This window comes from Streptomyces auratus, from assembly GCF_050433025.1.
Taxonomy (GTDB): Bacteria; Actinomycetota; Actinomycetes; order Streptomycetales; family Streptomycetaceae; genus Streptomyces; species Streptomyces sioyaensis.
In genome coordinates this window covers 2,512,058-2,568,161 of record NZ_JBNGCB010000003.1, presented here as the reverse complement: position 1 = coordinate 2,568,161, position 56,104 = coordinate 2,512,058, and the positions used below count along the sequence as shown (strand labels likewise).

50 protein-coding genes (2 of these 50 cut by a window edge) are annotated in these 56,104 nt (G+C 71.8%); 23 read left to right on the top strand and 27 right to left on the bottom strand.

Annotation, left to right across the window (positions count from 1 at the left end; translation table 11 throughout):
* The 3 genes from BKA18_RS30950 to BKA18_RS30940 form a co-directional block, all read right to left on the bottom strand.
* On the bottom strand, positions 1-144 hold the start of the coding sequence (locus BKA18_RS30950; RefSeq protein ID WP_366044717.1) for a glyoxalase superfamily protein. The gene continues 252 nt to the left of window position 1, outside the view; the window shows 144 of its 396 coding nt (coding positions 1-144); its start codon is at positions 142-144; its stop codon lies beyond the left edge, outside the window.
* A 13-nt stretch (positions 145-157) separates the two neighbouring features.
* The gene (locus tag BKA18_RS30945) at positions 158-709 is read right to left on the bottom strand and encodes a GNAT family N-acetyltransferase (RefSeq protein ID WP_040899756.1); all 552 of its coding nucleotides are present in this window, start codon (positions 707-709) and stop codon (positions 158-160) included.
* Positions 710-943: 234 nt separating this feature from the next.
* Entirely contained in the window at positions 944-1,837 is an 894-nt protein-coding gene (locus BKA18_RS30940; RefSeq protein ID WP_366044718.1) for a DUF2867 domain-containing protein, read from the bottom strand.
* A 51-nt stretch (positions 1,838-1,888) separates the two neighbouring features.
* Here BKA18_RS30940 and BKA18_RS30935 point away from each other — a divergent pair, with 51 nt between their 5' ends.
* The 3 genes from BKA18_RS30935 to BKA18_RS30925 all read left to right on the top strand — a co-directional run bounded on the left by BKA18_RS30935 (position 1,889) and on the right by BKA18_RS30925 (position 4,071).
* Entirely contained in the window at positions 1,889-2,521 is a 633-nt protein-coding gene (locus tag BKA18_RS30935; RefSeq protein WP_366044719.1) for a TetR/AcrR family transcriptional regulator, read from the top strand.
* A gap of 136 nt (positions 2,522-2,657) precedes the next feature.
* On the top strand, positions 2,658-3,845 hold the full coding sequence (locus BKA18_RS30930) for a cytochrome P450 (protein ID WP_366044720.1): 1,188 nt from the start codon (positions 2,658-2,660) through the stop codon (positions 3,843-3,845).
* Between the two features lie 34 nt (positions 3,846-3,879).
* On the top strand, positions 3,880-4,071 hold the full coding sequence (locus BKA18_RS30925; RefSeq protein ID WP_006602133.1) for a ferredoxin: 192 nt from the start codon (positions 3,880-3,882) through the stop codon (positions 4,069-4,071).
* Positions 4,072-4,188: 117 nt separating this feature from the next.
* Here BKA18_RS30925 and BKA18_RS30920 read toward each other — a convergent pair whose 3' ends face one another.
* The 5 genes from BKA18_RS30920 to BKA18_RS30900 all read right to left on the bottom strand — a co-directional run bounded on the left by BKA18_RS30920 (position 4,189) and on the right by BKA18_RS30900 (position 11,386).
* Positions 4,189-6,006 carry a CocE/NonD family hydrolase gene (locus BKA18_RS30920; RefSeq protein ID WP_366044721.1) on the bottom strand — a complete coding sequence of 606 codons (1,818 nt, stop codon included), beginning with the start codon at positions 6,004-6,006 and terminating at the stop codon, positions 4,189-4,191.
* 192 nt (positions 6,007-6,198) lie between these two features.
* The gene (locus BKA18_RS30915; protein WP_366044722.1) at positions 6,199-7,131 is read right to left on the bottom strand and encodes a S66 peptidase family protein; all 933 of its coding nucleotides are present in this window, start codon (positions 7,129-7,131) and stop codon (positions 6,199-6,201) included.
* The gene (locus tag BKA18_RS30910; RefSeq protein WP_366044723.1) at positions 7,128-9,155 is read right to left on the bottom strand and encodes a prolyl oligopeptidase family serine peptidase; all 2,028 of its coding nucleotides are present in this window, start codon (positions 9,153-9,155) and stop codon (positions 7,128-7,130) included. Before BKA18_RS30910 ends, BKA18_RS30915 begins: the two co-directional genes overlap by 4 nt.
* 40 nt (positions 9,156-9,195) lie before the next feature.
* On the bottom strand, positions 9,196-10,560 hold the full coding sequence (locus BKA18_RS30905; RefSeq protein ID WP_366044724.1) for a M20/M25/M40 family metallo-hydrolase: 1,365 nt from the start codon (positions 10,558-10,560) through the stop codon (positions 9,196-9,198).
* Positions 10,553-11,386, bottom strand: a complete 834-nt coding sequence (locus BKA18_RS30900; RefSeq protein ID WP_366044864.1) for a M55 family metallopeptidase — start codon at positions 11,384-11,386, stop codon at positions 10,553-10,555. The genes BKA18_RS30905 and BKA18_RS30900 overlap by 8 nt, the downstream gene beginning before the upstream one ends.
* Before the next feature lie 364 nt (positions 11,387-11,750).
* Here BKA18_RS30900 and BKA18_RS30895 point away from each other — a divergent pair, with 364 nt between their 5' ends.
* The 3 genes from BKA18_RS30895 (at position 11,751) to BKA18_RS30885 (ending at position 14,852) form a co-directional block, all read left to right on the top strand.
* Entirely contained in the window at positions 11,751-12,644 is an 894-nt protein-coding gene (locus tag BKA18_RS30895) for a helix-turn-helix domain-containing protein (RefSeq protein WP_366044725.1), read from the top strand.
* 244 nt (positions 12,645-12,888) lie between these two features.
* Positions 12,889-13,764 carry a serine hydrolase gene (locus tag BKA18_RS30890; protein WP_366044726.1) on the top strand — a complete coding sequence of 292 codons (876 nt, stop codon included), beginning with the start codon at positions 12,889-12,891 and terminating at the stop codon, positions 13,762-13,764.
* 140 nt (positions 13,765-13,904) lie between these two features.
* Entirely contained in the window at positions 13,905-14,852 is a 948-nt protein-coding gene (locus BKA18_RS30885) for a class I SAM-dependent methyltransferase (RefSeq protein WP_366044727.1), read from the top strand.
* A gap of 110 nt (positions 14,853-14,962) precedes the next feature.
* Here BKA18_RS30885 and BKA18_RS30880 read toward each other — a convergent pair whose 3' ends face one another.
* Complete coding sequence (locus tag BKA18_RS30880; protein ID WP_366044728.1) at positions 14,963-17,518, bottom strand: MFS transporter; 2,556 nt, start codon at positions 17,516-17,518, stop codon at positions 14,963-14,965.
* 253 nt (positions 17,519-17,771) lie between these two features.
* Positions 17,772-18,215, bottom strand: a complete 444-nt coding sequence (locus tag BKA18_RS30875; protein ID WP_006602144.1) for an SRPBCC family protein — start codon at positions 18,213-18,215, stop codon at positions 17,772-17,774.
* A 158-nt stretch (positions 18,216-18,373) separates the two neighbouring features.
* Here BKA18_RS30875 and BKA18_RS30870 point away from each other — a divergent pair, with 158 nt between their 5' ends.
* Together BKA18_RS30870 and BKA18_RS30865 are read left to right on the top strand one after the other, a co-directional pair.
* Positions 18,374-19,423 carry an Rv2578c family radical SAM protein gene (locus BKA18_RS30870; RefSeq protein WP_366044729.1) on the top strand — a complete coding sequence of 350 codons (1,050 nt, stop codon included), beginning with the start codon at positions 18,374-18,376 and terminating at the stop codon, positions 19,421-19,423.
* A gap of 109 nt (positions 19,424-19,532) precedes the next feature.
* Complete coding sequence (locus BKA18_RS30865) at positions 19,533-20,072, top strand: GNAT family N-acetyltransferase (RefSeq protein WP_366044865.1); 540 nt, start codon at positions 19,533-19,535, stop codon at positions 20,070-20,072.
* A gap of 27 nt (positions 20,073-20,099) precedes the next feature.
* Here BKA18_RS30865 and BKA18_RS30860 read toward each other — a convergent pair whose 3' ends face one another.
* Positions 20,100-20,876 carry a HEAT repeat domain-containing protein gene (locus BKA18_RS30860; RefSeq protein WP_366044730.1) on the bottom strand — a complete coding sequence of 259 codons (777 nt, stop codon included), beginning with the start codon at positions 20,874-20,876 and terminating at the stop codon, positions 20,100-20,102.
* Positions 20,877-21,266: 390 nt separating this feature from the next.
* Between BKA18_RS30860 and BKA18_RS30855 the strand changes: the two genes are divergently transcribed.
* From BKA18_RS30855 to pssA, 9 genes are all read left to right on the top strand, one after another.
* A complete protein-coding gene (locus BKA18_RS30855; RefSeq protein WP_366044731.1) occupies positions 21,267-23,081 on the top strand; it encodes a 3-hydroxyacyl-CoA dehydrogenase family protein in 1,815 nt (604 codons plus the stop codon).
* 136 nt (positions 23,082-23,217) lie between these two features.
* Positions 23,218-24,018: a TetR family transcriptional regulator gene (locus tag BKA18_RS30850; protein WP_096215322.1), complete on the top strand. Its 801-nt coding sequence runs from the start codon at positions 23,218-23,220 to the stop codon at positions 24,016-24,018.
* A 557-nt stretch (positions 24,019-24,575) separates the two neighbouring features.
* Positions 24,576-25,913 carry a crotonyl-CoA carboxylase/reductase gene (gene ccrA, locus BKA18_RS30845; RefSeq protein WP_366044732.1) on the top strand — a complete coding sequence of 446 codons (1,338 nt, stop codon included), beginning with the start codon at positions 24,576-24,578 and terminating at the stop codon, positions 25,911-25,913.
* A 41-nt stretch (positions 25,914-25,954) separates the two neighbouring features.
* The gene (locus tag BKA18_RS30840; protein ID WP_366044733.1) at positions 25,955-27,991 is read left to right on the top strand and encodes a protein meaA; all 2,037 of its coding nucleotides are present in this window, start codon (positions 25,955-25,957) and stop codon (positions 27,989-27,991) included.
* The gene (locus tag BKA18_RS30835; protein ID WP_366044734.1) at positions 27,988-28,959 is read left to right on the top strand and encodes an HpcH/HpaI aldolase/citrate lyase family protein; all 972 of its coding nucleotides are present in this window, start codon (positions 27,988-27,990) and stop codon (positions 28,957-28,959) included. Before BKA18_RS30840 ends, BKA18_RS30835 begins: the two co-directional genes overlap by 4 nt.
* Positions 28,960-28,964: 5 nt before the next feature.
* Complete coding sequence (locus tag BKA18_RS30830; RefSeq protein ID WP_366044735.1) at positions 28,965-29,489, top strand: MaoC family dehydratase; 525 nt, start codon at positions 28,965-28,967, stop codon at positions 29,487-29,489.
* 2 nt (positions 29,490-29,491) lie between these two features.
* Positions 29,492-30,697 carry an acyl-CoA dehydrogenase family protein gene (locus BKA18_RS30825; RefSeq protein WP_006602154.1) on the top strand — a complete coding sequence of 402 codons (1,206 nt, stop codon included), beginning with the start codon at positions 29,492-29,494 and terminating at the stop codon, positions 30,695-30,697.
* Between the two features lie 170 nt (positions 30,698-30,867).
* Positions 30,868-31,515 (top strand): phosphatidylserine decarboxylase, encoded by a 648-nt coding sequence (locus tag BKA18_RS30820; protein WP_129250757.1) that lies wholly within the window; start codon positions 30,868-30,870, stop codon positions 31,513-31,515.
* Positions 31,502-32,359, top strand: a complete 858-nt coding sequence (pssA, locus tag BKA18_RS30815) for a CDP-diacylglycerol--serine O-phosphatidyltransferase (RefSeq protein ID WP_173909726.1) — start codon at positions 31,502-31,504, stop codon at positions 32,357-32,359. Before BKA18_RS30820 ends, pssA begins: the two co-directional genes overlap by 14 nt.
* Before the next feature lie 74 nt (positions 32,360-32,433).
* Here pssA and BKA18_RS30810 read toward each other — a convergent pair whose 3' ends face one another.
* A complete protein-coding gene (locus tag BKA18_RS30810) occupies positions 32,434-33,558 on the bottom strand; it encodes a glycerate kinase (protein WP_366044736.1) in 1,125 nt (374 codons plus the stop codon).
* A gap of 192 nt (positions 33,559-33,750) precedes the next feature.
* Between BKA18_RS30810 and BKA18_RS30805 the strand changes: the two genes are divergently transcribed.
* Positions 33,751-34,260, top strand: a complete 510-nt coding sequence (locus BKA18_RS30805) for an NUDIX domain-containing protein (RefSeq protein WP_366044866.1) — start codon at positions 33,751-33,753, stop codon at positions 34,258-34,260.
* 32 nt (positions 34,261-34,292) lie between these two features.
* Entirely contained in the window at positions 34,293-35,201 is a 909-nt protein-coding gene (locus BKA18_RS30800) for a DUF4037 domain-containing protein (RefSeq protein ID WP_366044737.1), read from the top strand.
* Positions 35,202-35,271: 70 nt separating this feature from the next.
* Here BKA18_RS30800 and BKA18_RS30795 read toward each other — a convergent pair whose 3' ends face one another.
* From BKA18_RS30795 to BKA18_RS30750, 10 genes are all read right to left on the bottom strand, one after another.
* The gene (locus BKA18_RS30795) at positions 35,272-35,817 is read right to left on the bottom strand and encodes a methylated-DNA--[protein]-cysteine S-methyltransferase (protein WP_366044738.1); all 546 of its coding nucleotides are present in this window, start codon (positions 35,815-35,817) and stop codon (positions 35,272-35,274) included.
* Positions 35,818-35,948: 131 nt separating this feature from the next.
* On the bottom strand, positions 35,949-37,421 hold the full coding sequence (locus BKA18_RS30790; protein WP_366044867.1) for an AlkA N-terminal domain-containing protein: 1,473 nt from the start codon (positions 37,419-37,421) through the stop codon (positions 35,949-35,951).
* Between the two features lie 121 nt (positions 37,422-37,542).
* A complete protein-coding gene (locus BKA18_RS30785) occupies positions 37,543-38,088 on the bottom strand; it encodes an O-acetyl-ADP-ribose deacetylase (protein ID WP_366044739.1) in 546 nt (181 codons plus the stop codon).
* A gap of 53 nt (positions 38,089-38,141) precedes the next feature.
* Positions 38,142-39,554 carry a phytoene desaturase family protein gene (locus tag BKA18_RS30780; RefSeq protein ID WP_366044868.1) on the bottom strand — a complete coding sequence of 471 codons (1,413 nt, stop codon included), beginning with the start codon at positions 39,552-39,554 and terminating at the stop codon, positions 38,142-38,144.
* A 48-nt stretch (positions 39,555-39,602) separates the two neighbouring features.
* Positions 39,603-40,436 carry an inositol monophosphatase family protein gene (locus BKA18_RS30775; RefSeq protein WP_366044869.1) on the bottom strand — a complete coding sequence of 278 codons (834 nt, stop codon included), beginning with the start codon at positions 40,434-40,436 and terminating at the stop codon, positions 39,603-39,605.
* A 184-nt stretch (positions 40,437-40,620) separates the two neighbouring features.
* Complete coding sequence (locus BKA18_RS30770; protein WP_366044740.1) at positions 40,621-42,603, bottom strand: gamma-glutamyltransferase family protein; 1,983 nt, start codon at positions 42,601-42,603, stop codon at positions 40,621-40,623.
* A 95-nt stretch (positions 42,604-42,698) separates the two neighbouring features.
* Positions 42,699-43,007 carry a hypothetical protein gene (locus BKA18_RS30765; RefSeq protein WP_366044741.1) on the bottom strand — a complete coding sequence of 103 codons (309 nt, stop codon included), beginning with the start codon at positions 43,005-43,007 and terminating at the stop codon, positions 42,699-42,701.
* A 51-nt stretch (positions 43,008-43,058) separates the two neighbouring features.
* The gene (locus BKA18_RS30760) at positions 43,059-43,502 is read right to left on the bottom strand and encodes a hypothetical protein (protein WP_366044742.1); all 444 of its coding nucleotides are present in this window, start codon (positions 43,500-43,502) and stop codon (positions 43,059-43,061) included.
* Entirely contained in the window at positions 43,483-44,226 is a 744-nt protein-coding gene (locus BKA18_RS30755) for a hypothetical protein (RefSeq protein ID WP_366044743.1), read from the bottom strand. Before BKA18_RS30755 ends, BKA18_RS30760 begins: the two co-directional genes overlap by 20 nt.
* 63 nt (positions 44,227-44,289) lie before the next feature.
* Positions 44,290-44,616, bottom strand: coding sequence for a type VII secretion target (locus BKA18_RS30750; protein WP_366044744.1), 327 nt, complete (start codon positions 44,614-44,616; stop codon positions 44,290-44,292).
* A gap of 206 nt (positions 44,617-44,822) precedes the next feature.
* Between BKA18_RS30750 and BKA18_RS30745 the strand changes: the two genes are divergently transcribed.
* Positions 44,823-45,587: an SIR2 family NAD-dependent protein deacylase gene (locus BKA18_RS30745; protein WP_366044745.1), complete on the top strand. Its 765-nt coding sequence runs from the start codon at positions 44,823-44,825 to the stop codon at positions 45,585-45,587.
* 54 nt (positions 45,588-45,641) lie between these two features.
* Here BKA18_RS30745 and lplAB read toward each other — a convergent pair whose 3' ends face one another.
* Together lplAB and BKA18_RS30735 are read right to left on the bottom strand one after the other, a co-directional pair.
* Entirely contained in the window at positions 45,642-46,709 is a 1,068-nt protein-coding gene (lplAB, locus tag BKA18_RS30740; RefSeq protein ID WP_366044746.1) for a lipoate-protein ligase LplAB, read from the bottom strand.
* Positions 46,710-46,918: 209 nt separating this feature from the next.
* Positions 46,919-48,037 carry a methyltransferase domain-containing protein gene (locus tag BKA18_RS30735; protein ID WP_366044747.1) on the bottom strand — a complete coding sequence of 373 codons (1,119 nt, stop codon included), beginning with the start codon at positions 48,035-48,037 and terminating at the stop codon, positions 46,919-46,921.
* Between the two features lie 929 nt (positions 48,038-48,966).
* Between BKA18_RS30735 and BKA18_RS30730 the strand changes: the two genes are divergently transcribed.
* Positions 48,967-50,202, top strand: a complete 1,236-nt coding sequence (locus BKA18_RS30730; protein ID WP_366044748.1) for a helix-turn-helix transcriptional regulator — start codon at positions 48,967-48,969, stop codon at positions 50,200-50,202.
* 496 nt (positions 50,203-50,698) lie between these two features.
* Positions 50,699-51,115, top strand: a complete 417-nt coding sequence (locus BKA18_RS30725; RefSeq protein WP_366044749.1) for a hypothetical protein — start codon at positions 50,699-50,701, stop codon at positions 51,113-51,115.
* Between the two features lie 83 nt (positions 51,116-51,198).
* Here the strand turns inward: BKA18_RS30725 and BKA18_RS30720 are convergent, their stop codons facing one another.
* The 3 genes from BKA18_RS30720 to hydA all read right to left on the bottom strand — a co-directional run bounded on the left by BKA18_RS30720 (position 51,199) and on the right by hydA (position 55,305).
* Entirely contained in the window at positions 51,199-52,755 is a 1,557-nt protein-coding gene (locus tag BKA18_RS30720; RefSeq protein ID WP_366044750.1) for an NCS1 family nucleobase:cation symporter-1, read from the bottom strand.
* Between the two features lie 131 nt (positions 52,756-52,886).
* Complete coding sequence (locus BKA18_RS30715; protein WP_366044751.1) at positions 52,887-53,885, bottom strand: TIGR03842 family LLM class F420-dependent oxidoreductase; 999 nt, start codon at positions 53,883-53,885, stop codon at positions 52,887-52,889.
* Between the two features lie 10 nt (positions 53,886-53,895).
* Positions 53,896-55,305: a dihydropyrimidinase gene (gene hydA, locus BKA18_RS30710; RefSeq protein WP_366044752.1), complete on the bottom strand. Its 1,410-nt coding sequence runs from the start codon at positions 55,303-55,305 to the stop codon at positions 53,896-53,898.
* Positions 55,306-55,675: 370 nt separating this feature from the next.
* Here hydA and BKA18_RS30705 point away from each other — a divergent pair, with 370 nt between their 5' ends.
* Positions 55,676-56,104, top strand: the beginning of a protein-coding gene (locus BKA18_RS30705) for an ABC transporter substrate-binding protein (protein WP_366044753.1). The gene runs 456 nt beyond the window's last position; 429 of the gene's 885 nt are visible here — the first part of the coding sequence; the start codon lies at positions 55,676-55,678; its stop codon lies beyond the right edge, outside the window.

Sequence of the window (56,104 nt, the reverse complement as noted above, 5' to 3'; positions counted from 1 at the left end):
TACCTGGGTGTAGAGCGGCATACCGGCCTCGAAGCGGTGCTCCCAGTCGACCGTGCAGCCAAGGTAGTCGAGGTAGAACTCATGGGCCTTGGCGACGTCGAAGATCCGGAAGACCGGGACGGTGCGGTGGAAGAGGATGTCCATGCCCGGCAGGACATCACACCGGCGTCCCCGGCACCATCTCGGCCGTGATCGCCCAGCGCTCGTGGTCCCGCCAGGCGCCATCGAGGAACAGGAAGTCCGGCGAGAAGCCCTCCAGCCGGAAGCCGGCCCGTTCGACCAGGGCGATCGACAGGTGGTTGGCGGGCTGGACGTTGGCCTCCAGGCGGTGCAGGCCCATCGGCCCGAAGGCGTGGTGCAGCACGAGCCGCAGGCCCTCGCTCATCAGGCCGCGCCCGGAGGCGTGCGCGAAGGCGCCGTAGCCGATCGCCCCGGAGCGGAACGCGCCGTGCACGATGTTGTTGATCGTGAGGTAGCCGGCGATCCGGCCGCTGGTGAGTTCACAGATCAAGAACCCCTCGCGCAGCGGCTCCTGAAGCCGGAGCAGATAGGCGTCGTAGGCGGCGTCCGTGGCCGGCGGCGCGAGCCAGGGGTGGTGCAGCTCCGCGCTCTCGCGCGCCCGCGCGGTGAACTCGTCCCGGTCGGCGGCGGAGAAGTGCCGGATGCCCACCCGCCGGCCGCGCGCGAGATAGCGGTCGTTGGTCGTCATCGGCAGATCGTACGGAGGGGTGGCGCCGGCGGGCCAGCCCATTGCGCGGGTGTCCGCGTAGCGCACCGGCGGGACCTCAGCGCCATACCGGCGCATCGGTGCCGCAGCGGCCGGGCGGGGTCGCCCAGGTGGCCGGTGCGCCGTCGATGGAGACCGGCGGGAGGGCTGGCGCAGGCGGCCGACGGGGCTGTCGGTCTCGCGGATGTAGGGCCGGGGGTGGGGCACGCGCCCGCGTCACCCCCGCGCGGCCTCCCGCTCCCCCGCGCTCGGTGCGGCGAGCGCCAGCCGGCGGTGGGTGCGGCGCAGCATCGTGCGGGCCATGAAGGGGTGCACCCGGCGGACGAGGGCGAAGTAGAGCCGGCCGGCCGGGTGGTGGAGGCGGACGACGGTGCCGAGCGTGACCCGGCCGTCGGCCACCAGGACCGACGCCCGGAAGTCCAGGTGGCCGGCGTCCTCGCCGAGCAGGATCTCGCCGCCGGCGCGGCCGACGACCGGAAAGGACGCCCCGCGCAGCACGCCCTCCCAGGCCTCCGGTTCCGTCGGCATACCGGGCAGCAGCTCCATCTGCCAGGCGTCCTGGAAGTCGGTGCGCGGAAAGGCGCGCTGCGCCAGCTGGGCGGCGGCGGGGAGCGGGACGGCCCGGGGCCGCTCCCAGAGCAGACGGTGGAACAGCCGGACCCGGAGCCGCCGGCGGGCCGGGGGCACGGCCCGGCCGGTGGCGGCCCGTTCGAGGTTGTCGAAGAGCTCCGCCACGACGGTGCGGTGCACGGCGCGGACCGCCAGGGTCCACTTCAGCCTCTCGCCCAGCGGGAGCCGGCTCTCCAGGACGTGTTCCACCCGGCAGCTGTCGGGGCCCTCGGGCCGCACGGTGACCTCGTGCCAGCCGGTGGATCCGCCGGTGAAGTCGAAGCGGATGCGGCGGCCCGGCTCGTATGCGGCGACGCGGTAGCGGACGAAGCCGTGCCCGCCGTCGGCGCCGACGCCCAGCGGACGGTCGAAGCGCATCGGCGGCCAGACCGGCGCGGGGAACAGCGGATCGCGGTCGCCGCCGAGGCGGTCGAGCAGGGCGCCGACGGTCCGGGCCGGGGCGGCAACGGTGCGGGCGGCGGTATCGCGGACGGGACGCACGGGGCACCTCCATACGGTGGCGTATGTTCGACCATACGGTACCGTACGGAGATGGCACCACGGCGAGCGAAGGCATCCGGCGGCAGCGGCACCCGGCAGCGGCTGACCGTCGAGGACTGGGCCGACGCGGCCCTGACGGCCATGGGCGAGGGCGGCCTCGCCGCGGTGGCCGTGGAGCCGCTGGCCGCCCGGCTGGGCACCACCAAGGGCAGCTTCTACTGGCACTTCGCCAACCGGGACGCGCTCATCGAGGCCGCACTGCGGCGCTGGGAAGAGACCGGCACGGAAGCCGTGATCACCGAGGTGGCGGCCGAGCCAGACCCGGGCAGGCGGCTGCACCTGCTGCTCCTGCGGGCCACCCACCAGGCCGCCGCGGATCCGCTGGAGGTCTCGCTGCTGGCGAGTGCGGCGGATCCCCGGGTGGCCGCCGCGCTCGCCCGGGTGACCGGCCGGCGCATCGGCTATGTCACCGCGCTCTTCGTGGAGCTCGGCTTCCCCGAGGACGAGGCGCACCACCGCGGGCTGCTCGCCTACACCGCCTACCTCGGGCACACCCAGCTCGGGCACGCCGTCCCGCGGAGCCTGCCGGAGGGTGCGGCGCGCGACCGCTATCTGGACGGCGTGATCGAGACCCTCGTACGGCCGCCACGGGCGAGCGGCGAGACCGAACATGACCGATCCTGAACGAGGTTGGCCGATCTACGCGTAGACATGCCCGGTATCTGAGGCATGAGGTGAGATCGGCGCGGCCAACACGGCGCGCTTCCGCATTGGCAGCTCACATGCGAGCGGGCCGAACCGCTCGTACGGGGAGGAATTCGTGACCGAAGCCATCGCGTACTTCCAGGACCGCACCTGTCCTTACCACCCGCCGGCCACCTATCAGCCGCTGCGCGACGCCGGCCCGCTGACCCATGTCACCTTCTACGACGGCCGCAGGGTGTGGGCGGTGACCGGCCATGCCCAGGCGCGGGCGCTGCTGAGCGACCAGCGGCTGTCCTCCGACCGGCAGAACCCGGCCTTCCCGGCCCCGTTCGCGCGCTTCGCGGCGATCCGCCAGGTCAGGGCACCGCTGGTCGGAGTCGACGACCCGGAGCACAACACCCAGCGCCGGATGCTGATCCCCAGCTTCAGCGTCAAGCGGATCGCCGCGCTGCGGCCGGAGATCCAGCAGATCGTCGACGGGCTGCTCGACCGGATGCTGGCGCAGGGGCCGCCCGCCGAGCTGGTCTCCGCCTTCGCGCTGCCGGTCCCCTCGATGGTGATCTGCTCGCTGCTCGGCGTCCCGTACGCCGACCACGAGTTCTTCGAGGGGCAGTCCCGCCGGATCCTGCAAGGCCGGACGGTCGAGGAGGCGGAGGACGCCCGGACGAGGCTGGAGGAGTACTTCGACGAACTGATCACCCACAAGGAGAAGAACCCGGGCGAGGGCCTGCTGGACGAGCTGATCCAGGATCAGCTGCGGGCCGGCGCCCTGAACCGCGTGGACCTGGTCCGGCTCGCCATGATCCTGCTGGTGGCCGGCCATGAGACCACCGCCAACATGATCTCGCTCGGCACCTTCACCCTACTGGAGCACCCCGAACAGCTGGCACAGCTGAAGGCCCGGGAGGACCTGATGCCGGCCGCCGTCGAGGAGCTGCTGCGGTTCCTGTCCATCGCGGACGGCGTGCTGCGGGTGGCGACGGCGGACATCGAGATCGGCGGTCAGGTCATCCGCGCCGACGACGGCGTGCTCTTCCCCACCTCGCTGATCAACCGGGACGGCAGTGCCTATCCGGCCCCGGACGAGCTGGACCTCGGCCGGTCCGCCCGCCACCACGTGGCGTTCGGGTTCGGCATCCACCAGTGCCTGGGGCAGAACCTCGCCCGGGCGGAAATGGAGATCGCGCTGCGCTCGCTGTTCACCAGGATCCCGGATCTGCGACTCGCCGTGCCGGCTGCCGAGATCCCCTTCAAGGCGGGGGACACTCTGCAAGGAATGATCGAACTGCCGCTGGCCTGGTAACGCCGTGCCGGCAGCCGAACGAAGGGGTTCCGGAATGCGGATCACGATCAACAACAGCTGTATCGGTGCCGGCCAGTGCGCGCTGACCGCGCCCGGCGTGTTCACCCAGGACGACGACGGTTACAGCGAGCTGCTGCCCGGCCGTGAGGACGGCGCGGGCGACCCGCTGGTGCGGGAGGCCGCCCGCGCCTGCCCCGTGCAGGCCATTACGGTCACGGACGACTGAGCCGACGCCCTCGCGGACGACACGGCTGACGCGCGCGGTCCCCGGCCGGCACCGGCCCCCGCGACGCGCCCCACACGCTCCGCGCTCCCTCTTGTCCCTACGGCATCGACCCATCCGCTACGGCAACATCCCTCGGGTGACGGGCAGTTCGAGGACCCCGGTGTCCTTCGGCGCAGCGCTGACCGTCACCGGCTCCACCCCGCGATTGCCCGCATAGGCATCGTCGCTCGCGGCGATGACCAGGCGCAGTCGGTGCCCCGGCCCGAAGCGGTGCACGATGCCCGGCAGTTCCATGGTGAACCTCCGGCGCACATCGGCCACCCGGGCCGGGGCCACCAAGCGGTGCAGCAGCGTCGTCCCGCCGTCCGGCGCGACGTCGTAGAGCTTGGCGAACAGCACCAGCCGGTCGGCCGCGTCCGCGGAGCTCTGCCGGCGCGCCGCCGCCGGCGCCACGACCCGCAGCGTCAACACGGGCGCACCCACCACCTCCAGCGGCCCGCCCGTCACCGGCTTCGACGTCCAGTCCAGAAAGGTGCCGCGGGCGTCGTACGGCGGCACGTCCGGCACACCGAGCAGCCCGGCCAGGGAGCTCTCCGAATGGCTGGTGGGCATCCGCAGGTTGCGGTACTCCCGGTCGCCGCGCACCACCTCGCCGCGGCGGCCGACGAGCCGGCCGTCCCCGGAGAGGTACAGCCGCCGGCCGGCACCGGCCGGAAAGGCGGGCGCGGTGCCGTAGGCGGGCCCGTCGCCCGCCCAGTCCCGGTGGTACGCGAACGCCGGGCCGGTGGCGGCCGCCCTACGGTGGTGCACATACCGGTCGAACCACGCCAGGATCCGCCGCCCGACATAGCTGGTGTCCAGATTCCCCCGGGCGAGGTCGAGTTCCCCGTCCGCCGGCTTGCGCATCCCGCCGCTGTGGCCCCAGGCCTGCCAGATCATCCCGGCCGGGGTGCCCCGGTCGCGCAGGGTCCGGTAGGTGGCGGCGGCCTCGTTGAGGTTGAACAGGGTGTCGGCCTGGCCCTGGACCAGCAGTGTCGGCGCCCTGACCGACGCCAGGTACGAGACCGGGGAGACGCTGCGCGCATAGCGGAGCACGGCCCGGGTCCGCCCGGCCGGGTATCTGCCGGAGTCCAGCAGCCGCTTGGTCTCACAGGCCCGCGCGACGAAGTGCAGACAGCCGGCGCCGCCGGTCCGCGACGGGTCGAGGTCGGGATGGAGCAGCCCCTGCGCCTCGCCGATCAGAAAGAACCCGTTCGTCCACTGCCACTTGTACGCACCGGGCAGCCCTCCGCCGCGCCCCTGGCTGCGGCCCGCGGCGTTGGGCGCGAGGGAGTAGGACAGGTCGTGCCAGGTGATGAGCGGGACCAGCGCATCGACGCGGTGGTCGACGGCGGCGGTGGCGAGCTGGAGGGCCCCGCCGTAGGACGCCCCGATCATGCCGACCCGCGGATCGCCGGGGCCGTCCTGGGAGACGTAGTCGAGCCGGGTCCCGTTGTCGGCCGTACGGGTGCCGGCCAGCAGATCCACCAGCCCGCTCGCGGCCCGGCCGTCGATCCCGGGGTCGTCGAGGGAGATCGGGCAGCCGGACTTGCCGAAGCCGAGGCCGGAGTACGCCAGCGTCACATAGCCGCGGGCGGCGAGGGCCTTGGCCGGGCCGCCGGTCGAGCCGTCGGCCTTGCTGCCGCCGAAGCCGTTGGTGGTCAGCACGGCGGGCGCCGGGTGGGCGGCGTCGACACCGGCCGGGCGGTAGACGTCCGTGTCCAGGGTGCAGCTGCGGTCGCCGGCCCGGACGGTGACCTTGAGCGCGGTGACGGTGTACGGGCCGGCGGCGGCCACGGGGGCGGGCGGGGACAGCGCGAACGGCACGACGAGCGCGGCGCCGGCCAGCAGGGCGAGGGACGGGCGGCGCACGGGGCGGGACACCGCTCGGGACACGCTGGGCACCTGGACCTCCCCACACCGCCGTCGGCCGGTCGGCGGCGGCGCGCTCATGCTGGGACACCGCCGACGGCGATGCAAGGCGCCCGGCACGCGTTGCCGTTAGGACGTCAGTTCAGCGCCACCCCGGCCATGGCTCACGCCATCTGCCCTGGTCGGGGCGGTGCTGACGAGGCATCGGCCGGGGCGTCACACCGTCGCCGTGGTCTGCAGGACGAGCGTGCCGGCCGTCGCGTCCAGCTCGGCGGGGACGCCCAGCGGCACGGTCAGCGCCGTGTCCCCGTGCCCGAAGCCGCACTCCTCGGCCACCGGCACCCCGAGCCCGCCCAGCCGGTCCAGCAGTACCTCCCGCACCCGGTCGTAGGGGCCGCAGCGGGCCCAGGAGCCGAGGGCGATGCCGGCCACGCCGTCCAGCCAGCCGGCCCGCAGGAGTTGGGTGAGCGCCCGGTCGATGCGGTACGGCGGCTCCCCCACGTCCTCCAGCAGCAACAGGCCGCCCGCCGCGTCGGGCCTGGCCCGCGGCGCGCCCAGTTCGGTGGCGAGCATGGTCAGACAGCCGCCGAGGGTGACCCCGCGGGCCCGCCCCGGCACCAGCGGCCGGGCGGACGGCGCGGCCAGGGTACGGACGGTCTCCGGCGCGAAGAGCGTGCGCCACAGGTGCGCGCGGGTGGCGTCGTCCTTCAGGAAGACCTCGCCGGCGACGGCCGGACCGTGCAGCGTGGCCACCCCGGCGCGCACCGCGAACGCCTCGTGCAGCACCGTCACATCGCTGAAGCCGATCAGCGGCTTGGGTGCCGCGGCCCGGAGGGCGTCCCAGTCCAGCAGGTCGACCATCCGCTGGGCGCCGTAGCCGCCGCGCGCCGCGAACACCGCCTTGACGGACGGATCGCACCAGGCCGCCTGGAGGTCGTGGGCCCGCTCCTCGTCGGTGGCGGCGAGGTAGCCCAGGGTGGCGTGGGTGCCGCGGACATGGGGTGCGGGCACCGGGTCGAGGTCCCAGCCGCGGAGCACGTCCAGCCCGCGGTCCAGCCGCTCCGGCACGAGCGGGCCGCTGGGCGCCACCACCGCCACCCGGTCGCCGGGCCGCAGCCGCGGCGGCCGGACCGCCGGCGCCGCCGTCATCCGCGCAGCTCCAGCGCCGGGACATCGTTGCGGGTGAGGCCGAAGGTCTGGGCGTAGAGGGCGAGTTCGGCCTCCACGGCGCGCACCATGGTCTCGGCGCGGCGGAAGCCGTGGCCCTCCCCGGCGAACGGCAGATAGGCGTGCGGCACCCCGCGCCCGGCGACCGCGGCGAGGAACCGCTCGCACTGTGCGGGCGGGCAGATCACATCGTCCAGGCCCTGGAGCAGCAGGAACGGCGCGGCGATACGGTCCGCGCGGTGCAGCGGCGAGCGCTCGCGGTAGCGGTCGGGCACCTCGGCGAACGGCCCGATGAGCGACTCCAGATACTGCGACTCGAAGTCATGGGTCCCGCCGGTCGCCCAGCCGGTCAGGTCCAGGACCGGATAGCTGATGGTGCCGCAGGCGTAGAGGTCGGTGCTGGTCAGCGAGGCGGCGGCGGTCCAGCCGCCGGCGCTGCCGCCGCGGATGGCCAGCCGGGCGCGGTCGGCGCTGCCCTCGTCGGCCAGCGCGCGGGCGACGGCCGCACAGTCCTCGACATCGACCACGCCCCAGCGGCCGCGCAGCCGCTCGCGGTACTCCCGGCCGTAGCCGGTCGAGCCGCCGTAGTTGACCTCGGCGACGCCGATGCCCCGGGAGGTGAAGTAGGCGATCTCCAGGTCGAGCACGAGCGGGGCACGGCCGGTGGGGCCGCCGTGTGCCCACACCACGTAGGGCGGAAGTTCGCCGTCCGGGGCGACGTGGTCGGGGTTGTGCGGCGGATGGATGTGCGCGTGGATGTCCCGGCCCTCGGGTCCGGTGAACGTACGGCTCCGCGGCCGGGGGTGGTAGGCGGGGTCCAGCACATCGACGTGCCGGCAGGCCAGCACCCGGGCGTGGCCGGTGCGGGTGTCCAGCTCGACGAGCTCGTACGAGCTGTGCGGGCCGGCGGCGATCCCCAGCACGCGGCTGCCGTGCACCGCGAGGGTGGGCGTCCATTCCGTCCACGGGCCGGCCGCGTCGACGAGTTCACCGGTCACCGGATCGAGGATGCCCAGGGCGGCGGAGCCGCGGCCGTGGATCACCGCGAGGGTGCCGTCGTCCAGGGGCAGGAACCAGCGCTGCCCGACGTTCCACAGCGGGCCGCCGAACTCCTCCTGCCGGGCGGGGCACAGCGCCCGGCTCGCCACCACGCCGTCGGCCGGCGCGTCGGGGTCGATGCGCTGGAGTTCCCACCAGCCGCTGAGGTCCGAGACGAAGAGCAGCGAACCGTCGGCCGCCCACTCGACCTGCGCGACGGACTCACCGTCCGCGCCGCCCCCGGGCGCGGCGGACCCGAGGTCACCGACGAGGGGCCGGACGTCCTCGAAGGTGCCCTCCGCGGTGATCCGGGCCACCATGGCCAGGGTGCCGTCCCAGGGCATCCGGGGGTGGTCCCAGGCGATCCAGGCGGCCCGCCGGCCGTCGGGGGAGAGCCGCGGACCGGTCACGAAACGGTGCCGGTCATCGCTCAACTCCCTTACGCGGCTGCGGTCTTCGGCCGCCGAGCCGTCGAGCGGTACGGCGGCGAGCACCCTGCGCACCTCGGTCGGCCCCTCGCCCGTGAACTCCTCCAGGACGCACCACACCTCGCCGAGGTCGCAGCGCAGCACCGGATCGACCCAGCGCAGTCCGCCGCCGACCGCGGAGCGCGGGGTGAGCGGGCGCGGGGCGGGGTCGCCGTCCGGTGTGCAGGCGTACAGCCGCTGGTCGTCGAAGTTGCTGAAGACGATCAGCGGTCCCTGTGCGGTGTCCGTACCGGCCCAGGGCTGGCCGCCGTACTCCAGCACCCGGCTGCGGACGTTCCAGGGCGCCGGCAGCACCGATTCCCCGGCCCCGTCCGGCCCCGGGCGCACCAGCGTCCGCCGGCCGCCCTCGGCGGGCCGCGGCTCCGTCCACCACACCTCGTCGCCGACCATGCCGACGAAGGCCGGCCGGCCGTCGTGCGCGGCGACCGTCCGGGCGTCCACCGGGGACGTCCAGGCGCCGTACGGAGCCGTCGTCACCATGCTGTTGTTCCTCTCCACGGTCGGGCAGGGCACCGGCCGGTCAGACCGTGCGCAGGAAGTGATCGAGCACCCGGACGCCGAAGTGCAGCCCCTCGACCGGTACCCGCTCGTCCACGCCGTGGAAGAGCGCCTGGTAGTCGAAGCCCTCGGGCAGTTTCAGCGGCGAGAAACCATAGCCGGTGATACCCAGCCGGGAGAACTGCTTGGCGTCCGTGCCCCCGGACATGCAGTACGGCACGACATGGCCGTCGGGGTCGAAGCGCTCGATCGCGGCCCGCATCGCGGCAAAGGCCGGCGAGTCGACGGAGGCCTGCAGCGCGACCTCGCGGTGGTGGTACTCCCAGTCGACGCCCGGCCCGGTCAGCTCGTCCATGGTGGTCTCGAACTCCGCCTCGCCGCCGGGGACCACCCGGCCGTCGACATACCCCACGGCGGACCCCGGGATCACATTGACCTTGTAACCGGCCGTCAGCATCGTCGGGTTGGCGCTGTTGCGGACCGTCGGCTCGACGAGCCCGGCGGCCGGGCCGAGCGCGCCGAGCAGGGTGTCGACGTCCAGGCCGGCCGCCTCGGTCTCGGTGTCGACGCCGTACAGCGCGGCGAGTTCCCGCAGCGCGGCCCGTACGGTCGGGGTGAGCCGGACGGGCCACTGGTGCGCACCGATCCGGGTCACGGCCGCGGCCAGCCGGCTGACGGCGTTCTCGCGGTTGACCTTCGAGCCGTGTCCCGCCCGGCCGTGGGCGGTCAGCTTCAGCCAGGCCGTGCCGCGCTCCCCCGCCGCGACCGGATACAGCTGTATGCCGCCGCCCGCGTGGAAGGTGAAGGCCCCGGATTCGCTGATGCCTTCGGTGCAGCCCTCGAAGAGCCCGGGATGCCGGTCGGCGAGGAAGCCCGAGCCGTCCTCGGCGCTGGCCTCCTCGTCGGCGGTGAAGGCCAGCACGATGTCCCGCCGCGGCCGCACGCCGCTGCGGGCCCAGCGGCGGACCACGGCGAGCGCCATCGCGTTCATGTTCTTCATGTCGATGGCGCCGCGGCCCCAGACCACACCGTCGCGGACCTCCCCGGAGAAGGGGTGCACCTGCCAGTCGGCGGGCTCGGCGGGCACCACGTCGAGATGGCCGTGCACCAGCAGGGCGTCGGCCGCGGGGTCGGTGCCCTCGATCCGGGCGACCACGTTCGTCCGGCCCGGGCTGCGCTCCAGCAAGGTCGGCGTCAGCCCGGCACCGGCCAGCCGCTCGGCGGCGTACTCGGCGGCCGGCCGCTCCCGGCAGGTGCCGTCACCGGCGTTGCTGGTGTCGATCCGGATCAGCTCGGAGGTGAACTCGACGACCTCGTCGAGCGCCCGCATGTCCACACCGGAGCCGTGGCCGGCGGCCGGCTCCCCGGCTCTTTCCCGCTCAGCCATACTGCTCCTCCACTGCGGACGACACGACGGTGGTGACCGCCTTGAAGCACCGGATGGCCTCGTACATGTCCTGACCGGTATACGCGACCCGGCGCTCCCCGCTGCGCTCGACGCCGGGCACGCAGGTCGCCGCGCCCACCAGATGCTCGGCGTCGAATTCCAGCTCGAAGCGGAACGGCCCGCCGCGCACCGGTTCATGACGTACCGCCAGCGCGGCGCCCTTTTCGGCCGCGGCCCGGATGTCGGCCGCGGTACGGGCCGGTGGCCGGCAGACCGCCGCATAGCGCGACACATAGTCCTTGACCGCCACCGAGGGCGCCCGCGGGGCGTACCCCAGCGCGTCTTGGCAGGTGCGGTCGTCGCCGGTGACCAGCACCACCGGTACGCCGTACTCGGCGACCACGAGGGAGTTCAGATGGCCTTCGCTGGCGCGGGTGCCGTCGACCCAGACGCCGGTGAGGGTGTTGGCGAGGTAGGTGTGCGCGAGGACGCCCTCGGTGCCGGCCCCGGTGTGGTAGCCGACGAAGGCGATCCCGTCGACATCGCCGTGCTGCACCCCTTCGACCATGCTCAGCGACTTGTGCCGGCCGGTGAGCATCTCGGCGCGCCCGTCGAGCTGTTCCAGCAGCAGGTTGCGCATCGTCCAGTGCGCCTCGTTGACGAGGACCTCGTCGGCCCCGCCGGCGAAGAAGCCGGCGATCGCCGCGTTGACGTCGGAGGTGAACATGGCGCGGCAGCGCTCCCACTGGGGCGTACCGGGCAGCACATCGGCGGGCCAGGTCACGCCGGTGGCGCCCTCCATGTCCGCGGAGATGAGGATCTTCACAGTCACCAGTCCTATCGCAGCCACGAGTCGGTCCGCACGATCCCCCACAGTGTCGAAGCCGCCGAACGGATTGGCCAGTCCCGCCTGGGCCGTTGGGGGTGACGCCCCGTCCAGTGCCGTCCGCAAACGGCCCGTTGACCACTCAGCGTGATCCCGGCGTAGCGGAAGAAGGGATTCCTGAGGGGCGGATGGGGCGGTACGCTCGTGTCGCGCCGCATCTCAAACAGTTTCTGTCGCAAAGCGCAAGGACTTCAGACGGAATCCGAAAGGACTTCTGAACGAGTCCTGTCAACTGCCGACGGCACGTGCCAGGTGGGGTAGAAAATTGCCGGACCAGCTTTCCATGCGATGAGACAGAGGCAGAATGGTGAGCGAAGTACTGAACGGCGCCCGGTTACCGCAGTGCGGTGACGGACGAGCCGACAGCGAAGAAGACCAACTCGCGATCCTGACCGAACTGATCGCGCAAACTCTTTGCGATCGCAATCCAGGCTTCAAGGAAGTCCTGGAACGCGGCGGTCACCAACAGGTCACCCAACTGATCGAAAACGTGCTCCGGAGCGGCAACCCCCTGCCCGACAAGGTGCGTGCGGTCATGCTGCGCAGCGACACGGACATCCACCTCGTGGCGTCCGCGCTCGGCGACTGCCTCGTCAGTGCGCCGGGCGAGGCACCGGGCCTGCTGATCCCCGCCTCCCTCGCCGACGGCAAGGAGGGCCGGGCCAGGCTGAAGGGCGTGCTGCGCCACCGCGCGGCCGTCGTCGGTCATGCGGTGTCGCCGCACGAGGCCACCGCCTCCGTGCGCGCCGCGTCCCGGCTGCTGGATCTGGCGTCCTGTTACGACGGACCGGACGCCGGCGTGGTGTTCGTCGACGACCACCTCTCCTCCCTGCTGCTCCTCCAGGACGAGTCCTTGACCCACACGCTGATAGCCCGCCGGCTCAGCCCGCTCGCCGGGCTGACGCCGGAGCGCTGCGAGCGTTTGGAGGCGACCCTGCTGGCCTGGCTCAGCGGCATGGGGGCCCCGGAGGTGGCCAAGGCGCTCAGCATCCACCCGCAGACGGTGCGCTACCGGATGCGCCAGCTGGAGAAGCTGTTCGGCGCCCGCCTCCGCGACCCGCGCACCCGCTTCGAGATCGAGATGGCCCTCCGCAGCCGCCAGCTGATCGCCGGGGCACGCCGCCGCCGCGCGGCCGTCAACCGCCGCCGCCCACGCGCGGCCGTCCCCCGGCCCCGCACCCCGCTGCCACGCCCCTAGGAGCACCCCCGCCGCCACCCCCCTGATTTGGCGAATGTCACACCCCGACACCCACGCCGAATACGGACATTTCCGCCCCAATTCCCCGAGGTGTCCGCACCCCCGCCACGTATCGTCACCGTGACCCATGAACCGGGAAGCCGGCCGACGCACGGCTGCCGAGACCCGCAGCCGAGGCGGTCGCGCGAGGTCCGGCCGCCCGAGAACGGGGCCTTCGATACCCAGCGGGACAGGACCACCTTTCATGCACGGATCACGCATATCGACCTGCACACGGCGCGGGCTGGCCGCGGTCGTGGCGGCCGGATCGCTGCTCACGGTGCTCACCTCGGCGACCCCGGCCTCGGCCGAGACCGCCAGCGCCCCCGTGGGCGGCTCCAAGGTCGTATGCACGTCGAAGAAGCCGGGCCTGGCGCCGGCGCTGTCCCGGGACCTCGCCGGCGCCCTCGACGGGCGCCAGGGCGCCTCCGCCATGGCGGTCTACGACCGGACCACCAAGACCAGCTGCGAATTCAAGGGCGGCACCCGCTTCGACTCGGCGAGTGTGGTGAAGGTCACCGTGCTCGGCGCCCTGCTGCGGAAGGCCGAGGAGGCGCACCGCAAGCTGACGCCGCACGAGGTGGACCTGACCACCGACATGATCACCAAGTCGGACAACGACGCCACCACCGCGCTCTGGCACCGGGTGCGCCCCGCCGGCGTCCAGCACTTCCTGTCGCTGGCCGCCATGCGGGACACCGTCCCGGGCAAGGGCGGGGCCTGGGGCCTCACCCAGATCACCGCCCACGACCAGCTGACGCTGATGCGGCTGCTCACCACGGACACCCCGGTGCTCACCGAGCACTCCCGGGGCTATGCGCTCGATCTGATGCACCGGGTCGTCCCCGAGCAGCGGTGGGGGGCGCCCGCCGGCGCCCCGGCCGGAGCGGCCGTGCACGTCAAGAACGGCTGGCTGCCGCGCGACAAGGGCGGCTGGCGGGTGAACAGCGTCGGCGCCTTCACCGGCAGCAGCCACGACTACGGCATGGCCGTCCTCTCCACCGGCAGCCACACCATGGACTACGGGGTCGACACCATCGAGCACGCCGCCCGGGTCGTCCACCGCGACCTCGCGCGCTGACCGCACGGACCGGACCCGGTGCGGGCACGGCCGCCGCATCAGGCCGGGTCCGGCACCGTGCGGTACGACTTAGCACCCCCCAGGGTGACCGGGTCCCCGATCGGCCCCGGCAGGGGCACGGCCGCCGATATCAACGCCACATGATCGAGGCAGTGCACACGACGGGCCACGAACCGTCCTCCCCGTCCATTCCCCGCCCCACGCCCCCTCCCGACGCGGACGCGGCGCCACGGCGCGTCGAGGCGGACCTCACGGGCGTTCCCGAGACGGCGCTGTGGACGCTCCAGCACCGCGCCGCCGAGGCCGCCCGCCCGGACACGGTGCTGCCCGATCCGCGCGCCGTCCAGCTCATGGCCGAGCTCGAATTCCCCTTCCTGGAGCGGCTGGGCGCCACCCGGCCCTGGCTCGCGCAGGCCATCGCGCTGCGCGCCCTCGCCTTCGACGGGGTGGTCCGCGAGTTCCTCGCCGCCCATCCGGACGGCACCGTGGTCGCGCTCGGCGAGGGCCTGGAGACCCAGTTCTGGCGGGTGGACAACGGCCGGGCCCGCTGGGTCACCGTCGACCTCCCCGATCCGCTGGCGCTGCGCAGACGCGTGCTGCCGCACGGCTCCCGGCAGCACCTCGTCGCCTGCGACGCGCGCGACAGCCGGTGGACGGCGCAGATCGATGCCGCACGCGGGGTGCTGGTGACCGCGCAGGGCCTGCTGATGTACCTGCAGCCGGCGCAGGCGACCCGGCTGATCGGCGTCTGCGCCGAGGCGTTCCCCGGCGGCACCATGGTCTTCGACACCGTCTCGCGGCGGTTCAGCGCCCGTACGCGCAGCGGCACGAGGGGACTCGGCGGCCATCGTCTGCCCCCGATGCCCTGGGGCATGGACGCGGCCGAGCGGCCCGAGCTGCGCACGGCCCATCCGGCCATCGGCGAGGTCTTTGGCATTCCGCTCCCCGCGGGCCGCGGCCTCCTCGGCCGTCTCGCACCCCGGCTCACGGCCCTGCCACTGCTCCGCAACGACTGCCCGCTGCTCACCCGGCTGCGCTTCGACCCGGCCCCCGCCCTCCTGCCCGGCCGGCCGCGACGGCCCTCATGAGCCCGGGGGGAGTACGTGCGGCGGGTACGCCCGACTCGCCCCGGTGCGGCGGCCGGTATGCGCGCCGCGGGCGGACCCGCGCACCGCGCACCCCGGCCGCCGCGACGGGCTCAGTCCTCGTGCCCCAGCTGGAGGTCGCGTTCGGTGCGGCCGCCGCCCGCCACCTGCAGGACGGTGGCCACCGGCGGGTATCCGGCGGCGATGACGGTGTACTCACCGGCCGACAGGTCCACGAAGCGGAACAGCCCGTCGGAGCCGGTGATCGCGGTGTCGACGACATTGCCGGCGGCATCCAGCAGCGTGACCCTGGCGTCCTCGACGGGCCGCCCGCCGCCGGCCCGTACGGTCCCGCGCAGCACCGCGCCGCCGGCCAGCTCGATGTCCTGGCGGGTCTCCCGGGACGCCTGGACCGTCACCGGCAGGGCGGCCGGCCGGAACGCCGGCGCGCTGGACGCCAGGGTGTACTCACCGGCCACCAAGTCCCCGATGACATAGCCGCCTTCGCGCCCGCTGCGGGTGGTGGCGACCACCTCACCGCGGACATCGGTGAGGGTGACCATGGCATCGCGTACGGGAGTGCCGTCGGCGGTGGTGACGGTGCCCGCGAGTCGCCCCGCGCCGCCGAGCACGACGTCCAGCTCGACCGGTCGCTCGCCGACGGTGACGGTGACGGCCTGCGGCTGGTGCCCGCCCGCCGCCGCGATCAGCACATAGGAGCCGGCGCCCGGCGTGCTCAGCGCGTACCGGCCGTCCTCGCCGGTGGCACCGCGGCCGATCTGCCGGCCGGCGACATCGATGAGGGTCAGCGCGGCGCGCGGCACGATGCTGCCGTCGTGGTGCTGGACGGTGCCGCAGACCGGGACGCCGGCCGGGGCGGCGGGCGGCGCGGCGGCGTGCCGGTGCGCACGGGGGTAAGCGGGCCCGGAATCACGGGAGTTGACGGCATCGGTGGCCGTGGCGGTACGTGCCTGCGGTACGGCGGCGGGATCGGCCGGGTCACCGTACGGCGCCTGCGGGGTGGTGGTGGAGGCCTGCGGAGCATGCGGGGCGTGGGACACCAGGGGTTTCTCTTTCAGGAAGAAGGCGAGCACAGGGCCCAGGACGAGGACCGGCACGAGGTAGCAGAAGAGCCCCGGCAGGACGTGCGCCGACGCGGCGGCATAGCTGTCGCGCAGCGGGGCGGGCAGCGCCCGCACCAGGAGCGGGGTGATCGACTCCGGAGCGGGCAGCGGGCCCGGCCGCGGCAGCCGGTCGCCGAGCCGAAGGGCCAGCCGGTCGGCCAAGAGGGTGGCGAAGAGGGCCGCACCGACGCTGCCGCCGAGCTGCCGGACGTAGTGGGTGGTGCGGGTGGCGGTGCCGAGGCCGGCGTGGCGTACGGGGTTCCGCACGGCGCGCACCAGCACCGGCAGGACGCAGCCGAGACCGAGGCCCAGGACGCCCGTCCAGAGGCTGGAGAGCTCGCGCGGGGTGTCATTCGGCAGCCGCGCCAGCAGCCACATCCCCACGGCGGCCACCGCGCAGCCCAGCACCGGGAAGACCCGGCGGTACCCGGTACGGCGGATGAGCCGGCCGGAGACGAGGGAGGCGAGGACGATGCCGCCCGTCGGGGGCAGCATCAGCAGCCCGGACGCGGTGGCGCCGTCGGCACTCCGCAGTAAGGCCGGCAGACAGCCGGCCGCCCCGAAGAGCGCGAGGGCGACGGCGGCTCCGATCAGACCGGTGACGTAGCAGGCCGGGTCGCGGAACCGCCGCAGCGGGAGCAGCGGTTCGGCGGCGAAGTGCTCGACGGCGACGAACAGCAGGGCGGTGCCGAGCGCGCCGGCGCCGAGACCGAGCACGACCCGCGAGTCCCAGGCGTACGCCGTGCCGCCCCACCTGGTCAGCAGGACCAGACAGGTGGCGAAGGCGGCGAGCAGCAGCGCGCCGGCGAGGTCCGGCTTGGCGCGGCGGGCCGTCCGGGGCAGCTTCAGCACGAAGGCGGTCAGCAGCAGTGCCAGCGCACCGAACGGGACGTTGAGGACGAAGCACCAGCGCCAGGAGGCACGGTCGGTGCACAGGCCGCCGATCAGCGGCCCGGCCATCGAGGCGAGCCCGAAGGCCGCGCCGATCAGGCCCAGGGAGCGGCCGCGGGTCCGGGGCCGCACGACCTCGGCGACGAGCGCCTGGACGCCGATCACGATCCCGCCGCCGCCGGCGCCCTGGACGGCCCGGAAGAGGGCGAGTTCGTCCATCGTCCGAGACCAGCCGGCCAGCGCCGAGCCGACGGTGAAGACGAGGAGGGTGAAGAGGAGGGCGGGCTTGCGGCCGAAGACGTCACCGAGCCTGCCGAAGAGGGGCAGTGCGAGGGCGGCGGCGAGGAGGTACGACGTCACCGGCCAGGACATCGTGTCCGGGCCGGGCAGCTCGCCGGCGATCTCCGGGAGCGCGGGGGCGACGACGGTCGGGGCGAGGGCCGCGAGCAGCAGCGCCGGCAGCAGGCCGAGGAGGACCGGGCGGACGCGGCGGGGGCCGGTCGGCACCACCGCGCCGGGGCCGGGGCCGGGGTCGGGACTGAGGCCGGGGCCGCCGGGCCGGTGGTGCACGGCCGGCCGCGCCGGAGCCGCTGTGGTGCCCGCTGCGGGCGGACCGGTCCGCCCGACCCGTTCGCCCAGGGTGGTCCCGCCCACGTGCTGCTCCCCTCGTCACGCCTGTTGCCGCCCAATTTCTCGCATTGGGCGACAACACCGATCAAGCGCGGCGAATGGGTGCGTGCAGGGCGGGAACGGACGTCAAGTGCGGTGCGCGGCGCGCCTCTTGGGCTCCCATCTGGGCTTTCCGCAAGGTGGCGATCCGGCGGGCCGCACACGTCGACTCACCGGAAACCACCCGAACCGGTGAGTGTGACGGCAGGCGCGCGAGGTGACGGCGTGACCGGACCGATCACTTCTCCGTCTCGTGGGCGAGCTTGGCGAGGAGCGCGTCGTAGATCCGGCCGAGCCCCTTGGGCGCGAAGGTCTTCTCGAAGAATCCGCCGATACCGCCGGCGCCCGTCCAGGTGGTGGTGACGACGACCTTGGTGCGCTTCTCGCCGGCCGGGGTGACGACCCAGGTGGTCACCATCGAAGAATTGCGGTCCTTCTCCACGAGCTGGCCCTCGGTCGGCTCGTCGACCTCCAGCAGGCAGTCCCGCACCCGCTTGCTCGTGGCCTGGAGCTTCCAGTGGACGAGGGTGCCCTTGCCGTCGCCGCCCTCGCGGACCTCGTACTCGCTGAAGTGCTCGGGCAGCAGCTTCTGGCGCGTACCGCTGTAGTCGGCGAGCGCGTCGAACACGTCCTCCGGGTCCGCCGCGATCTCGCGCTGCGTCGTGGCCTCGACCTGCCCCATGTGCGTTTCCCTCCGGTAGTTCGGCTGACCGCCCTGCGGTGCACCGCCAAGCCAACCACCCCTGGGTGACCCGCCCAAATCCAGGGTTGACACACAGCATGGGAACGTTTGTTCTATTGTTGCCCCGGGGGGATCGGCAGGATCCAGAAGGAGGCCCGATGCGCTGGGACAATCTCGGCGAAAGCCCGTCCGCCCTGTTCGGTGCGGACGTCGTGAGCCGGACGGTCGACACCCCCGAATTCCGTGGGATCACCTTCCACGAGGTGCGCGCCCGCTCGATCGTGAACCGCGTCCCGGGCGCCTCCCGGATGCCGTTCGAATGGACCGTGAATCCGTACCGCGGCTGCAGCCATGCGTGTGTGTACTGCTTCGCGCGCAAGACGCACAGCTATCTCGACCTGGACACCGGGCAGGGCTTCGACTCCCAGATCGTGGTGAAGGTCAACGCCCCGGCGCTGCTGCGCCGCGAGCTGGCCGCGCGCCGCTGGCGCGGCGACCACATAGCGATGGGCACCAACGTCGACTGCTATCAGCGCGCGGAGGGACGTTACGGCCTGATGCCCGGCATCCTCACGGCGCTGCGCGACCACGCCAACCCCTTCTCCATCCTCACCAAGGGCACGCTGATCCTCCGGGACCTGACGCTGCTCCAGCAGGCCGCCGCGGTCACCGACATCGGTATCTCCGTCTCCGTCGGCTTCCTGGACCGCGAGCTGTGGCGCACGGTCGAGCCCGGCACCCCCGCCCCGGAGCGCCGCCTGGAGGTGGTCCGCACCCTCACCGCGCACGGCATCCCCTGCGGGGTGCTGATGGCGCCGGTGATCCCGTTCCTCGGGGACTCCCCCGAGCAGCTGCGGGCCACGGTGCGCGCCGTCGCGGAGGCCGGCGCCGGCTCCGTGACCCCGCTCGTGCTGCATCTGCGGCCCGGCGCCCGCGAGTGGTTCATGGCATGGCTGGGGCACCACCACCCGCATCTGGTGCGGCGCTACGAGACGATGTACGCGGACGGCGCCTACGCCCCGAAGTGGTACCAGCGCCGGATCACCCGTCAGGTCCATGAACTCGCCGCGGAGTACGGCATCGGCCCCGCCCGCCCCGGCGAGGCCCGCCGGCTCCCGCCACCGGACACCACCCCCGGACCGGCCACAAGCCCCGGCGACGAGGCCTCCCAGCACCCCGCGGAACCGACCCAGTTGACCCTGCTCTGACTCGGAAACCCCCCTTGACGTGCCCCCTAACCTCTCCGGCATGGATGGGACCGAGAGGACTTTCGAGCGCACCCCCGCGCAGCCGCCGCACCCCGTACGGATACGGGAGATGACCGAGGCCGATATCGACGCCGTCTCCGCGGTGCGGGTCCACGGCTGGCAGGCGGCCTACCGCGGGCTGATGCCACAGGCGTACCTGGACGCGATGAGCGTGGCGGCGGACGCCGAGCGGCGGCGGTCGCGGTTCGGGCGCCGGTCCCCGGAGGTGTCGGACCTGGTGGCCGAGCGGGACGCCGAGGTCGTCGGCTGGGCGTGCGTCGGTCCGGCCCGCGATCCCGATATCGCCCCGGGAGCCGGGGAGTTGCCCGCACCCCGGCCGACCGCGGGCGAACTGCTCGCCCTCTACGTGGCCCCCGGCCTGATCGGCACCGGCATCGGACGCGCCCTGATGTCCGCCGGCACCGCCCGCGCCCGGGCGCACGGCTTCCACACGCTGTACCTGTGGGTGGTACGCGGCAACACCCGCGCCCAGCACTTCTACGAGCGGGCCGGTTTCGTACCGGACGGCGCCGAGGAGGCGTACGAGGTGGGCGGCGTCAGCGTCCCGGAGCTGCGCTACCGGCGGTCGCTGGCCCTTGAGGCCGGTTAGGGCCGGGCCTCTTCGCCCAGGCGGACCTCAGCCGCCTAGCGCGGAAGCCCCCCCACCGCCACCCGGCCCCGCACCCCGCTCCGCGCCGGGGGCCCGGCCCGCTCCGCGGCCTGCACGCCCGTACGGCCCGTGGTCCTGCTCGTCGCCCGACGTGCCCGCCGCCTCGGCACCGTCCGCCTCGGCACCGTTCCGCGCCGCCGCGTCCTCATGCACCCCCAGCCGCGCGAGGGACGCCGCGGCGGCGGCCGCCAGCCGCGGATGGGCGACGGCGGCGGTGAGGGCGGGGACGGCGCGCCGGTCGCCCAGCGCGCCCAGGCCCTCGACACAGGCGAGCGCCACCCGCCAGTAGGGGTTGTGCGGGGTCAGCAGCCGCTCCAGGGTCGCGATCAGCGCCGGGACGGACTGCGGCGCCCGGAGTTCGGCGAGCAGCCGGACCGGGTGCAGGGCGTAGGCGGTGCGCAGCGGGTTGGTGGCCAGCGCGGCCGCGGCGCGGGCGGTACGGGGGTCGCCGAGCCGGGCCAGGGCGTAGGCGGCGGTGGCGCAGCGCACCGGGTCGCGGTAGTTCAGTAACAGCACGAGCGTCTCGAAGGCCCGCTTGTCGCCGGCGCAGCCCAGGATGAAGGCGGCGATCTCCCTGGCCCACAGCGGACGCTCCACGGCGACCAGCATCCGGGCCAGTTCCTCGCGTCCGGCCGGGCTGTTCTTGCGGGCCAGCCCCAGCAACCGTTCGTAGGCGATCAGATCCTGTGGGGAGCGGAGTTCGGCCCGCACCCGGTCCGTCAACTCGTGGAATTCGTCTTCCATTTGCCGCTCCCCTCCCACCGGTCCGCCCCGGTTCTCGCGGCGTGACCTGCACCACAGACTAATGACCCGCGCCACCCCTGGCGCTCTGGTTACTCACCGGTTAACCTGCTGGAACGAGCAGCACCCCTGCTCGGGCGGCCTGGTGACGCAGCCGCCACAGAGTGAAGTCGGTTCGGCACAGCACGACAACAGCACGGAGCGCACGGCACGGCCCCGGGACAGGGCCCGCCGCAGCTCCCCCACCGCCGGCGCTGCCCGCAGCGCCGTGGCTCCTCGCGGCACACCGCCGCCTGCTTGCCGCGGCGTATGGCCAGGTACCGCGGCCGCGCGGCCACCCCTCAGTCGTCACTTCTCCCCTGCGCTCAGGGGAACACCCTCAGGAGTCTCGCGATGGGCCCTCAGTCCACCCCTGATCTCTCAACTCCCCCCCTGTCCCTTTCCACCGTCGCCGTCGTCGGCCTGGGCACCATGGGCATCGGTATCGCCGAGGTCCTGACCCGCGCCGGCCGCGAGGTCATCGGTATCGACACCGACGAAGCCGCCGCCCGGCAGGCCGTCGCCACTCTCGAAGCCGCCACGGCCCGTGCGGTCGCCCGCGAGCGGATCACGGAGCGGGAGCGGCAGGACGTCCTAGCCCGGTTCCGCACCTTCACCGATCTGCAGGCGGCCGCGGACGCCGATCTCGTCATCGAGGTCGTGCCCGAGGACTACGAGCTCAAGCGGCAGGTCTTCGCCGGGCTGGACGCCGTGGTGCGGGCCGACACCATCCTCGCCACCGGCACCAACGCGCTCTCGGTGACCCGGCTGGCCGCCGACTCGCAGCGCCCCGAGCGGGTGCTCGGTGTGCACTTCTTCAACCCCGCACCGGCCATGAAGCTGGTCGAGGTGGTCTCCTCGGTCCTCACCGCGCCGACCGCGGTCGCGGCCGTCACCGAGCTCGCCCGTGACCTGGGCAAGGACCCGATCGCGGTGGGTGACCGCCCCGGCTTCGTCGCCGACGGCCTGCTGTTCGGCTATCTGAACCAGGCCGCCGCGATGTACGAGGCCCGGTACGCCACCCGCGAGGACATCGACGCCGCGATGCGGCTCGGCTGCGGCCTGCCCATGGGTCCGCTCGCCCTGCTCGACCTGATCGGCGTGGACACCGCCCGGACGGTCCTGGAGGCGATGTACGCCGAGTCGAAGGACCGGCTGCACGCCCCGGCGCCGATCCTCGGCCAGCTGGCCGAGGCGGGGCTGACCGGCCGCAAGGCGGGCCGCGGCTTCTACACGTACGACGCCCCGGGCAGCGGCACCGCCGTGCCGGACGCGGAGAGCCCGGCGGCCGCCGATGAGCTCGCCGCCGGGCGTACGGTCAGCAGCGTCGGCGTGGCCGGTTCCGGGACGATGGCCAGCGGTATCGCCGAGGTCTTCGCCAAGGCGGGCTTCAAGGTCGTGCTGGCCGCCCGCAGCCTGGAGAAGGCGGAGAAGGCGAAGGCCAGGATCGCCAAGTCGCTGGGCCGCTCCGTGGACAAGGGCCGGCTCACCGCCGAGGCCCGGGACACCACCCTGGCGTCGATCACCCCGGCCGGGGCGCTCGACGCGTTCGCGGACGTCGATCTGGCGGTCGAGGCGGTGGCCGAGGACCTGGCGGTCAAGCAGGAGCTGTTCCGCACGCTGGACAAGGTCTGCAAGCCGGGCGCCATCCTGGCGACCACCACCTCCTCACTGCCGGTCGTGGCCTGCGCCCGCGCCACCTCGCGCCCCGAGGACGTCATCGGGATGCACTTCTTCAACCCGGCGCCCGCCATGAAGCTGGTCGAGGTGGTCCGTACGGTCCTGACGGCCGACGAGGTCCACGCCACCGTGCGGGCGGTCTGCGCCAAGGTCCGCAAGCACCCGGTGGACTGCGGCGACCGGGCCGGATTCATCGTGAACGCGCTGCTGTTCCCGTACCTGAACAACGCGATCAAGATGGTCGAGGAGCACTACGCGTCGCTGGACGACATCGACGCCGCCATGAAGCTCGGCGGCGGCTACCCGATGGGCCCGTTCGAACTCCTCGACGTGGTCGGCCTGGACGTGTCCCTGGCCATCGAGAAGGTGCTGCACGCCGAGTTCCGCGACCCCGGGCTGGCCCCGGCGCCGCTGCTGGAGCACCTCGTCGCGGCCGGCTGCCTCGGCCGCAAGACCGGCCGCGGCTTCCGTGAGTACGCCCGGCGCTGACGCCTGGCGGCACCCCGGCGAGGCCGGGGGAGGGTGGGGTGGACTGCTGGAACCGGACGGCGGTCCACCCCCGCTCACCGGGGCGAAGGCACCACCTCATGCCGCAGGCCGCGTAAATATGCAGTACCGTCCCCACATGTCCCAGCCCGCTCGCCCGCAGTCGTCCGACACGTCCGACACCGTCACTCCCGGCACCCGCCGGGCGGCGGCGCAACGGCTCAAAATGCGCCGTGAATTGTCGGCCGCGGCGATGGAGCTGTTTGCGACCAAGGGCTACGAAGCGACGACGGTCGACGAGATCGCGGCCGCCGCGGGCGTCGCCCGGCGCACCTTCTTCCGCCACTTCCGCTCCAAGGAAGAGGCGATCTTCCCCGACCACGACGACACCCTCGTCCGCGCGGAGGCCGTCCTGGACGCCGCTCCGCCGCACGAGAACCCCCTCGACACGGTCTGCCGCGGCATCAAGGAGGTCATGCGGATGTACGCGGCCTCCCCGGCCGTGTCGGTGGCCCGCTACCGCCTGACCCGCGAGGTCCCCACCCTGCGGGAGGCGGAGATCGCCTCGGTGGCCCGCTACGAGCGGCTGTTCACCCGCTATCTGCTGGGCCACTTCGACGAGGGCGCACACCGCGAGGGCGACGACGACCCGCTGCTCGCCGAGGTCGCCGCGTCCGCCGTGGTCACCGCGCACAACCACGTACTGCGGCGCTGGCTGCGGGCCGACGCCCAGGGCGATGTCGAGGCCCAGCTCGACCATGCCTTCGAGATCGTCCGGGAGACCTTCGGTGCCGGTATCGGCGCGGGCCGCACCGGCGGGGAGCAGCCCCCGGCCTCCGTCTCGCGGGAGGGCGAGGTGCTGGTGGCGGTGGCGCGTACGGACGCCCCGCTGGACGAGGTCATGCGCACCATCCGCAAGGCGCTCACCGAGCGGAAGTAACGGTCCTCCGACCGGATCGGACGGACATCGCGGCCCGGCGCCCTTGACCCGGCCGGGCCGCGACACGGATGGCCCAACCCCGACCCCGCACACGCTGTGCGTTGCGGGCATTTCTTTGCGTCACCATCAGGCCCCTCATCGGCCTTCTTTTGCTCATGCGTGCCGTCCGGATGACATCTGAGAGAAATTCTTGGCACTCAGTGTCTTGTCGACTGGCACGCGGTGTCATACCTTGAAGTCGTCCGGGCGGCCGGCGCGCAGAGAACCAACGCGCGCCGGCTGTCCCACCAGCCCTACGTGGCTGCCCGCCCGGACGCCTGCGTCACAGGCACCCCCAGCAGCAGCTGGGCACCGCGCTCACCACAGCGCTGCCAGGCACCGCGGCCGACGGCTCTGCAACCCCAGCAGAGGCGGCGGACACGGCGCCGCCCCCGGCCGAACCGACGGCACCACCTCCGCACCACCCCCGACGTTCCCCCCAAAGCCGTTCCCTCAACGGTTCCCCACGCTCTCCGCTTCGGTCGAGCAGGGGAGGCCCCAACCGCCGGAGGCACCCCGTGAACGAAATCCTGGACGCAATCCTCGCGCCCGACACCACCAGCGCCGACTTCGCCGGCCTGACCATCCCCGAGTCCTACCGCGCGGTGACCGTGCACAAGGACGAGGCCGAGATGTTCGCCGGCCTGCCCACCAAGGAGAAGGACCCGCGCAAGTCGCTGCACGTCGAGGACGTGCCGGTGCCCGAACTGGGGCCCGGTGAGGCGCTGGTGGCCGTGATGGCCTCCTCCGTGAACTACAACTCCGTGTGGACCTCGATCTTCGAGCCGATGTCGACGTTCGGGTTCCTGGAGCGCTACGGCAAGCTCTCCCCGCTCACCAAGCGGCACGACCTGCCGTACCACGTCATCGGCTCCGACCTGGCCGGCGTCGTCCTGCGCACCGGCCCCGGCGTCAACGCCTGGGGCCCCGGCGACGAGGTCGTCGCGCACTGCCTGTCCGTGGAGCTGGAGTCCTCCGACGGCCACAACGACACCATGCTCGACCCCGAGCAGCGCATCTGGGGCTTCGAGACCAACTTCGGCGGCCTGGCCGAGATCGCGCTGGTCAAGTCCAACCAGCTGATGCCCAAGCCGAAGCACCTGAGCTGGGAGGAGGCGGCGGCGCCCGGTCTGGTCAACTCGACCGCCTACCGCCAGCTGGTCTCGCAGAACGGCGCGGCGATGAAGCAGGGCGACAACGTCCTGATCTGGGGCGCCAGCGGCGGACTCGGCTCGTACGCCACCCAGTTCGCGCTGGCCGGCGGCGCCAACCCGATCTGTGTCGTCTCCAGTGAGCAGAAGGCGGAGATCTGCCGGAAGATGGGCGCCGAGGCGATCATCGACCGCAGCGCCGAGGGCTACAAGTTCTGGAAGGACGAGCGGACCCAGGACCCGAAGGAGTGGAAGCGCTTCGGCAAGCGTATCCGCGAGTTCACCGGCGGCGAGGACATCGACATCGTCTTCGAACACCCCGGCCGCGAGACCTTCGGCGCGTCCGTCTTCGTCACCCGCAAGGGCGGCACCATCACCACCTGCGCCTCGACCTCGGGCTACATGCACGAGTACGACAACCGCTACCTGTGGATGTCGCTGAAGCGGATCGTCGGCTCGCACTTCGCCAACTACCGCGAGGCGTGGGAGGCCAACCGCCTGATCGCCAAGGGCAAGATCCACCCGACCCTGTCGAAGACGTACACCCTCGAAGAGACCGGGCAGGCGGCGTACGACGTGCACCGCAACCTCCACCAGGGCAAGGTCGGCGTGCTGGCACTGGCCCCCGAGGAGGGCATGGGCGTGCGGGACGAGGAAATGCGCGCCAAGCACCTCGACGCCATCAACCGGTTCCGGAACGTCTGAGCCGGCTCGGACAGTCGGAACCACGAGGATACGGGCCTGATATGACTGAGCGTCAGAAGGATCGTCCGTGGCTGATGCGGACCTACGCCGGCCACTCCACCGCCGAGGCGTCCAACGAGCTGTACCGGCGCAACCTCGCCAAGGGCCAGACCGGCCTGTCGGTCGCGTTCGACCTCCCGACGCAGACCGGATACGACCCCGACCACATCCTCGCCCGCGGCGAGGTCGGCCGGGTCGGGGTCCCGGTGTCCCACCTCGGTGACATGCGACGGCTGTTCCAGGACATCCCCCTGGACCAGATGAACACCTCGATGACCATCAACGCGACGGCCATGTGGCTGCTGGCGCTGTACGAGGTGGTCGCCGAGGAGCAGGGCGCCGACATCTCCAAGCTGTCGGGGACGACGCAGAACGACATCGTCAAGGAGTACCTCTCGCGCGGGACGCACGTCTTCCCGCCGGGGCCTTCGCTGCGGCTGACCACCGACATGATCACGTACACGGTGGCGCACCTCCCCAAGTGGAACCCGATCAACATCTGCAGCTACCACCTGCAGGAGGCGGGCGCCACGCCGGTCCAGGAGATCGCCTACGCGATGTCCACCGCCATCGCGGTGCTGGACGCGGTGCGCGACTCCGGGCAGGTGCCGCCGGAGAAGTTCGGCGATGTCGTGGCCCGCATCTCGTTCTTCGTGAACGCCGGTGTCCGGTTCGTCGAGGAGATGTGCAAGATGCGCGCCTTCGGCCGCATCTGGGACAAGATCACCCGTGAGCGCTACGGCATAGAGAACGACAAGCAGCGCCGGTTCCGCTACGGCGTCCAGGTCAACTCGCTCGGTCTGACCGAGGCGCAGCCGGAGAACAACGTCCAGCGGATCGTCCTGGAGATGCTGGCCGTCACGCTCTCCAAGGACGCTCGCGCCCGGGCCGTGCAGCTCCCCGCCTGGAACGAGGCGCTGGGGCTGCCGCGGCCCTGGGACCAGCAGTGGTCGCTGCGTATCCAGCAGGTCCTGGCGCACGAGAGCGATCTGCTGGAGTACGAGGACATCTTCGCCGGCTCGCACGTCATCGAGGCCAAGGTGGACGCCCTGGTCACCGACTGCCTCGCCGAGATCGAGCGGATCCAGGAGATGGGCGGCGCGATGGCCGCCGTGGAGTCCGGCTACCTCAAGTCGCAGCTGGTCTCCGCGCACGCCGAGCGGCGGGCCCGGATCGAGGCCGGCGAGGAGAAGATCGTCGGCGTCAACTGCTTCGAGGGCACCGAGCCCAATCCGCTCACCGCCGATCTCGACACGGCCATCATGACCGTCGACCCGGCCAACGAGGCACGGGTCGTCCAGGCGCTGCACGACTGGCGGGACAACCGCGACGAGACGCGCGCCCAGGAGTCGCTGTCGGTCCTGAAGAAGACCGCGGCCGGTGACGGCAACCTCTTCGCCGCCACCCTGGAGTGCGCCCGCGCCGGGGTGACGACCGGCGAGTGGGCCTGGGCGCTGCGGGACGTCTTCGGCGAGTTCCGGGCCCCCACGGGCGTCTCCAGCGCCCCGCTGGCGGTCGCCGCCGAGGAGGGCAGCCCGCTCGCCGCGGTCCGCGAGAAGGTCGCCAAGACCGCCGCCGAACTCGGCAGCGGCAAGCTGCGGCTTTTGGTCGGCAAGCCCGGCCTGGACGGGCACAGCAACGGCGCCGAGCAGATCGCCGTACGGGCCCGGGACGCCGGCTTCGAGGTGATCTACCAGGGCATCCGCCTCACGCCCGAGCAGATCGTCTCGGCCGCGGTCGCCGAGGACGTGCACTGCGTCGGGCTGTCGATCCTGTCCGGCTCGCACGCCGAGCTGGTGCCGGACGTGCTGGCGCGGCTACGGCGCACCGGCGTGGGCACCACTCCCGGGCCTGACGGCCCTCCCATACCGGTCATCGTCGGCGGCATCATTCCCTCCGCCGACGCAACCGCACTGCGGGAGGCCGGAGTGGCGGCGGTCTTCACCCCCAAGGACTTCGGTATTACGGAGATCATCGGCCGTATCGTCGACGAGATCCGGATAGCGAACCGGCTCGACCCTCTGGAGGTCCCCGCATGACCCAGGCGAACCGCCCGCCCGGCGGCCGACCGCGCCGCTCCTGTCTCGCGGTCCCGGGCAGCAACCCGCGCTTTCTGGAGAAGGCCCAGGGGCTCCCGGCCGACCAGGTCTTCCTGGACCTGGAGGACGCCTGTGCGCCGCTCGCCAAGGAAGGCGCCCGGCACCACATCGTCGAGGCGCTGAACCAGGGCGACTGGACCGGCAAGACGCGGGTCGTGCGGGTCAACGACTGGACCACGCACTGGACGTACCGGGACGTCATCACGGTCGTCGAGGGTGCGGGGGCGAATCTCGACTGCATCATGCTGCCGAAGGTCCAGGACGCCCAGCAGATCGTGGCGCTGGACCTGCTGCTGACGCAGATCGAGAAGACCATGGGCTTCGAGGTCGGCAGGATCGGCATCGAGGCCCAGATCGAGAACGCCAAGGGCCTGGTGAACGTCGACGAGATCGCCGGGGCCTCGCCCCGGATGGAGACCGTCGTCTTCGGCCCGGCCGACTTCATGGCGTCGATCAACATGAAGTCCCTGGTGGTCGGCGAGCAGCCGCCCGGCTATGGGGCGGATGCCTATCACTACATCCTGATGCGCATTCTGATGGCGGCCCGTACCTACGATCTACAGGCGATCGACGGCCCCTACCTTCAGATCAAGAACGTTGACGGTTATCGCGAGGTCGCCGGCCGGGCCGCCGCCCTCGGCTTCGACGGCAAGTGGGTGCTGCACCCCGGTCAGATCGAGGCCGCCAACGAGGTGTTCTCCCCGTCGCAGGAGGACTACGACCACGCCGAGCTGATCCTGGACGCCTACGAGTGGCACACCTCGGAGGCGGGCGGAGCCAAGGGTTCCGCGATGCTCGGCGACGAGATGATCGACGAGGCGAGCCGGAAGATGGCGCTGGTCGTCGCCGGCAAGGGCCGGGCCGCCGGCATGATCCGCACGTCCAAGTTCGAGGCCCCGGAGGCATAAGCACCATGCAGTTCGGCCGTACCTATGAAGAGTTCACCGTCGGCGATGTGTACAAGCACTGGCCCGGAAAAACCGTCACCGAATACGACGACCACCTCTTCTGTCTGCTCACCATGAACCACCACCCGCTGCACATGGACAGCAACTATGCGGAGCAGACCACCGACTTCAAAAAGAACGTCGTCGTCGGCAATTACATCTACTCCCTGCTGCTGGGCATGTCGGTGCCCGATGTCTCCGGAAAGGCCATCGCCAATCTGGAGATCGAGTCGCTGAAGCATGTGGCGCCCACCTTCCACGGCGACACGATCTACGGCGAGACGACGGTGCTCGACAAGACGCCGTCGAAGTCCAAGTCCGACCGCGGCATCGTGTACGTCGAGACCAAGGGCTACAAGCAGGACGGCACCCTGATCTGCGTCTTCCGGCGCAAGGTCATGGTCCCCACCGCCACCTACATCAAGGAGCGCGGCGGCGAACAGCCCGGCCGCCCGGAGCTTGAGGCCCCGACGGCCAAGAAGGAGAAGTAGCCATGACCCGTCTCGCGCAGACCGAGGGCCTGACCGACATCCAGCGGGAAATCCTCTCCACCGTCCGCGACTTCGTGGACAAGGAGATCCTGCCGGTCGCCACGGAGCTGGAACACCGCGACGAGTACCCGACGCAGATCGTCGAGGGCCTGAAGGAACTCGGCGTGTTCGGCCTGATGATTCCCGAGGAGTACGGCGGGCTGGGTGAATCCCTGCTCACCTACGCGCTGACCGTCGAGGAGATCGCCCGCGGCTGGATGAGCGTCTCGGGCATCATCAACACCCACTTCATCGTGGCGTACATGCTCAAGCAGCACGGTACGCAGGAGCAGAAGGACTACTTCCTGCCGAAGATGGCGGCCGGCGAGATCCGGGGCGCCTTCTCGATGTCGGAGCCGGCGCTGGGGTCCGACGTTTCGGCTATTTCCTCCAAGGGCGTGCGGGACGGCGACGAATACGTTCTGAACGGCCAGAAGATGTGGCTCACCAACGGCGGTTCCTCGACGCTGGTCGCGGTGCTGTGCCGGACGGACGAGGGCCACCCGGAGGGCACCGCCCCGCACAAGTCGATGACGACCTTCCTCGTGGAGAAGGAGGCCGGCTTCGGTGAGGTGCGGCCGGGTCTCACCATTCCGGGCAAGATCGACAAGATGGGCTACAAGGGCGTCGACACCACCGAACTGATCATGGACGGGCTGCGGATCCCGGCCGATCGGGTGCTCGGCGGCGAGAGCGGACGTGGCTTCTATCACATGATGGACGGGGTCGAGGTCGGCCGGGTCAATGTGGCCGCGCGTGGATGCGGTGTCGCCCAGCGCGCGTTCGAGCTGGGCGTTTCGTACGCACAGCAGCGACACACCTTCGGCAAGCCGATCGCCCAGCACCAGGCCATTCAGTTCAAACTGGCAGAAATGGCGACAAAGGTCGAAGCGGCCCATGCAATGATGGTGAACGCCGCTCGCAAAAAGGACTCGGGACAGCGAAACGACCTTGAGGCGGGCATGGCGAAGTACCTGGCCTCCGAGTACTGCAAGGAGGTGGTGGAAGACGCGTTCCGTATCCACGGCGGCTACGGGTTCTCGAAGGAGTACGAGATCGAGCGCCTCTACCGCGAGGCACCGATGCTCCTGATCGGTGAAGGTACCGCCGAAATCCAGAAAATGATCATTGGTCGCCGGCTACTCGAGGAGTACCGGATCCAGGGGTGAACGCCCCGTTTGGAGTGCTTTGGCCTAGACGAAGATCACACCCCGTCATGGTTCTTCGGCCACGGATTGGCTCTGGCTCTTGGCCAGTTGCCGCTCGCAACCGATAGCATCCACGGAAAGCCGCCGTCCCCCGTATCCCTACGCGGCATCCTCCGCTACGAAGGTCATCCATGCCCCACAGCCAATCCTCTGCACAACGCGGTCGTGTCCGCCTCGCGCGCGGAGCGTCGCCGTGGCTCCTGCCGACCGTTGCCACGGCAGCGGTCAGCCTCGCCCGGTCCCGCCGGTCGGGTCGCTGGGCCGCCGTTGCCGTGCCCACCACCGCACTGGCGGCGGGCATGCTGTGGTTTTTCCGCGACCCCGAGCGGGAGATCGCTCAGGGCCGGGTCATCTCCCCGGCCGACGGCGTGGTGCAGAGCATCATGCCGTGGAAGGACGGGCGCACCCGGGTCGCGATCTTCATGAGCCCGCTGAACGTCCACGTCAACCGCGCGCCGCTGGCCGGCACGGTGACGTCCGTGGAGCACATCCCCGGCGGGTTCGTCCCGGCGTTCAACAAGGAGAGCGAGAACAACGAGCGGGTCGTGTGGCACTTCGACACCGAGCTCGGCGACATCGAGATGGTGCAGATCGCCGGCGCGGTGGCGCGCCGTATCGTCCCCTACGTGCCCGAGGGCACCAAGGTCGAACAGGGTGAGCGGATCGGCCTGATCCGCTTCGGCTCGCGCGTGGACGTCTACCTCCCGGAAGGCGTCGAGGCTGCGGTCGAGGTCGGCCAGGCCACCACCGCGGGGGTGACTCGCCTTGACCGTGATTGATCCCGAGACTCAGGCGGGCTGGGCGCCCGAGACCGACGAGGACGACGACATGCCGCTGTCCACGCGGCTGTCAATAGCGGACACCCTCACCCTCGGCAACGCGATCTGCGGCTTCATGGCCGTGTACTTCACGACCACCGGGGTTCTCATCCCGCATCTGACGGGCACCGAGGACGGCGGGATGGCCCGGCACAGCGCGGCGATGGCCGTGATCCTGATGCTGTTCGCCTCGGTCTTCGACCTCTTCGACGGACTGGTGGCGCGCAAGCTGCGGGCCTCGGCGATGGGGGCCGAGCTCGACAACCTCTCCGACCTGATCAGCTTCGGGCTGGCGCCCGCGTACTTCGTCGTGACCTGGGGCATGGTCGCCCAGGACGCGCACCAGCGGGTGTCGGTGGTCGCCGCGGTCGTGGTGCTGCTGGCGGTGGTGCTCCGGCTTGCCCGGTTCTCCTGCGTGACGCTGCGTGACGGCATCTTCCAGGGCATGCCGAGCCCGTTCGGCGCCCTGACCGTCGTCGCCATCGTGCTGCTGGAGCTGCCGTTCCTGCCGACGCTGCTGGCGATCATCGGGGTGGCCTGGCTGATGGTGAGCCGGGTCGAGTACCCCAAGCCGCGGGGCCGGCTCGCGGTGGCGATGCTCAGCTGGATCGTCCTCAGCATGGGCATGCTCGCGGCCTGGGCGCTGGACGCCCCGGGCGGTCAGCTGCTGCTGCAGACCGGCTGCGCCCTGCAGGTGGTCATGGGCGCGATGATCCCGCTGTTCGCGACGGCCCGGAGGGTGAACACCTTCCGCGACAACCGCCGCGAGTCGCGCGCCGAATCGCGCGCCGCGCAGCTCCCGTAAGGGAGCACTCCGCACACCCACAGAGCCCCGGGCGAATCGTTCGCCCGGGGCTCTCGGCGTGTGCGGCGGCGGCCTCAGACCAGGAAGTCGCGCGCCAGGCGCTCGGCCGCCCGCTCCAGCAGCGGCCCCGCCTCCGCCATACAGCGGGCCGGATCGGGCTCCAGATCCGTCAGGGCGTAGGCGCGCCGGATACCGGCCGCCCGCAGGGCCTGAGGCATCAGCTGGAGCCGGCCGCAGACCGCGGCCACCTCCAGACCGGCCGCACGGGCCGCCGCGGCGACCCCGGCCGGCGCCTTGCCGTGCAGCGTCTGGGCGTCGAGCGAGCCCTCGCCCGTGATGACGAAGGTGGCCCGGGCCAGTGCCGGGGCGAAGCCCAGGACGTCGAGCATCACCTCGATGCCCGGCCGGAACACCGCGTCCAGCGCGACCAGCGCGCCGTAGCCGATGCCGCCCGCGGCGCCCGCGCCGGGTGCCAGGGCCACGTCCGCGGCCCGCGGACCGACCGCCTGCGCCAGCACCTCGGCGTAGTGCGCCAGTGCGGCGTCCAGCGTGGCCACGTCCGCCTCGCTCGCGCCCTTCTGCGGGCCGTAGACCGCCGGGGCGCCCTTCGGGCCGGTGAGCGGGTTGTCGACGTCGCTGGCGAGCACGATCCGGGTCGTGGCCAGCCGGGGGTCCAGGCCGGACAGATCTGCGGTGGCCAGTGCGCGTAGCGGGCCGCCGCCGGGGGCGATCGGCTCGCCGTCCGCGTCCAGGAGGCGCGCGCCCAGCGCCGCGAGCATCCCGGCGCCGCCATCGGTCGTGGCGCTGCCGCCGACGCCGAAGACGATCGACGTCGCGCCCGCGTCGAGCGCCGCGCGCAGCAGCTCACCGGTGCCGTACGTGCTTGCCGTCAGGGGCGCGAAGACACCGTCGGGGAGGTGCTGCAGCCCGGAGGCCTCCGCCATCTCCACCACGGCCGTGCCGTCGCCCCGCAGCGCGAAGGTGGCCGTCACGGGGGTGCCGGTCGGGCCGGTGACCCGGGCCTCGTGCCGGGTGAAGCCGGCCGCGAGCGCGGCCGCGACCGTGCCGTCGCCGCCGTCCGCGACCGGGACGGCGGCCACCTCCAGACCGGGGAGCACGCGCCGCAGACCGGCCGTGACGTGCTCGGCGACCTCGACGGCCGTGAGCGAGCCCTTGAACTTGTCCGCGGCGATCAGCACATGTGCTGAGGGTGTCCTTGCTGCGTCCGCCACCGTGTTTCCCCTTGCTTCCGTACTGGCAGTCGCGCCGCTGTGACCCTATCCGGAGCGCCGCCCGTCGAACAGGGCACTCCGGAGGGCGGTGCCGCCGGGCGCCCGCGGCGCGCCCTCGAAGAACCGCCGGTCAGGCCGTAGGCTCACGCCGTGACGACCATGGACTACGCCTCCTACATCGCCGGCCTGCCCCGCGTCCTCGCGGGCGCGGGCGTCATCTTCCGCGACGCGGAGGGCCGCCTCCTGCTGGTGGAGCCCAACTACCGCGACACCTGGATCCTGCCGGGCGGCACCGTCGAGTCGGACCGGGGCGAATCGCCGCGCCAGGCCGCCCGCCGCGAGACCGCCGAGGAGATCGGTCTGGACATCGAGCCGGGCGCGCTGCTCGCCGTCGACTGGGTACGCGGCACGAACCGGCCGCCACTGGTGTCGTACCTCTACGACGGCGGCGTGCTGGACGCCGGCCGGTTCGCGGCGATCCGGCTCCAGGAGGAGGAGTTGCTGTCCTGGCGCCTGGTGCACTGGGACGAGGCCCAGACGCTGGTGAGCCGGGAGATGGCGCTGCGCCTCGGCGCCGCGCTGAAGGCCCTGGCGGACGGCCGCGGCCCGGCGGAACTGGAGGACGGGGTGCCGCCGGCCGGGGCCGCCGGAGCGCCGAAAATGAGGTGAGCGCCGGCATTGGGCGCCCGTAGCCTGCCGCCATGGAAGACATCGCCGCCCGCCTCGTACAGGTACCGGGAGTCGTCGGGGTGATGCTCGGGGGGAGCCGGGCCCGCGGGACCCACCGGGCGGACTCCGACTGGGATCTGGGCGTCTATTACCGCGGCGAGCCGGATCTGACCGCCCTGGAGGCGCTGGCCGCGGAGCTGACCGGCGGCCCCGTCGAGGTGTACGCACCCGGTGCCTGGGGCCCGTGGGTCAACGGCGGCGCCTGGCTGGTGCTGCCCGACGGCCGCCGTGTGGACTGGATCCTGCGGGATGCCGACCGGGTGCGGCGGGTGTGGGAGGAGTGCCGCGCGGGCCGCTTCGAGATCGGCGTCCAGGCCGGTCATCCGCTCGGCTTCTGGTCCCCCGCCTATCCGGGTGAGGCCGCGCTGGGCCGGGTGCTCGCCGACACCGACGGGGAACTGGCCGGTCTGCGGCAGGAGACCCGGCAGTACCCGGAGGCCCTGCGCACGGCGCTGACCGGCGCCGCTGTCTGGGATGCGGGGTTCTCGGCGGCGATGGCGGCCAAGTCGTCCCCGTCCCGGGACGTGCTGCATGCGGCGCTGTGCCTCTCCCGGGCCGTCGGCCACCTCGTCCAGGCGCTGCACGCCCACCACCGCGTCTGGTGTCTCAACGAGAAGGGCGCCCTCGCGGCGGCCGCGGCGCTGCCGCAGACGCCGCCCGGCTTCGGCGCCCGCGCCACCGCGCTGCTCGCCCGACTCGGCGGCACGGAGGAGGAGTTGGCGCGCTCGGTGCGGGAAGCGGAGCGGCTGGTGGACGAGGTGGGGGCGGTGGTGGGAGCCGCGGGGTCGGTCGAGGCTCCGGTCGAGGGGCCGTCCGAAGACCCGGTTGAGGGTTTGGCCGAGGGGTCGGCCGCGGGGCCGTCCGTCGGATCGGACAAGTAGGCCGTACTCGGCACGGCGCCTGCCGGCTCCCCGGCAGGCCCCCACGGGCCCCTCCCCCGGCGAGCACCCCTCAGCCGCACGCCCCGGCCGGAAACAGGGCCTCATCCGTCCGCTCGAAGGCAAGCAGCCGGCGCTTGCGGTCGAGGCCGCCGCCGTAGCCGGTGAGGCTGCCGTCGGCGCCGACGACGCGATGGCAGGGGACGATGATGCCGACCGGGTTGCGCCCGTTGGCCAGGCCGACCGCGCGGGCCGCGGTGGGGACACCGAGCGCCTCGGCGAGTTGCCCGTACGAGCGGGTCTCGCCGTACGGGATGGTGCACAGCGCCACCCAGACGCGGCGCTGGAAGGGTGTGCCGCGCAGGGTGATCGGCAGGTCGAAGGTGGTCAACTCGCCGCGGAAATAGGCCCGGAGCTGGGCGATGGCCGCGGCGAACGGCGGTGCGCCGGGGTCCGCCGGGTCGCCGAAGCTCTCCTGGGGCGGGCGGTGGCGCTGGTCGGTCATGTAGAGGCCGGTGAGGGCGGTCCCGGCGGCGACCAGGGTGAGCGGTCCCACCGGGGTGCCGTCCAGGACGGTGTGGGTGACGGGGGCGCCGGGCTCGGCGGTGTGCACGGTCATGGCGGTGGACTCAGTTCGTCGGACGGTGAGGGGTTCGGTGCGTCGGGAACGCGGTGGGCCCGGTTCCTCGGACGGTGGCGGGCTCAGTTCGTCGTGAGGCGATGGGCCCAGTTGATCGGACGGTGGTGGGCTCAGTTCGTCGGGAGGTGGTTGATGGGGTGGTCGTCGGTCGCCCAGAGGTACTGGACGGCGTAGGCGCGCCAGGGGCGCCAGAGCGCGGCGTGCCGGACGAGGGCGGCGGGGGTGGCCGGCAGGCCGAGGCCGGCGGCCGCGCGGCGCAGTCCGAGGTCGGTCGGGGTGAAGGCGTCCGGGTCGCCGAGCCCGCGCATGGCGATGCATTCGACGGTCCAGGGGCCGATGCCCGGCAGCGTCGCGAGCCGGGCGCGGGCCTCGTCGCGGTCGCTGCCGACGTCCAGTTGCAGCGCGCCGGAGCCGAGGGCGGCGATGACGCCGGTGAGGGTGGCCCGGCGGGTGCGGGGCATCGCCAGCGACTCGGGGTCCAGCCCGGCGAGCGCGGCGGGGGACGGGAAGAGGTGGCTGAGGCCGCCGCCCGGGTCCTCGACCCGCTCGCCGTGCGCCCGGACCAGCCGCCCGGCGTGGGTGCGGGCCGCCGCGGTGGAGACCTGCTGGCCGAGGACGGCGCGGAGGGCGAACTCGTCGGCGTCGACGGTCCGCGGGACCCGGCGGCCGGGGGCCTTGTCGACGAGCGGCGCCAGCCGCGGGTCCTCGCGGAGCAGCCCGTCGACGGCCTCCGGGTCCGCGTCGAGGTCCAGCATCCGGCGGCAGCGGGCGATGGCGCCGGCCAGATCCCGCAGATCGGTGAGGGACAGCCGGCAGTCGATGTGGTCGGGGCGGGGCGTGAGGGCGACGATGCCGTGCCCGTAGGGGAGGCGCAGGGTCCGGCGGTAGGCGCCGTCCCGCCACTCCTCGACGCCGGGGACCGCGGTGGCGGCGAGGTGCCCGAAGAGGTTGTCGGGGTTCAGCGACTGCCGGAAGGGCAGCCGCAGCGCCAGCGTGCCGGGCGCCGCCGTACGGGGGCCGGGCCGCGCGCGCTGCCGGAGCTCCGTCGGGGACAGCGCGAAGACCTCCCGCACCGTCTCGTTGAAGGTGCGGATGCTGGCGAATCCGGCAGCGAAGGCGACCTCGGCCATCGGCAGTGCGGTGGTCTCCACCAGCAGCCGGGCGGTCTGGGCGCGCTGGGCGCGGGCCAGGGCCAGCGGTCCGGCCCCCAGCTCGGCGAGCAGCTGCCGCTCGATCTGCCGGGTGCTGTAGCCGAGCCGGGCCGCGAGTCCGGGGACCCCCTCCCGGTCGACGATGCCGTCGGCGATCAGCCGCATGGCGCGGGCGACCAGGTCGGCCCGCTCGTCCCACTGCGGGGACCCCGGGCTGGCGTCCGGCCGGCACCGCTTGCAGGCCCGGAATCCGGCCTGCTGGGCGGCGGCCGCGCTCGGGTAGAAGCGCATGTTCTCCGGCTTGGGCGGCACCACCGGACAGCTGGGCCGGCAGTAGATACGGGTGGTGAGCACCGCCGTGTAGAACCAGCCGTCGAAGCGGGCGTCCTTGGACTGCACGGCGCGCACGCAGCGCTCGGTGTCGGTGTGCATGCCCTCAAGGATTCCCCAGCCGGCGCGCTCCGGCTGGCGAGAATCCGACATCGACGTCGGACCACCTGGGGCGGCGTGGGTCGAGCTCCTAGGGGGTCCCGGCCTTGCGCGGAGAGGGTCCTCAGCCGCCGGTCGCGGCCAGGGCCGCCTCGTACGCCTCCCGCGCGATGTCGTCGAACACGACGAAGCGGATCTCGTCGAAGGCATCGGGGACCGCGTCGACCGCGGCGCGGACGGTGGCGACGGCGGTGCGGGCGCCGTCGGCGAGCGGCCAGCCGTAGATGCCGGTGGAGATGGCCGGGAAGGCGACCGTCCGCGCGCCCAGGTCGCCGGCGACCTGCAGGGATTCGCGATAGCAGGAGGCGAGCAGGTCGCTGCGGTCCTCGCTCTTGGCGTACACCGGCCCGACGGTGTGGACGACCCAACGCGCGGGCAGCCGGCCGGCGGTGGTGGCGACGGCCTGGCCGGTGGGCAGCCCGCCGCCGTAGTGGCCGTCGCGCAGGGCGCGGCACTCGGCGAGGATCTCGGGGCCGCCGCGCCGGTGGATCGCACCGTCCACTCCCCCGCCGCCGAGCAGCGAGGAGTTGGCGGCATTGACCACGGCGTCCACGGCCTGCTCGGTGATGTCGCCCTGGACGAGGGTGAGAGAGGTGCGGGAGGTGCTCATGGTGTCCGACCCTACGGCGTGGCCACGGTCGGCGGGCGGTGGCGCGGCGCCGGTCAGCGGCGGTGTCCGCGCAGCCGTCGCCAGACCGCCTTGGCGGCGTAGTGGCCGGACATGCCGTGGACGCCGGGGCCGGGCGGGGTGGCCTGCGAGCAGAGGAAGACGGCGGGGTGGGCGGTCTCGTACGGGACGCGGGCGAGCTTGGGGCGGATGAGCAGCCGCAGGCCGGCCGCGGAGCCGGTGGCGGTGTCGCCGCCCACGTAATTGGCGTTACGGACGGCGAGTTGCGGCGGGCCGGCCACCGCGCGGGCCAGGACCAGGTCGCGGAAGCCGGGCGCGAACCGCTCGATCTGCCGCTCGACGGCCTCGGTGGCGTCGCCCTCCCAGCCGTGCGGGACATGGCCGTACGCCCAGAACGTGTGCTTGCCCTCAGGGGCGCGGGTGGGGTCGATCAGGCTGGGCTGAGCGGTGATCAGGAAGGGGCGGGACGGGTCCCGGCCGTGGGTGGCGGCGTTCAGCGAGGCGGCGATCTCGCCACTGGTGGGGCCGATGTGGACGGTGCCGGCGCGGCGGGCGTCCTCGGCCGTCCACGGCACCGGGCCCGACAGTGCGTAATCGACCTTGAAGACGCTGGGGCCGTACTTCACGTCGCGGTAGGCGTTGCCCAGGCCGGCGATCCGGGCGAGCGCCGTCGGTGAGGTGTCGAAGACGTACGCCCGGGCCGGCGGCAGGTCGTCCAGCCGCTTGACCTCGAAGTCGGTGTGCACCGCCCCGCCATGGGCGCGCAGCAGCCCGGCGAGGGCGTCGGAGATGGCCTGGGAGCCGCCGCGGGCCACCGGCCAGCCGTGGGCGTGGGCGGCGAGCGCGAACATCAGGGCCATGCCGGAGGTCCCGAAGCCACTGAGCGGGGCGTTGGCGTGCGCGCCGAGCCCGGCCAGCAGCGCGCGGGCCTTCTCGTCCTGGAAGCGGCGGTTGAGCAGGGTGACCGGCTGCATCGCGACCAGGCCGAAACGGGCGTAGGTCAGCGGGTCCTGGGGCAGGCCGAGCCACTGGGTGCGCAGGAAGTCACGGGCCATCGCCTCCCACTTGCCGATGAAGGGCGCGACGAGCCTGCGGTAGGTGCCGGCGTCGCGTGGTCCGAAGGACATGGCGGTCTCACCGACGCAGTGGGCGAGCACGGCGGCCGTGCCGTCCGGGAACGGATGGGCCATGGGGAGGTCGGGGTACAGCCATTCCAGGCCGTGGCGCGCCAGCGGCATCCTGGCGAAGGCGGGTGAGCCCGCGCCCGTGGGGTGCACCGCCGAGCAGGGGTCGTGGCGGAAGCCGGGGAGGGTCAGCTCCTCGGTGCGGGCACCGCCGCCGATGGTGTCGCAGGCCTCGAAGACCTCCACGGACATGCCCCGGCGGGCGAGTTCGACCGCCGCCGTCAGGCCGTTGGGTCCCGCCCCGATCACCACGGCATCGAGCATCCTCGGCACTACGCCACTCCCCTCACGTCCGACCCTCGTCGGTGAGGATCAGTTGGCGGCCGCCAGCAGTTCGAGGATACGCCGCGCCGTTTCGGCGTCCCGCGCCGCGGTGAAGGGCAGCGCATTGCCGCCCTCGATCCGGAACGGCTCCCCGGCGACCGTGCCGCTCGCGCCGCCCGCCTCCTGGACCAGCAGCAGCCCGGCCGCGTGATCCCAGGCGTTCTCCCAGCTGAAGGCGATGGCGTCGAGCTCGCCGCGGGCTATGTGCAGATACTCCAGACCCGCCGAGCCACAGGGCCGCGGCGCGACGCCGGCGGTGTCCAGAACGGCGAGCACCCGCTTCTGGTCGTCATCGGTGAAGTCGTAGTGGGAGGTGGCCACATGGAGGACGGCGCCCGGCTCCGGGCTGCCGGTGTGCAGCGGTACGCCGTTGAGCTGGGCGCCGGCGCCGCGGCGGGCGACGGCCAGCAGGCCGAGCGCGGGGGCGTACGTCCACGACGCCAGCAGCTCACCGCGGTGGGCGAGCGCGACGAGCGTGGCGAAGCCGGGGTCGCCGTGCACGAACTGGCGGGTGCCGTCGACCGGGTCGACGATCCAGACGGGGGCGTCGCCGTGCAGCGCGTCGAGCACGGTGGGGTCGGCGTGCACCGCCTCCTCGCCGACCACCCGGGAGCCGGGCAGCAGGTCCGTCAGGGCGGCGGTGAGCTGCTCCTCGGCGCGCCGGTCGGCGACCGTGACGAGGTCGTGCGGACCGTTCTTCTCGACGATGTCCTCGGCAGCCAGCTGCCGGAAGCGCGGCATGATCTCCTCGGCCGCGGCGCGGCGGACGGCGGCCTCGACGGCGGCCAGGTCCAGCCCCGAAAGGTCCGGCGAAAGGGTCATGGCGACGGCGTCGGCGATATCCGTGGTATCTCCCGAATCCTGAGTACGAAGTGCTTCGGTCATGCATCCATCGAACCATGAGCCACTGACACGGCAGCTGGACTCCAGGTGAACTCCGGACGCCGCGGACGGCACGGCGCCCAACCGGCTCCCAGAGCCCCCGCCGCGCCCCGTACCGGCCGCGTCAGCGCCCTGCCGCGTACCCCTGCATCCCCCGCGGATTCGCCGCCGCGGACAGCACACCGCTCTCCGGATCCCGGGCCACGGCACACAGCCGCCCCTCGGACCAGTCGTCACCCACCGTGACCCGGTGCCCACGCCGCCGCAGCTCGTCGATGATCCGCCGGCCGATCCGGGACTCCACGGTCACGCTCCCCGGCCGCATCCCGCGGGGGAAGAAGGATCCGGGGAAGGAGTCCTGGTGCCAGTTCGGGGCGTCGATGGCGCCCTGCAGATCGAGCCCGCCGCGGACCGCCCCGCGCAGCGCCACGGCCAGGAAGAAGTGCACCTGCCACTGGTCCTGCTGATCCCCGCCGGGCGTCCCGAAGGCCATCACCGGGACCCCGTCGCGCAGCGCCAGGGACGGGGTGAGGGTGGTACGGGGGCGGCGCCCCGGAGTGAGGGAATTCGGCAGGCCCTCCTCCAGCCAGGCCATCTGCAGCCGGGTGCCGAGCGGGAAGCCGAGCTCCGGGACGACGGGGTTGGACTGCAGCCAGCCGCCGGAGGGGGTGGCGGAGACGAGGTTGCCCCAGCGGTCGACGACATCGATGTGGCAGGTGTCGCCGCGTGTGGTGCCGTTCCGGTCGATGGGGCAGGTGTCGGCCCGCGCGCCGCCGTTCCCGTCGACAGGGCAGGCGTCGCCTCGCGCGCCGCCGTTCCGGTCGATCTCCGCGGCGACATCCGGGGGCGCCGAGCCGGGGGCGGCCTCCGCGGGCACCCTGCCGGGCGCGGCGGCCGGGGGCACCCCGCCGGGCCCGCCACCCCCGACGGTCGGCTCGCCCGCACCGCTGCCGGAGCCGCCCGCCGCACCAAAGCCGTCCGCACCCGCCGCGGCCGCCACCGCGTGTGTGCTCAGCCGCGGGGTGCGGCCGTCCGGGCTGCCGGGCCGCAGCTCGTACGAGGCGTGCGCGCCGATGAGAGCCCGGCGGGCCGCGTTGTAGTCGCCGCTGAGGAGGGTGTCGAGCGGCACCTCCTGGGCGTCGCCGTACCAGGCCTCGCGGTCGGCCATCGCCAGCTTGCCGCCCTCGATGAGCAGGTGGACGTACTCGGGACTGCCGTAAGCGGGCAACTCCGGTGGCAGCAGGGCGAGTTGCTGGAGAAAGACAGGCCCCTGGGACCAGCCGCCCGCCTTGGCGACGGTCCAGCCGTTCCAGTCGTGGGTGACCGGTGCCTCATAGGTGGCGGAGAAGGCGGCCAGGTCGTCGCCGGTGAGGGTGCCCGCATGGCGTTCACCTGAGGTGTCCATGGCCGGGCGGGCCGCGAAGCCGGCGAGCGCCTCGCCGATGAACCCCTCGCGCCAGATGCGGCGGGCGGCGTCGAGCTGCGCCTCGCGGCCGGCCGACGCCGCCTCCGCCTCCGCGATCAGCCGGCGCCAGGTGGCCGCCAGCGGACGGTTCCTGAGCAGTCCGCCGGGGGCGACGGACCTGCCGCCCGCAAGGTAGATCTCGGCCGAGGAGGTCCACTCCGTCTCGAAGAGCGCACGCACCGTCTCGACGGCCTCGCCGATCCGCTCCACGGCGGGGTGGCCGTGTTCCGCGTACCCGATCGCGTACCGCAGCACCTCGGCGAGGGACTTGCTGCCGTGGTCGCGCAGCAAGAGCATCCAGGCGTCGAAGGCACCGGGGACCGCGGCGGCGAGCGGCCCGGTGCCGGGCACCAGGTCGAGGCCCAGGCTGGTGTAGTGCGCCACGCTCGCACCGGCCGGCGCCGGGCCCTGGCCGCACAGCACCCGGACCGGCCGGCCGGCGGGCGCCAGGATGATCGGCACCTCGCCCGCCGGCCCGTTCAGATGCGGCTCCACGACATGCAGCACGAACCCGGCGGCCACCGCCGCGTCAAAGGCGTTGCCGCCGTCCTCCAGCACAGCCATCGCGGACTGGGTGGCCAGCCAATGCGTACTGGAAACCATCCCGAAGGTGCCCTGGAGGGTCGGGCGGGTGGTGAACACGGGGCTCCTTGGTGGGTGGGGCGGGCGGGGCCGAGGGCGGACGTCACGGGGGGGGGATGGGCCGGGACGTTGCGGGCGGCGGGGTGGACGGGCCCTCACGACAGGAGCGAGAGCACCACCAGACAAAGTGCCAGCGACGCAGCCATGCACCACCCGCCCAGGGTCACCAACCGTCCACGCTCATCCCGCCAGCCGCGGAACATCACCCACAGGCCGCCGTACATCCCGCCCAGATTCAGCAGAGTCAGCCAGAGATGCCGTCCCGACATCATCGACATGATCACCAGCCCCAGGGGAATCAGGACACCGGCTCCCAGCAGCAGCGAGCTGAACTGGCCACGCTCCCGCAACGCCATCTCATCGGCCGGGGACGGCGGGTCGAGGTCCGGCAGTTCCGAGTTCATGCGATTCCTCCGGTGTGGGTCACGGCGTCGTCGCCGTAGGAAAACTTGGCATCAGTACACACTGAAACTACTCCCGGCGTGCCGGCCTCGGTCGTGTGCACCGCGCATGCGTGCGCGCCGTTCCTGCTCGATCTCGTCACGTTGCTCCTGGAGGAACTTCGCGCCCTCCTTCTCAGCATTCGAGCGCTCCTCCTCCGACATCTCGTCCCAGCTGTGCTGAAATTTCTCGAAATTCCGCACAAGCTCCTCTTCGTACGCGCCCACTCGCACCGCTTCACGAAGCCCAATACGTCCAGAAAGGACCTCCTTTGCCATCTCGCCCAGGACATCTCCCCCTTTTCCCTCGGCCAGCACTTCGAGCTGCTTCCGCAACACTCGAGCCATAGCTGGATCGCGTGCGAGGGGGAGAAACTCTTCATCGCCCACGCGAGGGTCATCACCGTTTGGATTCATGTCACTCTCCCGGACGAAAGTTTTATACTGCGGGGTTTTCATAGCCGTTCCCCGGCAGTGGGAATTTCTGCATACTTGCAGCATGAAAACGGGTGAGCTGAACCACCGTTCCCACTGAGCCACTGACCACGCTCTGCACTTCGGCAATCAGCGTCGTCAGCTTTCCCCAAAGGTTGATCATCTCCACGACCTCACCGGCGACCGCGCCAGCCGCGATGACCGGCCCGAAAAGTGTGAAGCTGGTGGAAGCTCCCGCAGCGGCCGTGATGGCCGCAATGAGCGCAAGGTCGAGAATTCCACCCAACAGATCACCGCACGCCTCGGCCGCGTGCCAGACCGCTTCCGTCACGCGTTCGTATTGCTCCTTGAGGCCGTCGAATGCGCCCTTCATGGCCGCTACGTCGTCGGCCAGCGTGTCGACGTAGACGTACGCCGAGTCGGCGGCGTTGCCCGACCAGGTCGCATCCAGCGCCTTGTTGCCCGACTCCAGATTCTTGGACAGATCCTCACAGAAATTTCCGAGCGACTCCCATGCCTTGGCGCACTGGGCATACTCTTCCCAGTTACCTCCGAGGAGCTTCTTCGCCTCATCGACCGGGTTGAAGTCAAAAGCCAGTTCCAGCCCTTTACTGATCATCGCAGAGGGGCTGAATACATCGCCGTAGGAAGTCAAATCGCGGTAAAATGATCCTGGCTCTTCCTTATCTCCGTCAACCCGTGGCACGACGAGCCTACTGGTCGGCTCCGCCACATCATAAAACCCCAAGCCAATCCCCTCCGAGAATCCCCTCGCCCGTCATCAGGAATGAAAAGCGAGCGTGCACCGCAATTACCTCTTGGATGCCGGATACGTGGCATCCATTTTCGACGCCTCGCCCCGATCCGTCCGCTCATAGAATGAAGCACTTCGCTCCATCTCGCGCTGCGATGAATCCAAGATTCGGTGCAACTGCTTCAACGTGGACTCGACGTGCGCCAGCACGCCATCGTGTCCGCCACCGAACATACTAGCCAGGGCTGAAATCGGCCCCTTGTCGAACGTGCCGATCGAACATTCGCGCCGCATGTACTCCAACGCGTGCCGGGCATCGCCGGAAGCCCTCTCCAGCTGCTTGGCAAATGCGGACAGATCTGTCGGCTGGACCTCGAACTCCATACTTCCTCACCAAAAAGAATAGCCAGACCAGAGGCTTCGGTTGCACCCAAGAGGCTACCGGACAATAGCCCGCGGATTCTTCCTCGAAATGGGCCGGATATTCCGATTCCTCTCTCTTCGCGCCGGCTGGGAAATCCGGCACGGCTCGGCTTACGTCCGTTCAAACCCGCTCGCTCCCACGGCCCCCGCCTCGTACCCTCGGCCCCATGACCGGCACCGATGCGGCCCCCGACCAGCCGCCCCGCCGACCCCTCGTCGCGATTCTCACCGGCGCGGGGATTTCCACCGACTCCGGGATCCCCGACTACCGCGGGCCGAACGGGTTGTGGCGGCGGGACCCGGAGGCGGAGAAGCTCGTCACCTACGACGCGTACATGAGCGATCCGGAGATCCGGCGGCGCTCATGGCGGATGCGGCAGGAGAGCCCGGCGTTCCGGGCGCAGCCGAATGCCGGGCACGAGGCGGTGGCCCGGCTGGAGCGGTCCGGGACGCCGGTGCGGGTGATCACACAGAACGTGGACGGGCTGCATCAGCTCGCCGGGGTACCCGCACGCAAGGTGCTCGAACTGCACGGCACCGTACGGGCGGTCGTCTGCACCCGCTGTCATGCACGGTCGTCCATGGAGGAGGCGCTGGCCCGGGTGACCGCGGGCGAGCCCGATCCGGCGTGTCTGGTCTGCGGCGGGATTCTGAAGTCGGCAACGGTGATGTTCGGCGAGCGGCTGGATCCGCAGGTGCTCGGGACGGCCCTGGGCGTGGCGAAGGCGGCGGAGGTCTTCCTTGCCGTCGGCAGCACACTGCAAGTACAGCCGGCCGCCTCGCTCGCCGGGGTGGCGGCCGACCACGGCGCCCGGCTGATCATCGTCAACGCCGAGCCGACCCCGTACGACGCACGCGCCGACGAGGTGATCCGCGAGCCGATCGGCACGGCCCTGCCGAGGCTGCTGGAGGGGCTGGCGGCGGGCATCTGAGGCGGGGCGGGGAGCACCTACGCAGCGCCCGCCACAGTCCCCTGGCTCACACCGTCACGGAACGCGCGCCGTCCACTCCCGGGAGCTGAACTTGTGCTCGGCCAGCTCCCTGGCGCGCGTCAGCTCCGCGTCCGAGACCGTCCCGTCCGCCCCGCCGTAGCGTGCCCGGAACGACGTGATCATCCGGGCGATGACCTCGGCGCGGGGCAGCCCGGTCTGGCGCCGCAGCGGGTCCACCCGCTTGCCGGCGCTGGCGATGCCCTTGTCGGACAGCTTCTCCCGGCCGAGCCGCAGCACCTCGGCCATCTTCTCCGCGTCGATGTCGTACGCCATCGTCACGTGATGCAGCACCGCCCCGGCGCCCGCCACCACCCGTTTCTGCGCCGCCCCCGCGACCTTCCCGGCGTCCGTCGCGATGTCGTTGAGCGGCTTGTACCAGGCCGTGATGCCCATGTCGCCGAGCGCGCTGAGCACCCAGTCGTCCAGATAGGCGTAGCTCTCCGCGAACGACAGCCCGTGGACCAGGGTCTCCGGCACGCTCAGCGAGTACGTGATGGTGCTGTCCGGCTCCACGAACATGGCGCCCCCGCCGGAGATCCGCCGCACGACCGTCACACCGTGTTTCTCGGCTCCCCCGGGGTCGACCTCGTTACGCAGCGACTGGAAGCTGCCGATGATCACGGCGGGGCGGTCCCACTCCCACACCCGCAGCGTCGGCGGGCGGCGGCCCGCCGCGACCTCGGCCGTCAGGACCTCGTCCAACGCCATGTGGAGAGCGGGGTGTTGGGGGCCGTCATGAAGGATCTGCCAGTCGTGGTCGGTCCAGTCCGTGGCGCCCGCGACCGCGCGGCGCACGGCGATTCCCACGGCCTCGGTGCTGAAGCCGAACAGCACGGCACCGGCCGGGAGTGCCGCGTCGATCCGGGCCGCCAGTACGCGGGCGTCGGTGTCGGCTGCGGCGCCCTCCAGGGAACGGTTGATGTCGGGCAGCACCTCGTCGGGTTCCAGGAAGAAGTCCCCGGAGACGCGGACATGGCGCAGCGCGCCGTCCACGACATCGAGGTCGACCACCACGAGCTTGCCGCCCGGCACCTTGTATTCACCGTGGTATTCACCGTGCACGGTGCTGCCTCCCTGTGGGGTGTCCGGGTGTGGTGGCCGGGTGTAGTGGCCGGCAGCCCGGGGTCCCCCTGTAGCCGACAACTGCTCTGTGATGAGGGGTATTCCCTTGTTCCCGGATGGGCGGTGACCGGAGCCGGGGGGCGGGGTCAAGCGGACATGGCAAAGGCCGCGCCCGTGCGCCACGGGGGCAAGCACGGACGGGGCCGGTCTCAGAGGGTCCAGGAGTTGGCCGGGTCGTCCAGCCACACTCTTTCGCCCTCGGCGGTCACGGTCAGACCGAACCGGGTGTGGTCCGGCCGTCCGCTGTCGACCCACCAGTGGAAGGCGTTCTCCACCTGATCCCAGAGACGGCGGGGACCTTGTTGCCAGACACGGGCCGTCTTCCCGTCGCGGAACATCGCACACGCCCATGAGTTGTCGCTCAGGCTGTAGAACCAGACCGGCCGCGCGCCGTCGCTCTTCCCCGCCACGACGTACGAACACTGCGGGACACGGAGGCCCATGGCGAACCGCTCCGGGCCGAATTGCTCCCCGACGAACTCCGCTTCGGTGATCGTCGTGGAGGACTCGTCGCCGTCCGCCACGCTCCCCGCGACGTACTCGGAGTGCGCCCGGAGGGCAAACCGCTGAGACCGGAGCTTCATGAACTCCACGGGGCCGGTGAACTTCCCGGACGCGCTCTCGCCGTCCGGTGCGACGACCAGGCGGGCCACCGCGTCGACGTGGGTGTAGTTCGTCCCCCACGGCGCCACGATGACGCCACCTGGCCGGCACTGCTCCACCCACGCGAACGGGATGGACCGGAGGCCACACGTAGCGATGACCCGGTCATACGGAGCCCCTTCCAGGTAACCCTGGAACCCGTCCCCGTGGACGACGTGAAGGGGGATTACCAGCCTCTCCACCGTCGCCATGGCGGCCGTGGCCACCGCCCGGTCCACCTCCACCGTGGTCACGCTCCCCGGCCCCGCACGGTGGGCCATGAGCAACGCATTCCAGGCTGTGGCGGTGCCGATCTCCAGGACCTTGTGGCCGGGCTGGAGGTCCAGGTCCTGGAGCATCCGGAAGACCACGCTCGGCATAGACGCGGAGCTGGTCGGGACGTGGCCAGGTTCGGTGCCCGTGTGCTTCCCGTCGTCCCACTGGGTGACGATCGGTACGTCGGAGTCCGCGAACTCCTGCCACTTGGCGGGATCGTCCGCCTTGGAAACGGCCACGCTCCGACCGGCCGCCATGTCGAACGGCCACATGAGGTCCGGCAACACGGTGGAGCGGGGAACGGCCGCGTACGAGGGTGCCCAGTCGGAGGAAAGGGCTCCCGAAGACATCAGGGCACGCCCCAGCCCGTCAAGGCTGGGGCGCTCCTTTGGCGCGTCGGAGGTCACTGGGTCAGGCAGCCTTGGGCGGGTTCGGCTGACCCGGGCCACCGTCAGGGGACGGGGGCTGATGCGGGCCGGGGTACGGCTCCCCGGGGAGCTTGTCGCCGCCGTCGTTCGCCAGGATCATGATCACTGTTCCTCCAGGTGCTCTCTCGGTGATTGTTCACCCGTCCGACTGTCGCTGTCCGTGAGACAGTCGCCCGGGGCCTTGCCCGCCCCCCTGTCGGGATCACTCAGCAACGCGGGGGATGCCGGAATGGGCATCCGACAAGGGGGCGGAATCCTCCACGGGTACTTCGTCGTGTTGCGGGTGGCGTCGGAGGAGGACCCGACAGTCCACGGCCCGGGTCTGGTCGCGAGCCCTTTCGGCTGCCTCCAACTCCCGTTCCAGTTCGACGCACTTCGTACAGCTCACGCCCTCGTTTCCCTTCCGTGCGGGTGACCCGCGATCACCCCGTTAAGGCTCCGGACCGCCAGCGAACGGCCCGCCCGGCGGGCCGCCTCCCGCTCCCGGCCGCAGGGTTCGCACACGTCGCACTCCGGGACAGGGACGGGCTCCAGCTCCGGGCCGGCAGACATCACGACACCCGGGGCGCGTTCAGCCGCAGCCATCAAGCACGCTCCACAACCCGGCCAGGGTGCGCTCCATGAGGGCACGACTCGGCTTCACGTACGGGTTATGCGGCGGCGCCGACGCGTCCAGGTGCCATCGTCGTCTCTCCCACCGGAGGACTGTGGTGTCCAACGGCGTCAAGGCGCCGTCTTCCGGTGCTTCTGCGTCCCTGACCGGTTCGCCTGTCATGACGGCCAGCATTCCGGCACCCTCGTGCTTACGGAGCGGCCTGCATGTATGCCTCCGTGTAGGCCAGACTAGGGTCATGACTGGGGAGACCATCCGGGCAATGATCAGACGACTCCGGAAAGGGCGCGGCTGGTCACAGGACCGCATGGCGGAGAAGCTGAATGAAGTTGCCCGTGATCTCCCCACGCTGGGGCTGAATGCTTCCCTGGGTCGGCAGGACGTGTACCGGTGGGAGGCAGGAAAGCGGAAACCGCGCGAATGGCTGCCGGTCCTGGCTACCGTCTTAGGCGTGTCCAGGGGGGAACTAGAGGCAGCCACGGCTGTAGAGGAAGCGACCGCCCCACCCGAACCGCGCACGGTGGACGACTTCCTCCCACCCGGTGATCCGTTCGCCCCGCTGGTCGACGGCCTTGGGCGGCGGATCGGGCAATCCACGGTGGTGGACCTGACCAACCGGGTCCACGGCCTTCGACTGGCGGACGACGTAGTGTATGGACGTGACCTGATCGGGCGCGCACGCCGTGACCTGAGATCCGCGGTGGACCTCTACCGAACGACCACGCACGCAGAAGCCGTTGGGCGGGAGCTACTCCGGGCGATTGCGGAGCTGGCCCAGATTGTGGGTTGGGTGGCGAGTGACGCCGGAGAGTACGCGGAGGCGGAGAAGGTCTACCGCCTGGGGCTCTCTGCCGCACAGACAGCCGGAGATGGCACCCTGGCGGGTCAGCTTCTGGGCACGCTCGCTTACCAGGTAGCCAATCAGGGTGATCCCCGTGAGGCCGTGGATATGGCGGTGGCTGCCGTTGACGCCGCCGGGCCGGACGCTCCGCCCCGCGCACGCGCGCTGTTCCTGGACCGCGCGGCATGGGCACACACCAGGGCCGACCGCCCTCAAGAGGCGATCCAGGCACTGGGCAAGGCCCACGAAGCGCTCACGGATGAGCACGGGGCGGATGAACCAGACTGGACCTACTGGGTGTCCGTGGAGGAGCTGGAGGTCATGGACTCCAGGGTCTACACGGAGCTGCATAGACCGCTTCGTGCCGTTCCGCTCCTGACCCAGGTCTTGGACCGCTACGACACAACGCACACGCGGGAGTTGGCGCTCTACCTCTCATGGTTGGCGGTGGCTTACGCGGACGCCAACGAGGCGGAGGAAGCGGCAGCCACCGCTGAACGCATGCTGGCTCTTTCCACCGGCGGGGCCTCTGAGCGAACGGCCGACCGGGCGCGGGTGGTTCTTGAGAGCTTGAAGCCCTTCCGAAAGGTGCCGGAGGTAGCTGCGCTCCTCGGGGAGTACCCGGCCGCCTGAGACCCGGACATGATTGTGGCCCCCTCCCGGATGGGCGGTTTCTAGGGGACCTCTGTGTGCCCGGCGACTCTCCAAGGTCGCCAGGGCTCCTCGAAGACATCGCCCCACCCTGCTGGGCGCGGGGGAAGGGCCGCCTCTGTCATGGGTGGTCTCCCCGCTCCCGGATCACGTCCCGGGGTGATGTCGCGGTTCCGTGCTACCTCATCGGCAACACCCGCCGCGATCAAGGAAGTTCCCTGCCTATCCGGCCCATCGAAGGCACCCCCTCTTGCCTGTCCGCCGGCGCCGTCAGTCGTCAGTCGTCATGCCGTCTCAATTTGGTCGAAGGTTTATCCCAACTCGCCCGGCATGTCTGGACTCGTTCCCGCCCTCCCCACAAGGTGTTTGTCAGCAGCCGGGCGGCGCGACGAAAGGGGTCGTCTGCATGAGGTCGGTCGGCTGCGGTGAACAACCCGAGCGCGCCATTGCGGTGCGGCGACAGTGAAGGAGCCCAGGAATGTCCTCTACGGTGCGTAAGCGTTTCGCGCTCTCCGCGACGGCCCTTGCCCTGGCCGGCGGCCTTGCCGTGGCCGGCCCCGCGCACGCCGATTCGCGTGGCAGGCAGCAGACGGCCGCCGGGACTGCGGCGCTGATGCCGGCGTCCGACACCTCAGCGGTCAGCATCAAGAAGGTCCACATCAGGGGCACGCAGGTGGCCCTGCGGGAGTGCCCGCGTACGAGTTGCGGTGTCGCCAAAAGGGTGTCCAATACGACCCTCCGGGCGTTTTGCCAGACCAACCGGCACACCAGCAAGGTCTCGGGAAACGCATGGTGGACGAAGGTCGCCCTGCTGACCGGTAGCGACCCGGCCTGGGTGAGCAACCACTACGTGCGCGGAGCGGCGCCCAAGGTGCCCCACCTGCCGAGCTGCTGACAGCCGGCCGCCAACGCCTGCCGGCGTTGCCTCCAGGAGACTTCCCCATGCGGGGCGGGGCGCGAGCCCCCGGTGGGGCGGGGTCAGGCCGCCCGGCCTCCGCGCCCAGACGCCGTACCCATCAGCAGCGTGTAGAGGCTCAGCGCAGTGCCCAGGCCGACCGCCCACCCGTAGTCGGCCAGTGGTTGGAGGAACGGGATCAGGCCGTCGGCGGGGAAGGGGCCCTTGCCGGGCTGGGAGTACGAGCCGCCGACCGCGAGCAGTCCGCCGACGGCGAAGGCGAGGACGGCCCGCCAGTTCCAGCCGGCCGCGTACCAGTAGCGGCCGCCGGGGCGGTAGAGGCCGGCGAGGTCGAGGACGGTGCGGCGGATGATCCAGTAGTCGGCGATGAGGATGCCGGCGACCGTGCCGAGCAGTCCGCCGACCACCCCGAGCCAGGTGAAGATGTACAGCTCGGGGGTGGCGGTGAGTTTCCACGGCATGATGATCACGCCGACCACGCCGGTGATCAGCGCGCCCCTGCGGAAGTCGATGAACTTCGGGGCCAGATGGGCCAGGTCGTAGGCGGGCGAGACCACGTTCGCGGCGATATTGACCGAGATCGTCGCGATCAGGACGGTGACCAGAGCGAAGAGCAGACCGAAGACGCTGTCGGACTTGCCGGCCAGGGTGACCGGATCCCAGATCGGCGCCCCGTACACCGCCTGTGAGCCGGAGGTGACCAGTACGGAGAGCAGGGCGAAGGCCGTCATGGTGGTCGGCAGGCCGAGGGACTGGCCCCAGACCTGGGCCCGTTGGCCGGCGCCGAAGCGGGTGAAGTCGGGGATGTTCAGCGACAAGGTCGCCCAGAAGCCGATCATTCCCATGAGGGACGGGAAGAAGACCTTCCAGAAGTCGTGGCCCCAGCCCAGTGCGCTCGGCTGGTCCAGGAGCGGGCCGAACCCGCCGGCCTTGGCCGCCATCCAGCCCAGCAGCACCAGCGCGCCGACGAGGACGAAGGGCGCGGCCCAGTTCTCGAAGCGGCGCAGGGTCTCCATGCCCCGGTGGATGATGGCGAGTTCGACGGCCCAGAAGACCAGGAAGCAGAGCCAGAGGGTCCAGGGGTAGCCACCGATGGGCGCCGCCTTCGCCCAGCCACCGCCGAAGATCTTGCCCAGCAGGATGTAGATGCCCTGGCCGCCGATCCAGGTCTGGATGCCGAACCAGCAGCAGGCCACGGCGGCACGCACCAGCGCGGGCAGATTGGCGCCGCGCAGCCCGAACGAGGCCCGGGCCAGGACGGGGAAGGGAATCCCGTACTTCGGGCCGGCGTGCCCGGTGAGCAGCATCGGGACGAGGACGACGAGGTTCGCCAGCGCGATGGTCAGCACCGCCTGCAGCCAGTCCATGCCGAGCGCGACCAGGCCGGAGGCGAGCGTCCAGGAGGGGATGTTGTGCGCCATGCCGACCCAGAGGGCGGTGAAGTTGTAGGTGGTCCAGCGGCGTTCGGCCAGGGGTACGGGCCGCAGGTCGTCATTGACGTAGCGGCCGTGCGGGGCGATGGCGCCCGGCGCGGGTTCGACGCGGCCGTCCGGGGCGGTGAGCTGCCCGGCAGTCGCTATGGGCAGGTCCGGCGGCACGGGTGAGGAGGTCGCGGGCATACGGGGACCTTTCGTCCGGGTACGGGCCGCCGGATGCCGGGCGGCGGGGCGGGCGGGCGGCTCGCGGTGCCCGGACCGGCGGCCGGACACCGCTGCCGCACGGCCGCACGGCGCCGTGCCCCGGCGCCCGTTCAGGCGAACGCGGGGATGAGCTCTGCTCCGTAGGCGTCGATGGTGGATTCCTTGGCGTCGTGCATGGCGTAGACCGCGAACTGGTCCACGCCCAGCGCCCTGAGCTGCTCCAGCCGCTCGCGGTGTGCGGCGAGGGGACCCAGCAGACAGAAACGGTCGATGACCGCGTCCGGGACGAAGTCGGCGTGCGGGCTGCCGGCCCGGCCGTGCTGGGCGTAGTCGTACCCCTCACGGGCCTTGATGTATTCGGTCAGCTCCTCCGGCACCAGATCGGAGTGCTCGCCGTAGCGTTCGACGAGGTCGGCGACGTGGTTGCCGACCATGCCGCCGAACCAGCGGCACTGCGCGCGGGCGTGGTCGAGGTCGTCGCCCACATAGGCGGGCGCGGCGACGCAGATGGTGACCTCGGCCGGGTCGCGTCCGGCGTCCGCCGCGGCCTGTCGTACGGCCTTGACCATCCACTCGGTGAGGAAGGGGTCGGCGAGCTGGAGGATGAAGCCGTCGGCCAGCCGGCCCGCCATGGCGAGGGCCTTGGGGCCGTAGGCGCCCATCCAGACCGGCAGCTTGCCGTTCCGGATCCAGGGGATCTGGACCCGGTGGCCGCCGACGTCCGCCGGCCGCCCCTCGGCGAGGTCGCGGATGACGCCGATCGCCTCACCCAGCCGGGCCAGGGTGTTGGGCGGCCGCCCGGCCACCCGCATCGCGGAGTCGCCCCGTCCGATGCCGCAGACGGTGCGGTTGCCGTACATCTCGTTGAGGGTGGCGAAGGTGGAGGCGGTGACCTCGGGGGTACGGGTGGAGGGGTTGGTGACCATCGGGCCGACGATCAGCCGCTCCGTGTGGTCCAGGATGCGGCTGTAGATGACGAACGGCTCCTGCCACAGCACGGCCGAGTCGAAGGTCCAGCCGTAACGGAAGCCGTTGCGCTCGGCGCGGCGCATCAGGGACACGACGGCGGAAGCGGGCGGGTCGGCCTGCAGAACGAGTCCGAAGTCCACGGCGGGCTCCTTAGATGAGGTACTGGCAGGTGCCGCGCGGGATGTACTGGCCGTGTCCCGCGTGCCCGGTGAACTCCCGCCGGTCGATGACGAGTTCGCCCCGGGAGAGGACCGTTTCGACCCGGCCCGTGAGCCGCTTGCCCTCGTACGGCGAGTAGTCGACGTTCATGTGGTGGGTCTCGGCGGAGACGGTCTGCTCGGCGGTGGGGTCGTAGAGGACGAGGTCGGCGTCGGCACCGGGGGCGATGGTGCCCTTCTTCGGGTAGAGGCCGAACATCCGGGCCGGGGTGGCGCAGGCGATCTCGATCCAGCGCCGGCGGCTGATCCGGCCCTCCACCACACCCTGGTGGAGGAGGTCCATCCGGTTCTCCACCCCGGGCATCCCGTTGGGGATCTTGGAGAAGTCACCGCGGCCGAGCTCCTTCTGCCCCTGGAAGCAGAACGGGCAGTGGTCGGTGGAGACCACCTGGAGGTCGTTGGTGCGCAGCCCGCGCCACAGCGCCTCCTGGTGCTCGCGGGGCCGCAGCGGTGTGGAGCAGACGTACTTGGCGCCCTCGAAGTCGGGCTCGGCGAGGTTGTCGGTGGACAGGAACAGATACTGCGGGCAGGTCTCGCCGAAGACGTTCAGCCCCTTGTCGCGGGCCTGGGCGATCTCGGCGAGCGCCTCCTCGGCGGAGACGTGGACGACGTAGAGCGGTGCGCCGGCGACCCGGGCCAGCTGGATGGTGCGGTGGGTGGCCTCGGCTTCGAGCAGGACCCGGCGGACCTCGCCGTGATAGCGCGGGTCGGTCTTCCCCTCGGCCAGCGCCTGTTCGACCAGCACGTCGATGGCGATGCCGTTCTCGGCGTGCATCATCACCAGCCCGCCGTTGTCGGCCGAGCGCTGCATGGCCCGCAGAATCTGTCCGTCGTCGCTGTAGAAGACCCCGGGGTAGGCGGTGAACAGCTTGAAGGAGGTGACACCCTCCGCCACCAGGAGGTCCAGCTCCTTGAGGGTGTGCTCGTTGACGTCCGAGAGGATCATGTGGAACGCGTAGTCGATGGCGCATCGGGCGTCGGACTTGGCGTGCCAGGTGTCCAGGCCGTCGCGGAGCGACTTGCCGCGGGACTGCACCGCGAAGTCGATGAGGGTGGTGGTGCCGCCCCAGGCCGCGGCGCGGGTCCCGGTCTCGAAGTTGTCGGAGGAGAAGGTCCCGCCGAAGGGGAAGTCCAGGTGGGTGTGCGCATCGACGCCGCCCGGGATGACGTATTTGCCGGTGGCGTCGAGGATGCGGTCCGCCGACTCGGCCCAGCTGTCCGCGCCGGGGCTGCCGTGCGCGGCGAGGGCGGCGATCCGGCCGTCCTCCACCAGGACATCGGCGTGGATCTCGTCGGCGGCTGTGATCACCAGTCCGCCCCGGATGAGCGTACGTCCCACCATCCCTGCTCCCTTCCGCATCAACGACCTCGTGTGGCACCGGAAGGCGGAGCCCGACGCGCACCGTCCCCTGGGCAGTCCTGCTCCGCTGACGCCACGTCACAACCGGTCTACACCCGTAGATTCCGGCCGAGAGGGAGACCGTAGAAGCATGTCACCCACGGTGGCAATACCGTGACCGTTGATCAGTGGAGACTTTCGTGTTGCACCCACGATCAGCTGGACGGTTGAACGCGGGCCCGGGCGCCGAGCCCGCGGCCGGGGCCGGAGGGGTGCGGGGGTGGCGCGATGGGCAGATATCCGCCGACGCGGGCGGGGACCCTCGCGAGCAGCGGTACGGCACCCGGACGGACGACGCGGAAGGCGGCAGGCCATGGAGCAGAGCACACCGTGGGAGTTCTCCGACGACCGGGGGCGCCTCGCGGTGGCCGGGGAGCGGCCGTACCGGATCGTGGCGTACATACAGGCGGGGGCGACGCTGTGGGACCACGGCATACGGCCCGTCGGGCTGTTCGGGTCCCCGCACGACGGCGCCGCCCCCGACCCCGCCAAGAGCGGGGAGCTGCCGCTCGCGGAGATCGGCTACCTCGGTGCGGGCCAGGCACTGCACCCGGACGCCCTGCTGGCGGCGGAGCCGGACCTGGTGGTGGCGGTGACCTATGACGGCGAGCAGGTCTACGGGCTGACGCAGAAGGCGGCGGAGGAGCTGGAGGCCCATGTCCCGCTCGCCACGGTCGCGGTGGGCCCCGGCCGCAGCCTCGCCGAGGTGCGCGAACGGTTCGCGGCGCTGGCCGGCTCGCTC

Bases quoted from the DNA above. Each gene is read 5' to 3' on its own strand.
- BKA18_RS30765 (WP_366044741.1), bottom strand. From the start codon at position 43,007: ATGAACTCGGAACTGCCGGACCTCGACCCGCCGTCCCCGGCCGATGAG.
- BKA18_RS30935 (WP_366044719.1), top strand. From the start codon at position 1,889: ATGGCACCACGGCGAGCGAAGGCATCCGGCGGCAGCGGCACCCGGCAG.
- BKA18_RS30885 (WP_366044727.1), top strand. From the start codon at position 13,905: ATGATCGAGGCAGTGCACACGACGGGCCACGAACCGTCCTCCCCGTCC.
- BKA18_RS30730 (WP_366044748.1), top strand. From the start codon at position 48,967: ATGACTGGGGAGACCATCCGGGCAATGATCAGACGACTCCGGAAAGGG.
- BKA18_RS30780 (WP_366044868.1), bottom strand. From the start codon at position 39,554: ATGCTCGATGCCGTGGTGATCGGGGCGGGACCCAACGGCCTGACGGCG.
- BKA18_RS30865 (WP_366044865.1), top strand. From the start codon at position 19,533: ATGACCGAGGCCGATATCGACGCCGTCTCCGCGGTGCGGGTCCACGGC.
- BKA18_RS30735 (WP_366044747.1), bottom strand. From the start codon at position 48,037: ATGTCTTCGGGAGCCCTTTCCTCCGACTGGGCACCCTCGTACGCGGCC.
- BKA18_RS30905 (WP_366044724.1), bottom strand. From the start codon at position 10,560: ATGGCTGAGCGGGAAAGAGCCGGGGAGCCGGCCGCCGGCCACGGCTCC.
- BKA18_RS30795 (WP_366044738.1), bottom strand. From the start codon at position 35,817: ATGACCGTGCACACCGCCGAGCCCGGCGCCCCCGTCACCCACACCGTC.
- BKA18_RS30775 (WP_366044869.1), bottom strand. From the start codon at position 40,436: ATGACCCTTTCGCCGGACCTTTCGGGGCTGGACCTGGCCGCCGTCGAG.
- BKA18_RS30725 (WP_366044749.1), top strand. From the start codon at position 50,699: ATGTCCTCTACGGTGCGTAAGCGTTTCGCGCTCTCCGCGACGGCCCTT.
- BKA18_RS30825 (WP_006602154.1), top strand. From the start codon at position 29,492: ATGACCCGTCTCGCGCAGACCGAGGGCCTGACCGACATCCAGCGGGAA.
- BKA18_RS30895 (WP_366044725.1), top strand. From the start codon at position 11,751: ATGGTGAGCGAAGTACTGAACGGCGCCCGGTTACCGCAGTGCGGTGAC.
- BKA18_RS30750 (WP_366044744.1), bottom strand. From the start codon at position 44,616: ATGGAGTTCGAGGTCCAGCCGACAGATCTGTCCGCATTTGCCAAGCAG.
- BKA18_RS30760 (WP_366044742.1), bottom strand. From the start codon at position 43,502: ATGAAAACCCCGCAGTATAAAACTTTCGTCCGGGAGAGTGACATGAAT.
- BKA18_RS30790 (WP_366044867.1), bottom strand. From the start codon at position 37,421: ATGCACACCGACACCGAGCGCTGCGTGCGCGCCGTGCAGTCCAAGGAC.
- BKA18_RS30720 (WP_366044750.1), bottom strand. From the start codon at position 52,755: ATGCCCGCGACCTCCTCACCCGTGCCGCCGGACCTGCCCATAGCGACT.
- BKA18_RS30925 (WP_006602133.1), top strand. From the start codon at position 3,880: ATGCGGATCACGATCAACAACAGCTGTATCGGTGCCGGCCAGTGCGCG.
- BKA18_RS30805 (WP_366044866.1), top strand. From the start codon at position 33,751: ATGGACTACGCCTCCTACATCGCCGGCCTGCCCCGCGTCCTCGCGGGC.
- BKA18_RS30840 (WP_366044733.1), top strand. From the start codon at position 25,955: ATGACTGAGCGTCAGAAGGATCGTCCGTGGCTGATGCGGACCTACGCC.
- BKA18_RS30910 (WP_366044723.1), bottom strand. From the start codon at position 9,155: ATGGTGACGACGGCTCCGTACGGCGCCTGGACGTCCCCGGTGGACGCC.
- BKA18_RS30890 (WP_366044726.1), top strand. From the start codon at position 12,889: ATGCACGGATCACGCATATCGACCTGCACACGGCGCGGGCTGGCCGCG.
- BKA18_RS30745 (WP_366044745.1), top strand. From the start codon at position 44,823: ATGACCGGCACCGATGCGGCCCCCGACCAGCCGCCCCGCCGACCCCTC.
- BKA18_RS30870 (WP_366044729.1), top strand. From the start codon at position 18,374: ATGCGCTGGGACAATCTCGGCGAAAGCCCGTCCGCCCTGTTCGGTGCG.
- BKA18_RS30915 (WP_366044722.1), bottom strand. From the start codon at position 7,131: ATGACGGCGGCGCCGGCGGTCCGGCCGCCGCGGCTGCGGCCCGGCGAC.
- BKA18_RS30945 (WP_040899756.1), bottom strand. From the start codon at position 709: ATGACGACCAACGACCGCTATCTCGCGCGCGGCCGGCGGGTGGGCATC.
- BKA18_RS30830 (WP_366044735.1), top strand. From the start codon at position 28,965: ATGCAGTTCGGCCGTACCTATGAAGAGTTCACCGTCGGCGATGTGTAC.
- BKA18_RS30860 (WP_366044730.1), bottom strand. From the start codon at position 20,876: ATGGAAGACGAATTCCACGAGTTGACGGACCGGGTGCGGGCCGAACTC.
- BKA18_RS30800 (WP_366044737.1), top strand. From the start codon at position 34,293: ATGGAAGACATCGCCGCCCGCCTCGTACAGGTACCGGGAGTCGTCGGG.
- hydA (WP_366044752.1), bottom strand. From the start codon at position 55,305: ATGGTGGGACGTACGCTCATCCGGGGCGGACTGGTGATCACAGCCGCC.
- BKA18_RS30850 (WP_096215322.1), top strand. From the start codon at position 23,218: ATGTCCCAGCCCGCTCGCCCGCAGTCGTCCGACACGTCCGACACCGTC.
- BKA18_RS30785 (WP_366044739.1), bottom strand. From the start codon at position 38,088: ATGAGCACCTCCCGCACCTCTCTCACCCTCGTCCAGGGCGACATCACC.
- BKA18_RS30835 (WP_366044734.1), top strand. From the start codon at position 27,988: ATGACCCAGGCGAACCGCCCGCCCGGCGGCCGACCGCGCCGCTCCTGT.
- BKA18_RS30875 (WP_006602144.1), bottom strand. From the start codon at position 18,215: ATGGGGCAGGTCGAGGCCACGACGCAGCGCGAGATCGCGGCGGACCCG.
- BKA18_RS30820 (WP_129250757.1), top strand. From the start codon at position 30,868: ATGCCCCACAGCCAATCCTCTGCACAACGCGGTCGTGTCCGCCTCGCG.
- BKA18_RS30855 (WP_366044731.1), top strand. From the start codon at position 21,267: ATGGGCCCTCAGTCCACCCCTGATCTCTCAACTCCCCCCCTGTCCCTT.